This window comes from Collinsella sp. AF28-5AC (assembly GCF_003457875.1).
Classification (GTDB): domain Bacteria; phylum Actinomycetota; class Coriobacteriia; order Coriobacteriales; family Coriobacteriaceae; genus Collinsella.
This window is the reverse complement of the sequence record NZ_QRTA01000004.1, coordinates 115343-171016: the sequence shown is the minus strand read 5'-3', so window position 1 is coordinate 171016 and position 55674 is coordinate 115343. Positions and strand designations below refer to the sequence as shown.

45 protein-coding genes and 1 tRNA gene (1 of these 46 running past the window's edge) are annotated in these 55674 nt (G+C 60.7%); 17 read left to right on the top strand and 29 right to left on the bottom strand.

What is annotated here, in order from left to right:
- Positions 1 to 306: 306 nt before the first annotated feature.
- The 9 genes from rplT to recJ all read right to left on the bottom strand — a co-directional run bounded on the left by rplT (position 307) and on the right by recJ (position 11343).
- On the bottom strand, positions 307 to 666 hold the full coding sequence (gene rplT / locus DWZ01_RS04850; RefSeq protein WP_006234421.1) for a 50S ribosomal protein L20: 360 nt from the start codon (positions 664 to 666) through the stop codon (positions 307 to 309).
- Positions 667 to 712: 46 nt separating this feature from the next.
- Entirely contained in the window at positions 713 to 904 is a 192-nt protein-coding gene (rpmI, locus tag DWZ01_RS04845) for a 50S ribosomal protein L35 (RefSeq protein WP_006234422.1), read from the bottom strand.
- A 32-nt stretch (positions 905 to 936) separates the two neighbouring features.
- Positions 937 to 1506 (bottom strand): translation initiation factor IF-3, encoded by a 570-nt coding sequence (gene infC / locus DWZ01_RS04840; protein WP_089573296.1) that lies wholly within the window; start codon positions 1504 to 1506, stop codon positions 937 to 939.
- A 431-nt stretch (positions 1507 to 1937) separates the two neighbouring features.
- A tRNA-Leu gene (locus DWZ01_RS04835) sits at positions 1938 to 2024 on the bottom strand.
- A gap of 39 nt (positions 2025 to 2063) precedes the next feature.
- Positions 2064 to 3497, bottom strand: a complete 1434-nt coding sequence (locus DWZ01_RS04830) for a transglutaminase-like domain-containing protein (RefSeq protein ID WP_117758815.1) — start codon at positions 3495 to 3497, stop codon at positions 2064 to 2066.
- A 352-nt stretch (positions 3498 to 3849) separates the two neighbouring features.
- Positions 3850 to 4716 (bottom strand): class II fructose-1,6-bisphosphate aldolase, encoded by an 867-nt coding sequence (fba, locus tag DWZ01_RS04825; protein WP_117766024.1) that lies wholly within the window; start codon positions 4714 to 4716, stop codon positions 3850 to 3852.
- Between the two features lie 195 nt (positions 4717 to 4911).
- Positions 4912 to 5595 carry an MBL fold metallo-hydrolase gene (locus tag DWZ01_RS04820; RefSeq protein ID WP_117848270.1) on the bottom strand — a complete coding sequence of 228 codons (684 nt, stop codon included), beginning with the start codon at positions 5593 to 5595 and terminating at the stop codon, positions 4912 to 4914.
- Between the two features lie 84 nt (positions 5596 to 5679).
- Entirely contained in the window at positions 5680 to 8040 is a 2361-nt protein-coding gene (locus tag DWZ01_RS04815) for a bifunctional (p)ppGpp synthetase/guanosine-3',5'-bis(diphosphate) 3'-pyrophosphohydrolase (RefSeq protein ID WP_117848269.1), read from the bottom strand.
- Between the two features lie 15 nt (positions 8041 to 8055).
- Entirely contained in the window at positions 8056 to 11343 is a 3288-nt protein-coding gene (gene recJ / locus DWZ01_RS04810) for a single-stranded-DNA-specific exonuclease RecJ (protein ID WP_117848267.1), read from the bottom strand.
- 275 nt (positions 11344 to 11618) lie between these two features.
- Here recJ and DWZ01_RS04805 point away from each other — a divergent pair, with 275 nt between their 5' ends.
- A complete protein-coding gene (locus tag DWZ01_RS04805; protein WP_117848265.1) occupies positions 11619 to 12617 on the top strand; it encodes a bile acid:sodium symporter family protein in 999 nt (332 codons plus the stop codon).
- Between the two features lie 30 nt (positions 12618 to 12647).
- On the opposite strand, the gene DWZ01_RS04800 is transcribed toward DWZ01_RS04805, so the two are convergent.
- The 8 genes from DWZ01_RS04800 to DWZ01_RS04765 all read right to left on the bottom strand — a co-directional run bounded on the left by DWZ01_RS04800 (position 12648) and on the right by DWZ01_RS04765 (position 20743).
- The gene (locus DWZ01_RS04800; protein WP_117635466.1) at positions 12648 to 13445 is read right to left on the bottom strand and encodes a DUF4931 domain-containing protein; all 798 of its coding nucleotides are present in this window, start codon (positions 13443 to 13445) and stop codon (positions 12648 to 12650) included.
- 3 nt (positions 13446 to 13448) lie between these two features.
- On the bottom strand, positions 13449 to 14126 hold the full coding sequence (locus tag DWZ01_RS04795; protein WP_117848263.1) for a copper homeostasis protein CutC: 678 nt from the start codon (positions 14124 to 14126) through the stop codon (positions 13449 to 13451).
- A 317-nt stretch (positions 14127 to 14443) separates the two neighbouring features.
- Positions 14444 to 15145 (bottom strand): ABC transporter ATP-binding protein, encoded by a 702-nt coding sequence (locus tag DWZ01_RS04790; protein WP_035137222.1) that lies wholly within the window; start codon positions 15143 to 15145, stop codon positions 14444 to 14446.
- Positions 15146 to 15157: 12 nt separating this feature from the next.
- Positions 15158 to 16018 carry an ABC transporter ATP-binding protein gene (locus DWZ01_RS04785; protein WP_055287178.1) on the bottom strand — a complete coding sequence of 287 codons (861 nt, stop codon included), beginning with the start codon at positions 16016 to 16018 and terminating at the stop codon, positions 15158 to 15160.
- Positions 16008 to 17087 (bottom strand): branched-chain amino acid ABC transporter permease, encoded by a 1080-nt coding sequence (locus DWZ01_RS04780; protein WP_117758808.1) that lies wholly within the window; start codon positions 17085 to 17087, stop codon positions 16008 to 16010. Before DWZ01_RS04780 ends, DWZ01_RS04785 begins: the two co-directional genes overlap by 11 nt.
- Before the next feature lie 9 nt (positions 17088 to 17096).
- Complete coding sequence (locus DWZ01_RS04775; RefSeq protein WP_099432746.1) at positions 17097 to 17978, bottom strand: branched-chain amino acid ABC transporter permease; 882 nt, start codon at positions 17976 to 17978, stop codon at positions 17097 to 17099.
- Positions 17979 to 18117: 139 nt separating this feature from the next.
- Positions 18118 to 19305, bottom strand: coding sequence for an ABC transporter substrate-binding protein (locus DWZ01_RS04770; RefSeq protein ID WP_117758807.1), 1188 nt, complete (start codon positions 19303 to 19305; stop codon positions 18118 to 18120).
- Positions 19306 to 19576: 271 nt separating this feature from the next.
- Positions 19577 to 20743 (bottom strand): ABC transporter substrate-binding protein, encoded by a 1167-nt coding sequence (locus DWZ01_RS04765; protein ID WP_117769794.1) that lies wholly within the window; start codon positions 20741 to 20743, stop codon positions 19577 to 19579.
- Positions 20744 to 20993: 250 nt separating this feature from the next.
- Between DWZ01_RS04765 and DWZ01_RS04760 the strand changes: the two genes are divergently transcribed.
- Positions 20994 to 22337, top strand: coding sequence for a homoserine dehydrogenase (locus tag DWZ01_RS04760; protein WP_117758805.1), 1344 nt, complete (start codon positions 20994 to 20996; stop codon positions 22335 to 22337).
- 270 nt (positions 22338 to 22607) lie between these two features.
- On the opposite strand, the gene DWZ01_RS04755 is transcribed toward DWZ01_RS04760, so the two are convergent.
- Positions 22608 to 24170 (bottom strand): cation:proton antiporter, encoded by a 1563-nt coding sequence (locus tag DWZ01_RS04755; RefSeq protein ID WP_117848262.1) that lies wholly within the window; start codon positions 24168 to 24170, stop codon positions 22608 to 22610.
- A 184-nt stretch (positions 24171 to 24354) separates the two neighbouring features.
- Here DWZ01_RS04755 and DWZ01_RS04750 point away from each other — a divergent pair, with 184 nt between their 5' ends.
- Together DWZ01_RS04750 and DWZ01_RS04745 are read left to right on the top strand one after the other, a co-directional pair.
- On the top strand, positions 24355 to 28101 hold the full coding sequence (locus tag DWZ01_RS04750; RefSeq protein ID WP_117848260.1) for a phosphoribosylformylglycinamidine synthase: 3747 nt from the start codon (positions 24355 to 24357) through the stop codon (positions 28099 to 28101).
- 99 nt (positions 28102 to 28200) lie between these two features.
- Positions 28201 to 29136: a DMT family transporter gene (locus DWZ01_RS04745; protein ID WP_117655185.1), complete on the top strand. Its 936-nt coding sequence runs from the start codon at positions 28201 to 28203 to the stop codon at positions 29134 to 29136.
- A 101-nt stretch (positions 29137 to 29237) separates the two neighbouring features.
- On the opposite strand, the gene DWZ01_RS04740 is transcribed toward DWZ01_RS04745, so the two are convergent.
- From DWZ01_RS04740 to DWZ01_RS04725, 4 genes are all read right to left on the bottom strand, one after another.
- Entirely contained in the window at positions 29238 to 30380 is a 1143-nt protein-coding gene (locus tag DWZ01_RS04740; protein WP_158556996.1) for a diguanylate cyclase, read from the bottom strand.
- A gap of 189 nt (positions 30381 to 30569) precedes the next feature.
- Positions 30570 to 31592, bottom strand: coding sequence for a 2-keto-3-deoxygluconate permease (locus tag DWZ01_RS04735; protein WP_117797664.1), 1023 nt, complete (start codon positions 31590 to 31592; stop codon positions 30570 to 30572).
- A gap of 150 nt (positions 31593 to 31742) precedes the next feature.
- On the bottom strand, positions 31743 to 32066 hold the full coding sequence (locus DWZ01_RS04730) for an AzlD domain-containing protein (protein ID WP_117848257.1): 324 nt from the start codon (positions 32064 to 32066) through the stop codon (positions 31743 to 31745).
- Positions 32056 to 32712: an AzlC family ABC transporter permease gene (locus DWZ01_RS04725; RefSeq protein ID WP_158549069.1), complete on the bottom strand. Its 657-nt coding sequence runs from the start codon at positions 32710 to 32712 to the stop codon at positions 32056 to 32058. The genes DWZ01_RS04730 and DWZ01_RS04725 overlap by 11 nt, the downstream gene beginning before the upstream one ends.
- Before the next feature lie 162 nt (positions 32713 to 32874).
- On the opposite strand from DWZ01_RS04725, the gene DWZ01_RS04720 reads away from it, so the two are divergent.
- Entirely contained in the window at positions 32875 to 33687 is an 813-nt protein-coding gene (locus DWZ01_RS04720; protein WP_117848255.1) for an HD domain-containing protein, read from the top strand.
- Here the strand turns inward: DWZ01_RS04720 and DWZ01_RS04715 are convergent.
- Genes DWZ01_RS04715 through DWZ01_RS04705 form a run of 3 tightly spaced genes read right to left on the bottom strand, consistent with a single transcriptional unit; the run spans position 33684 to position 37309 of the window.
- Complete coding sequence (locus DWZ01_RS04715; protein WP_117848253.1) at positions 33684 to 34889, bottom strand: electron transfer flavoprotein subunit alpha; 1206 nt, start codon at positions 34887 to 34889, stop codon at positions 33684 to 33686. The two genes, DWZ01_RS04720 and DWZ01_RS04715, sit on opposite strands and share 4 nt — an antisense overlap.
- Positions 34890 to 35705, bottom strand: a complete 816-nt coding sequence (locus DWZ01_RS04710) for an electron transfer flavoprotein subunit beta/FixA family protein (RefSeq protein WP_117848252.1) — start codon at positions 35703 to 35705, stop codon at positions 34890 to 34892. It lies immediately after the preceding gene.
- Positions 35706 to 35707: 2 nt separating this feature from the next.
- Complete coding sequence (locus tag DWZ01_RS04705; protein WP_117848250.1) at positions 35708 to 37309, bottom strand: FAD-binding oxidoreductase; 1602 nt, start codon at positions 37307 to 37309, stop codon at positions 35708 to 35710.
- A gap of 345 nt (positions 37310 to 37654) precedes the next feature.
- On the opposite strand from DWZ01_RS04705, the gene DWZ01_RS04700 reads away from it, so the two are divergent.
- The 9 genes from DWZ01_RS04700 (at position 37655) to DWZ01_RS04660 (ending at position 47402) form a co-directional block, all read left to right on the top strand.
- Positions 37655 to 37951, top strand: a complete 297-nt coding sequence (locus DWZ01_RS04700) for a hypothetical protein (protein WP_035137058.1) — start codon at positions 37655 to 37657, stop codon at positions 37949 to 37951.
- Positions 37948 to 38457: a hypothetical protein gene (locus DWZ01_RS04695; RefSeq protein WP_117769806.1), complete on the top strand. Its 510-nt coding sequence runs from the start codon at positions 37948 to 37950 to the stop codon at positions 38455 to 38457. The genes DWZ01_RS04700 and DWZ01_RS04695 overlap by 4 nt, the downstream gene beginning before the upstream one ends.
- Positions 38458 to 38546: 89 nt before the next feature.
- Positions 38547 to 39146 carry a hypothetical protein gene (locus DWZ01_RS04690; protein WP_117769807.1) on the top strand — a complete coding sequence of 200 codons (600 nt, stop codon included), beginning with the start codon at positions 38547 to 38549 and terminating at the stop codon, positions 39144 to 39146.
- Entirely contained in the window at positions 39130 to 39411 is a 282-nt protein-coding gene (locus tag DWZ01_RS04685) for a hypothetical protein (RefSeq protein WP_035137055.1), read from the top strand. Before DWZ01_RS04690 ends, DWZ01_RS04685 begins: the two co-directional genes overlap by 17 nt.
- Positions 39412 to 39429: 18 nt before the next feature.
- Positions 39430 to 40860, top strand: coding sequence for a hypothetical protein (locus DWZ01_RS04680; protein WP_117769808.1), 1431 nt, complete (start codon positions 39430 to 39432; stop codon positions 40858 to 40860).
- 118 nt (positions 40861 to 40978) lie between these two features.
- Positions 40979 to 41695: a DUF554 domain-containing protein gene (locus tag DWZ01_RS04675; protein ID WP_195363187.1), complete on the top strand. Its 717-nt coding sequence runs from the start codon at positions 40979 to 40981 to the stop codon at positions 41693 to 41695.
- 88 nt (positions 41696 to 41783) lie between these two features.
- A complete protein-coding gene (locus DWZ01_RS04670) occupies positions 41784 to 43544 on the top strand; it encodes a TerB N-terminal domain-containing protein (protein ID WP_233504605.1) in 1761 nt (586 codons plus the stop codon).
- Entirely contained in the window at positions 43537 to 44841 is a 1305-nt protein-coding gene (locus DWZ01_RS04665) for an ATP-binding protein (RefSeq protein ID WP_117769809.1), read from the top strand. Before DWZ01_RS04670 ends, DWZ01_RS04665 begins: the two co-directional genes overlap by 8 nt.
- A 116-nt stretch (positions 44842 to 44957) precedes the next feature.
- The gene (locus DWZ01_RS04660) at positions 44958 to 47402 is read left to right on the top strand and encodes a DEAD/DEAH box helicase (protein ID WP_117769810.1); all 2445 of its coding nucleotides are present in this window, start codon (positions 44958 to 44960) and stop codon (positions 47400 to 47402) included.
- A 102-nt stretch (positions 47403 to 47504) separates the two neighbouring features.
- Here DWZ01_RS04660 and DWZ01_RS04655 read toward each other — a convergent pair whose 3' ends face one another.
- The 4 genes from DWZ01_RS04655 to DWZ01_RS04640 form a co-directional block, all read right to left on the bottom strand.
- The gene (locus DWZ01_RS04655; RefSeq protein ID WP_117769811.1) at positions 47505 to 48380 is read right to left on the bottom strand and encodes a spermidine synthase; all 876 of its coding nucleotides are present in this window, start codon (positions 48378 to 48380) and stop codon (positions 47505 to 47507) included.
- Positions 48381 to 50288 carry an elongator complex protein 3 gene (locus tag DWZ01_RS04650; RefSeq protein WP_117769812.1) on the bottom strand — a complete coding sequence of 636 codons (1908 nt, stop codon included), beginning with the start codon at positions 50286 to 50288 and terminating at the stop codon, positions 48381 to 48383. It abuts the gene before it with no gap.
- A 99-nt stretch (positions 50289 to 50387) separates the two neighbouring features.
- Positions 50388 to 51287 carry a DUF4097 family beta strand repeat-containing protein gene (locus DWZ01_RS04645; protein WP_117769813.1) on the bottom strand — a complete coding sequence of 300 codons (900 nt, stop codon included), beginning with the start codon at positions 51285 to 51287 and terminating at the stop codon, positions 50388 to 50390.
- The gene (locus DWZ01_RS04640) at positions 51284 to 52006 is read right to left on the bottom strand and encodes a helix-turn-helix domain-containing protein (RefSeq protein WP_117769814.1); all 723 of its coding nucleotides are present in this window, start codon (positions 52004 to 52006) and stop codon (positions 51284 to 51286) included. The genes DWZ01_RS04645 and DWZ01_RS04640 overlap by 4 nt, the downstream gene beginning before the upstream one ends.
- A gap of 267 nt (positions 52007 to 52273) precedes the next feature.
- On the opposite strand from DWZ01_RS04640, the gene DWZ01_RS04635 reads away from it, so the two are divergent.
- The 3 genes from DWZ01_RS04635 to DWZ01_RS04625 all read left to right on the top strand — a co-directional run.
- The gene (locus DWZ01_RS04635) at positions 52274 to 53146 is read left to right on the top strand and encodes a hypothetical protein (protein WP_055250686.1); all 873 of its coding nucleotides are present in this window, start codon (positions 52274 to 52276) and stop codon (positions 53144 to 53146) included.
- A 118-nt stretch (positions 53147 to 53264) separates the two neighbouring features.
- Positions 53265 to 54104 (top strand): tRNA (guanosine(46)-N(7))-methyltransferase TrmB, encoded by an 840-nt coding sequence (locus DWZ01_RS04630; RefSeq protein ID WP_117769815.1) that lies wholly within the window; start codon positions 53265 to 53267, stop codon positions 54102 to 54104.
- 309 nt (positions 54105 to 54413) lie between these two features.
- Positions 54414 to 55674: the start of an RNA helicase gene (locus DWZ01_RS04625; protein ID WP_117769816.1), read on the top strand. 1421 nt of this gene lie beyond the right edge of the window; the window shows 1261 of its 2682 coding nt (coding positions 1–1261); it begins with the start codon at positions 54414 to 54416; its stop codon lies off the right edge, out of view.

Sequence of the window (55674 nt, the reverse complement as noted above, 5' to 3'; positions counted from 1 at the left end):
CGGCTGATCCGGTCCGACCGGGCCGCGCGGCAAGGAGATATATTGCCAGACCGCGAAGCCCTGTGGGACGTCAATTCCACTCTTCACAAGTCCTACACAACATATCGCTTTCTATAGCTAATAGAAAGACTGGTGCGGATCTTCCGCACGTATCAGATGATGACCCTTTGGTTCAGGAATATATAGAGATCGGTCACCTGTAAGTGTCTATCTACCCGCGCTTTTAGCAATGTAAACCGCGCTTCAGATAAAAAGAGGGAGCGCCGCGCACAACGCGACACTCCCCTAGCGATTCAAGAGAATCTATTAGGCCTCGAGAGCCTTCTTGGCGATGGTAGCCAGCTCGTTGAAGGACTCGATGTCCTCGTAAGCCATCTGAGCCAGGACCTTGCGGTCGAGCTCGATGCCGGCAACCTTCAGGCCGTGCATGAACTGAGAGTAAGAAATATCGTTCAGGCGAGCAGCAGCGTTGATACGAGTGATCCAGAGAGAACGGATCTCGCGCTTCTTGTTGCGGCGATCACGATACTGATACTGCAGGGAGTGCTGGACCTGCTCTTTAGCATGCTTGTAAGTACGCGAAGCGGCACCGTAGTAACCCTTCGCACGGTGCATAACGGTACGGCGCTTCTTCTTGGCGGCAACAGCGCGCTTAATACGTGCCATGTTCTATCAACTCCTAGACGGTAAAACGAAAAACGGGAACGCGAACTTAGGCGAGACGCGACTTGATGACCTTGCGGTCGGCAGCGGCGATCTCGGTCTCCTGACGGAAGCCACGCTTACGCTTGGTGGACTTCTTGCTCAGGATGTGGCTCTTGAAAGCCTTGGCGCGCATAAGCTTGCCGGTACCAGTCTTGCGGAAACGCTTCTTGGTGCCGCTGTGGGACTTCATCTTAGGCATGAAATACTCCTTAATCGGTTACAGAACACTAGTTACTTGCTATCGCTTGCCGCTTTATCCTCATCGAAGGCGCCCTTAATCGGGGCGAGCAGCATAAGCATGTTACGGCCTTCCATCTTAGGCTTGGACTCGACCGTAGCGTAAGGCTTGAGATCCTCGGCGAGACGCTCGAGAACGTTAAGGCCCTGCTCCGGGTGAGCCATCTCACGGCCGCGGAACATGATGGTGATCTTAACGCGTGCGCCCTTCTTGAGGAAACGCAGAACGTGGCCCTTCTTGGTCTCGTAGTCGCCAACGTCGATCTTGGGTCGGAACTTCATTTCCTTGACCTCGACCTTGGACTGGTTCTTACGAGCAGCCTTGGCCTTCATGGCCTGCTGGTACTTGAACTTACCGTAGTCCATGACCTTGCAGACCGGCGGCTCCGCGTTGGGAGCGATCTCGACCAGGTCGAGACCCTGATCGTCGGCGACGCGCTGGGCATCGCGGATGGCGAACAGGCCGAGCTGAGAGCCATCGACGCCAATCAAACGACACGAAGATGCAGTGATCTCGTCGTTGATGCGGGTGTCATCAGACTTAGCTATTTTCCCTACCTCCATTCATAAAAAAATAACCCGGCGCTTCTCAGCAACCAGGTCGTACACATAGACTTCCTCGATTTGAGGAAGGGAATCTAAGTTGTATGACCAGTCAGCTGCTCATTGGCGCCAAAAGGTGGGAACCCTCAGGTTCCTCTTTAGGGCATTGTGGGAACAACGCCTTGCGAATAATAACACGTACAGCGCGTTATCACATTACGTACACGAAAAAGGGACCTTGACCCCCTTGAACACTCGCTTGCATGTATGGTGCTCGAGGCGAGACTCGAAGGGCCTTCGCTTCGCGAAGCCCCGGGCTTCGGGCGCGTGGCGCCCTCGCCACGCTCCGCTACAAACAGGCCACAGGCCTGTTTGCTTAACGCTTCGCGCGCTCACGCGAGTTCGGCACGAAAAAGGGGGCCGCAACCCCCTTGAACGCTCACTTGCATGTATGGTGCCCGAGGCGAGACTCGAACTCGCACGTTGTTGCCAACGGTGGATTTTGAGTCCACTGCGTCTGCCAATTCCGCCACTCGGGCACGCAATGCGTGAGTTAGTTTATCACAGCTTTCTACCGATTAGTCCGAAAATGGAACTTCGAGCATTTCGATGAGTTCGACCGTGCGGAGCATCTCGCGCCGACGGCATCCGCGACCGTCGACCGAAGCCTCACCCATCTGGTTATCGTAAGGGTCCTCGCGCATGCCGTCGAAAGAGGGCTCAAACTCTGCCTGGAATCGATTGTTGGCCACCATACGCCACGGGTCGAGATTGCCAAAGTAGTGACGGCGGCGCCACTCCTCCCCCATCCTGCGAGCAGAAGATCCAAATGACACGTCGGCGTTGAGCCAACCGGTCTGCGGCGTATAGAACTCTGCCCAGTCGTGCGACCCCACCGAATCGGGCGCAACGTACAGGCCGCTCTGCCAACGGGCAGGCACGCCCGCGATACGGCACATGGTGATAAACGTGAGCGCCATAACGCCGCAATCGCCGCGGAGCGAATGCGCGCAGTCATCGACAATAGATCCCAAAAGCAAGTACGGCGGCTGATAGCGATAGTCGATATGCTGCGTCAGGTAATCATAGATAGCACGGGCGCGATCGAGCGGATCCTCGAGTCCGTCAACAACACCGGCCGTCAGCTGCAGCAGATACGGCGTGAATGCAATGTGCGGACGGTCCTCGGAAATATCCTCGGGCAGAGGCGCGTCCATACGCGGATGAACCGGAAGTGTGCCACCGTAGACATCACAATAAGCAGCATCGATGTGATAGCGATAGGTCGCCGAGAATGAGCGCTCACTCGAAGAAGACCACGAGACGGTACGCGCCGAAGCGTTCGCGGGAGCAACAGCACCCTCCGGCGTCATGTCGAGAATGTCGACCCGAGACTGCTGGCGGCAGGTGGCGGCAACGGGAAGCCAAGCGCGAACGGTCTCCCCCTCTAGAGCGCCGGGGACAGACACAGACGCTTTAAGCGTAATGACGCGAGCCAATCCGTTTTGCGACTCCATCTCCTTGAGCATCTCGTTGCGCAGTGCAATTCCGTCCGTAGGATCGGGACGCATGCCGGGGACCTCTTTGGGATATACGCGAAGCGAATCGAGGAAGTTGTCGAGAACGAACAGCTCGCCATCGATAAAGCGCCAGTCAATACGCTTACGGTCAATCAGATCGTCAAACTGCTCCTCGGTAAACTCAGGCCACTCCTCGCGAATCATCGTAATAGCCTGATCGCGCGACACCGAAAAATGAAGCGGCGTCTCGAGCATGCGATACCGCTCGGCACGAACACAAGCAGCCAGCGAAGGCTCGGGGTTCTGCTCCAAAAGGCGATCGCAGGCAGCAACAGCCTGCGTCAAATACCCGGCATCCTTAAGACGAAAAATCTCGGGCGGCAGTCCAACATCGAGATGACGAAAGTCATCACAGCGAACATCAGCAGAGCAACCAACTGGACCCTCGTCAATAACCTTCCCATCCGAAGGCAGCACATTAATAACAGCCATATACCAAACTCCAAGTCATTAGAACTCTTGAAGCACATTGTAGCGAGATAAAAAGAAAGCCCCAATAAAGGAACCCTCAACACCGATAAACGGTACCTATAAAAATGAATTCAGCCCAGTAACCCTGTAGCGAGTTAACAAAGGAGGCCCCGTTTCCCCGGAGCTGATTCCGTCGCGCGACTTCTGGCGAAGCCAGAAGCCATTTTAATTCAGCCTCGTAACCCTGCGGCGTTAAACGAAGGAAGCCCCGTCCCCCGGAACTGTTTCCTTGGCGCGACTTCTGGCGAAGCCAGGTGAGCGCAAAGGAAACAGTGTAGGGGGACGGGGCTTCCGGCGGGAAGTTTAGCGACGCTTACGCCTTGTTGACGGAGCCAAACTCCTCCATGAGCTCCTTGGTGCGGGCAACGATGTTGTCGCGACCAGGCTTGAGGAGCTTGCGGGGGTCAAAGCCCTTGCCCTGCTGATCCTTGCCAGCCTCGATGTACTCGCGGACGCCCTTGGCGAAGACGAGCTGCAGGTCGGTGTTGACGTTGATCTTGGAGATGCCCAGGGAAATGGCCTTCTTGATCTGATCCTCGGGGATGCCGGTGCCACCGTGCAGGACGAGGGGCAGGTCGCCGGTCTGAGCCTTGATCTCGCCCAGACGCTCGAAGGAAAGGCCGGCCCAGTCGGCGGGATACACGCCGTGGATGTTGCCGATGCCGCAGGCGAGGAAGTCGACGCCCAGGTCAGCAATCTGCTTGCACTCAGCGGGGTCAGCGAGCTCGCCGTTGGAGGTCACGCCGTCCTCGGTGCCGCCAATGCCGCCGACCTCGGCCTCGATGGACATGCCCTTGGAGTGGGCAAGCTCAACGAGCTCCTTGGTGCGGTCGAGGTTAAGCTGGAAGGTCTCCTCGTGAGAGCCGTCATACATGATGGACGTGAAGCCGGCCTCGATGCACTTGAAGCAGTCCTCGTAAGAACCGTGGTCGAGGTGAAGGGCGACGGGAACGGTAACGCCCGTGGCCTCGACGGCAGCCTTGACCATGTCGGCGCAGACCTTGAAACCGCCCATCCACTTAGCGGCACCAGCGGTGCACTGAAGGATCAGCGGAGACTTGGCCTCCTCGGCGGCCTGGAGAATAGCCAGGGTCCACTCGAGGTTGTTGGTGTTGAAGGCACCGAGACCGTACTTGCCGGCCTCAGCCTTCTTGAGCATGTCTGCTGCGTTGACGAGCATAAAAGAAACCTCCTGTAAGGTTGCTCCGATAACGCCTGAGATTTTACCACGGCGCACCCGGGCATAAACGTTCGTTTGTTCACGAATATCGTCCAAACAGACTTTTTTTGACCGTTTGCCCTACGGAATCGACCCGTTGGGGAAAAATAGCTTGACGTTTGGACGCTTCTCGTGCTTCAAAAGCCGACTATTAAGCTACATCCGCATGAAAGGGTTCTGCATGAGCTCGCGTGCCATGGTGGTCGAATCGCCATGGCCGGTTAGGCAAACGGTATCGGGTGGAAGCATGTGGGCGAGCTTGGAGAGCGAACGCAGAATCGCTGCCTCGTCGCCACCGGCAAGATCGGTGCGGCCGTGGCTGCCCGGGAATAGGGTGTCGCCCACAAAGGCAATGTTCCCCTGCTCGGTGGCGGCGAACAGAACGATGCCGCCCGGTGTGTGCCCGGGCACCTCAATTACCTGCAGGCAAATGTCGCCCAGCTCAATGGTGTCGCCCTCGGCAAGCAGCCGCGTCGGCTCACCTGGATCGGGCGTCTCGATGCCCCACATCGCTCGCTGCTCCTCGATATTCGCATGCGGCACTGCTGCGTCCTTGCCACACAGCTCGTACAGGGCGTCGGCGCCAACGGCGGCCCGAACTCCAGCGACACCGCCAACATGGTCGGCGTGACCGTGCGTGCAAATGGCGCCGAGCACCTGCACATCGGGATGCTCGGCTCGAATATGTTCCACCAAACGCTCACCTTCCCATGCGGGGTCGATAATCACGCACTCATTGTCCGAAATAACAGCATAGCTATTGGTCTGAATGGGACCGTTTACGAGCGTCTCAATCTCGACCGATCCCTTGGGAGTTAAATCCAAGGACACAGCACTCATGCCCCTCTCCTCTCTATAGAACTCGAGGCATCAAACGATGCCTCGAGTGTAGCGAATATCGATAATGTGGCACGTTCGTCGCGACTAAACGCGGCGCTTAAGCTGGGCTCCACCCTCGCCGGGCATCAAGCGACGCGCGTCGTAGACCGAGTCAACGCTGCTGATGGAGGCCAGCAGCGGATCCAGACCACTCGCGTCCGAGATCTCGACCATAAAGCGCAGGGTTGCAATACCCTCGCGGTTGGTCGACGTGGCGGCAGAAAGGATATTGCCACCCGCATCGCCAATGGCAATGGTGACATCCTTGAGCAGGCCCATGCGGTCCAGGCACTCGACCACGATCTCGACCTGAAAGAGGGTGTCGGCAGCGCCGTCCCACTCCACTTCGATCATGCGCTCGGGATGCTCCATAAGACCCTTGACGTTGGGACAGTTGGCGCGATGCACCGAAACGCCACGACCGCGCGTGATGAAGCCGACGATGTCGTCGCCCGTCACGGGGTTGCAGCAATGAGCCAGACGGACCAGTAGGCCGCTGTTGCTCTCGCCCTTGACGATAATGCCGTTGCTGGCGCTCTTGCCGCGCTTTTGCGGCTTGCGGTTGGAGCCGCGGGCAGGCTGCTTGACGACCTCGGCAATGGCTTCGGCCTTGGTGAACTGTTCCTCGGGTTTGGGGTCCAAGATTTGCTCGACCTTATTGCCAACGGCACGTGGGGCGACTTTGCCCGCACCAACGGCGGCAAACAGGTCCTCGAGCTGCTTATAGTTAAACTGCTCCGCCACGGCGTTGAGCGCACGCGTGGATCGTGGCGTAGAGATGCCATATCCGCGCTTGCGCAGGTCCTTAGCCAGTATATCGCGGCCGGCGGCAGCGTCGTCGTCCTTGGTCGCGGCGGCGAAGTAACGGCGGATCTTTGACTTGGCGGAAGGTGTCTTAACGATCTTGAGCCAATCACGCGACGGCTTGGAACTCTTGTTGGTCAGAATCTCGACACGGTCGCCCGTCTTGATCTCGTGCGTGAGCGGGGCCACCGCACCGTTGATCTTAGCGCCGACGCAGTGGTTGCCCACCTCGGTGTGAACGGCATAGGCAAAGTCGAGCGGCGTGGAGCCGGCACGAAGCGCCATGACCTCGCCCTTGGGCGTAAAGACGAAGATCTCCTGATCGAACAGATCGACCTTCAGCGAATGCAGGTATTCCTTGGCGTCGGTGATCTCATCAGACGCAGCCCAATCGAGCGAATGTTTGAGCCAGTTAATCTGGTCGTCCAAGCGCTGGGCATCATTGGTCTTAGACGCAGACGATCCGCCCGACTTCTTATAGAGCCAGTGGGCGGCAATACCGTACTCGGCCTGCTCGTGCATCTCGTAGGTACGAATCTGAATCTCGAGCGGACGAGCCGTGGGGCCGATAACCGTCGTGTGGAGCGACTGGTAGTTATTGACCTTGGGCATGGCGATATAGTCTTTAAAGCGCCCGGGCATGGGGTGCCACAGCGTATGCACCGCACCGAGCGTGGAGTAGCAATCGCGCACCGAATGCGTGATGACGCGCAGTGCCACCAGGTCGTAGATCTCGGAAAATTCCTTGCCCTTGCGCTTCATCTTTTGGTAGATGGACCAATAGTGCTTGGAACGGCCGTTGATCTGGAAGTCCTCCAGGCCAATGCGGTTGAGCTCGTCGGTGAGTGTCTTGATGGTCTCGGCCAGATAGCGCTCACGGACCTCGCGCGACTCCGCCACCATGCGTGCGATGCGCTGGTAGGCGTCGGGCTCCAAATAGAAGAAGGACAGGTCCTCGAGTTCCCACTTGATAGAGCTCATGCCCAGGCGGTCGGCCAGGGGCGCGTACACGTCCATGGTCTCGCGCGCCTTAAACAGGCGGCGGTCTTCGCGCAGGGCGGCAAGCGTGCGCATATTATGCAGGCGGTCGGCGAGTTTGACGATGATAACGCGAATGTCCTTGGACATGGCAAGGAACATCTTGCGCAGCGTAAGCGCCTGCTTCTCGTCCATGCTGTCGACTTCGATGTTGGTGAGCTTGGTCACGCCGTCGACGAGCTCTGCCACGGTTTCGCCAAACAGGCCGGAAACATCGGCAAGCGAGGTCTCGGTATCCTCGACGGTATCGTGCAGCAGCGCGGCGCACACCACGTCACAGTCCATCTTAAGGTCGGCCAAAATGATGGCCACCTCGACGGGATGGTTGATGTACATCTCGCCCGAGCGGCGCTTTTGGTTGCAATGCTTCTCGGCGGCAAAGCAGTAGGCCTGTTCCACCTTAGAGAAGTCGTCCTCATTCATATATTTGAGGCACAGGCGCTCCAGCTTGTCGTAGCTGTCCGCCATAATCTCGGGTGGCAGCTCATCGGCATGCTTATAGTGCTCCATCTCCGAAAAAGGCTGGAGGGTGGAATCATGGGCGGTACGGGCTGCGGCATCCATCGAGGTCCCCTTCCCCTAGGCCCGCGGTACGATCGGGCGGTTAACTTTGGCTAGCATATCAGAAGCGCACGAATCGAGCGCCCAGCTCCGGAAAGCCGAGAACTCCATGCGCGAGCGCAAGCCCTCCAAATAGCGAATCGACCTGCTCAATTGCACGCGGCCGGGGTTTTCGGCCATCGCGATGCGACGGGTGTCGTCAAACCCCGAAACGCGACAGAAACCAAGCTCTTCGAAGATTCCCAGGCCGCTTTCCACCGAGCGCTCGTCAACCGGCGTGCGAGCATCGATGGCAAGACACATCTGAGCGATGTCGATATCGCTCGCGCTAAAGGAATCGTCCCCGGTCTTGCCGCGGTTGGAGCGCCACATGGTCTGCAACGCGCGATAGAGCGTGACGAGTTCGTCGCGCTCGGGCGCATAGCAGTCGAGTAGGCGCTCGTTAATGCGGGCGTCGCGCGACGAATAGAGCAGATGGATCACGGCGGGCTGGCCATCGCGACCGGCGCGGCCGCTCATCTGGTTAAACTCAATGCCGCCAAACGGCATGTGGTAGAGCACGACATGGCGGATATCGGGCAGGTTCACGCCCTCACCAAAGGCAGATGTCGAAACGATGCAACTGAGGCTTCCGTCACGAAACGCTTCCTCGACACGGCGACGATCGGAGCGCGCAAGCCCCGCGTTATAGAACGCGATGCGGGTCGCGCAATCGGGTACCCGCTTGCGCAGCGTCTTAGCAAGCGCCACGGACTGATCACGCGAATTGACGTAGATGACGGTCTTCTCCCCCGTCGCGACGATGGACACCAGGCGGTTTTCGCGGCTCGCAAGATCGCGGTCGTCCTCGAGCTGCAAGTTCTCGCGCACGGTCTCGTCGACCACCGTACGGGTAATCGGCAACACGCGGGCAAGCTCCGCCACGACCGGAGCCGTCGCGGTGGCCGTCGCCGCCATAACGACCGGATCGCCCAGGGCCTTGAGGATATCGGGCATGTCGAGGTATGCGCTACGGTCGCCGCCCTTGGCAAGACCGGCATGATGCGCCTCGTCGATAACGACAAACCCGATACGACCCGAGCGAGCAAAGCGGTCGCGGTGAATAGACAGGAACTCAGGCGTCGTGAGCACGATGCCGGTGCGGCCCGAAGCCAAGCCGGCAAACACGTCATCGCGCGCCGCCTCCACGGTCTCGCCGGTCAGCACGCCTACGCCAATGCCGAGCGCAGCCATCGTCGACGAGAGGTGATAGGCCTGGTCGGCAACGAGCGCACGCAGCGGATAGACAAAGATACTCGCACGCCCGCGAAGGACCGCCTCGCGCGCGGCGTGCACATGGAAGATAAGAGACTTTCCGCGCCCCGTTCCCATAACGGCCAGAACACTTTGGTGATCGGCCAGGGCATCGAGCGCTTCGACCTGCGCGCGGTGCGGCTGGTTCGAGCCGATAAAGCTATGGATAAGCGAGCGCGTGAGCTCGGTATAAGAAAGTTGGGCGAGCGTTTGGCGCTTTCGGGACTCCAGGCGCAGGCCGGAATCCGCCGGCTGCACGCCACGACGAAGCTCGCATGCCGGATCGTCGACGCTGGGCAGCGTGGTATCGCGGACCAGAACATCCTTGATCATGAGCTTGGGCTTTACGCGACCTTGCCAATGCTCGGCCACGGCCTCGAACACCAAGTCGACGGCGCTATCACAATTGATGAGCTTATCGATCTGCGGCACGCGGAACATAATGGCCGGCACACTCGCGGCGCCATCGGTCGCCACGAAGCGCATGTGCTCGCCGGTTTTGCCCACCACGGCGCGATCGCACATTGTCACGCCCTCGGCCGCCAACAGCGGCACCTTGTTGCCCTGGCCAAACGGCTCAAGACGGGAGATCTGCTCGATGGTCTCAATATTCAGCTCGGAAAGGTCGACGGTGGCGGCGACCTCGTCGGTGTCTTCAAAGTCCTCGGCGGGAAGCTCCGATAGCACGGCGGAAAGGCGGCGGCGGAACTCATCGAGCTTGGATGCCTCGATGGTCACACCCACCGCACCGGCATGTCCGCCGCGACGAATCAGCAGGTCGGAACAGCGCTCGACGGCGTCAAACAGGTTAACTTTGCCCACCGAGCGGCCCGATCCGCGTGCAACGCCGTCCTCGATCGAGAAGAGCAGCGCCGGCACGTGATAGCGATTGGTCAGGCGGCTCGCCACGATGCCCTTGACGCCCTCGTGCCAGCCCTCGCCACCCACGACGATTGCGCGTCCGCCGTCATAGGTCTTCTCGACCTTTGCCATGGCATCGCGCGTGAGCTCCGCCTCGATCTCACGGCGCTGGCGGTTGATTTCCTCGAGCTCAGCCGCCAGTGCGCTTGCTTCGATGGGATCGCGGGCAAGCAGCAGGTCGAGCGCCAGCTTGGGATCAGCCATGCGGCCGGCAGCATTCAGACGAGGGATGAGCGAAAACGACAGGCCGTCGGCCGTAATGGTAGAAAGGTCCGTCTTGGCGAGCGCAGCAAGCGCGATATAGCCGGGACGAGCGGTTACGCGCATCTGCTGGATGCCCTCGGCAACCAGCGCGCGGTTCTCGGGCGTGAGCGGCATCATGTCGGACACGGTGCCCAGCGCCGCGACCTCGATTAGCGAACGCCAATACGACGGCTTGCCCAGGCGCTCACCCAGGACTTGCACCAGCTTGAGCGCCACACCAGCACCGGCAAGTTCACGCGAGGGACCCTCGTCCTCGAGCTTGGGGTCGGTCAGGGGCACGCCCTGCGGCACCTGGTCGGAGGGCTCGTGATGGTCCGTGACCACCAAATCGATCCCCAGGCTCTCCAGATAGGAAACCTCTCCCTTGGCGGCAATGCCGTTATCGACGGTCACGATCAGGTTGGGTTGGGCGAGCTCGTTGACGCGGTCGAGCGCCGCACGCGACAGGCCGTAGCCCTCGTCAAAGCGATGCGGAATAAACGGCGTGACGTTGGCGCCAAACGAACGTAGCGCCTCGGTCAACAGACAAGTCGACGTAATGCCGTCGACGTCAAAATCGCCAAAGACCGCGATGTGCTCGTGGTTGCGAATAGCGCGCTCGACGCGGTCGGCAACGACCGCCATGCCCGGAATAATGAGTGGGTCGGCCCAGTCGCGATCGAGCGAAGGCGTCAAAAACAGCTGGCCTTCCTCGATGGATGTTATGCCGTGCGCAACCATAATGCGCGCCACCAGCCCGGGTATGCCCAGGCCAGCCGAAAGCTCCTTTTCGAGCTCGGGGTTTTGCCGAGCGACTGCCCAGCGATGCGTCGTCTTAAGCGATGACATAGGCGCCCACCCCCGATAGGGGCAGGTCGCCGCGATACCTCTCACGGTTCATAGCGATGAGTCCTCTGTGTATACCCGCTTCGGCAGGCAGATCTGTTGAACGGATTTATTATACCGTGCAGCGCGGACGCACAACGTCCAGCACGCCGCGGTTTCGATAAACGAGGGTGGTAATACCCTCGAAATAATCGAGCGTTTCTGACGCACGGACGCATGCGAGCGTCTAGCATATCCATTCAAAACGGATTCACGAGCAAAGGGAGTCACAAGAGCATATGAAGCAATGGGTTGGACTGGGCAAGTTTCTTGCGGGGCACATGCAGGTCATCGTTCCGATTTGCGTGACGCTCGGCGTGCTCTTTCCCCGGCAGATCGGCGTGCTCAAGCCCATCGTTCCCGCCCTGTTTGCCTTTATGACGTTCCAAGGTGCGCTCAGCAACACCTTTCACCAGGTGGCCGAGGTGTTCCGCCGTCCCCTACATTTGATTTTGGCGTTATTTGTCTCGGCCGTGCTCATCCCCATCGCGGCGTATGCCATGAGCTCACTGTTCTTTGGTTCCAACCCAAACCTTGTCTGCGGCATCGTGCTCGAGTACAGCGTACCCGTGGCAGTCACCGCCTTTATGTGGATTAGCATGTTCGGCGGCAACGGCCCGCTCGCGCTCACCATCATCCTGACGTCCTCGGTCATCTCACCTGTGACGATTCCGCTCACGCTCAAGCTCCTGCTGGGTGCCACCGTCGCAATCGATGTGTCGAGCATGATGCAGAACATGGCCTTTATGATTGCCATCCCTGCCATCCTCGGCATCTTGATCAACGAACTCACGCGCGGATGGGGACACGAGAAACTCTCCCCCGCGCTCTCGCCCGCCTGCAAGTTCATGATGATGAGCGTTATCGCGTCCAACTCCACCGCCATGAGCGAGTACGTGCTGCACATGAACGCGGTGCGCCTGGAAGTCGCCCTCTTTATTTTGACCTTCGCCATCAGCGGCTTTGTCGTCGGCATTCTGGTCGCCCGCGCGTTGCACCTGCCGTATAGCGAGACGACCACCATGTGCTTTACCTGCGGCATGCGCAATATCTCTTCGGGCGCCGTCATCGCCACGCAGTATTTTCCCGGCGAGGTCGTGTTTCCCGTCATGTGCGGAACGCTGTTTCAGCAGGTGCTCGCCTCGGTTATCGGACATCTCTTTGAGCGACTGACCGGCGAGGAGCGCGCCGCCCAGCGCAAGCGCGTCGAGGCCGGCCGCGACGCCATGGGACGCTAGACTGTCCGCATTACGCGGGTGATAGTCTTGCTATACGAGCGTTTCCAGATGCGCACGCAGGCGCTCTGCATCGATATCGAGCGTGGTCTCGGCATTGACCTGGGCCAAACGATAACCGACAAAGTAGGGCGAAACCACCCAACGCGGCAACACCTTGGCAATGGTCCGGCCGTCCATGTGGTAGAAGAACAAGTTGTACGACTCCGCGCGGCCGCCGTGGTGCTCGTGCAGGATATAGTGCAGGGCCACCTGAATCGCATCGGCAAACAGGTCCGCTTCGGCTTGGTCGCGGGCGTCGTCGCTGGCGGCGATTCCCTGTGGAGCCGAGACGTTAACCTCAAAGAATCCCATAATCGGTTCGGTTGAGATGTTGACCGAGATTCTCCCCTGTTGCCAAACATTGATGCCTTCGAAATTGGCGGAAGCCAGCGAAGCATAGCCGTCTTCCTGCTCCAAGCCCACAATCTGCATGTGTGGATGGACGAGGCTGCCGCCCGAAAGCGGGCCTTTGTTCTTGTACAGGAGCACACTGCGGTACTGTTGGGAATCGAGCATCTGCTGCCAACAGCCCAGGGCAAACCGCATCACATGATGCAGCTCATCCGGTTCATAGGTCGCCAGGTCGGCGTCGTGATTGGCAGACTCGATCAATACGGTCTGACGGGTGGCCCGCAAGGTCTTGAACTTATTCTCGAGCCAGATGCAGTCACCATCGCGCTGGATGACGCTGGCGAGCCCCTCCGTATCACAAAAGGGGCACGCGGTGCCAGGGCGACGATTATCGTCGGGCTTGCCGCTCGCCTGCTGAACGTCAAATACCAGCGCCACGGGCTATACCTCCACCGGCACGATCTTGGTGCCATGGAGCTCGGAGACGCCTAGCGCCGCCGCGACCGCGTCGCGATTTGCCGTAGTGATGCCGCCTCCGGGAAGGATGGTCAAGCGGTCGCCCGCATACTCGATCAAGCGGGCCAGGTTTTCGAAGTTGTCCTCGATCGGCGCACTGGCAGTACCACCGTGCGTCAGAATGCGCGTAACGCCGCAGTCGACAAGTGTATCAATCGCATCGAGCTGAGCCTCGGGCGAGAGCTGGTCAAACGCCATGTGGAAGGTGATGTCAAGGGACTCGCGCTTGCACTCCTCCGTCGCGCAGCCCGTAGCCATAACGAGGGCGCCGAGGGTGAGCTCGTCGAGCGCCCAGCCGCTGGCACAGGGCTTGCAGCAGCCAAAGACCAGGCCGTCAACGCCGGCGCTCACAGCAAGGCCCAGGTCCATCTCCATCATGCGCAGCTCGTCCTGGTTGTAATGAAAGTCGCCACCACGCGGACGAATCATGCACATCACTCGCGCGTCATGCTCGTGAGCGTAGCTGACTGTAGCGCTAATAACGCCGGCGGAAGGCGTGGTGCCACCGACGGCGAGGTTGTCACACAGCTCAATGCGCCCCGCACCGGCCTCGATGGCCGCCGGCACTCGCTCAAAGTTCTCGGCACAAAACTCGTACAGCATAGATAGACCCCCAGATGACGCTTCTATTTCCACGCGGCATTGTCGCACGCCCCCATGAAGTTGCGGTGGAATAGGGACTGTTTTGGCCTCTGAGGCTCCCATTTAGTCCCTATTCCACCGCAACATAAAGGGGGCAGAACCAAAGTAACGCCGCAGGCAGAGGACGGACAGCGAGCGGGCACCAGAGCGAACAAATTGGCATGAAAAGAGGACGGCATAGACCTTCTGGTCATGCCGCCCTCTTTGAATGACAAGTTGTCGCTCTGGTGCCCGCGCAGCGTCGGCTGGTCCGCCGTTCGGCAGAACGGCGGAACCGCCTAACCGCCCAGATAGGCCTTACGCACGTTGTCGTCGTGCAGCAGCTCTTGGCCGGTGCCGGTCATGGTGATCTTGCCGGTCTCGAGCACGTAGCCGCGTGTGGCGATGGAAAGCGCCATCTGTGCGTTTTGCTCGACCAGGAGCACCGTGGTTCCGGCCTTATGCAGATCCTCGACGATCTGGAAGATCTGCTCAATCAGAATCGGTGCCAAGCCCATAGAGGGCTCATCGAGCATGAGCAGCTTAGGGTTACTCATAAGAGCGCGGCCCATGACGAGCATCTGCTGCTCGCCGCCCGAAAGGGTGCCGGCGACCTGGCGACGGCGCTCCTTCAGGCGCGGGAACTGCTCGTAGACGCGCTCAAGGCCCGGAGCAACCGTGGACTTTGGCTGCGTGTAGGCGCCCATCTCCAGGTTCTCCTCGACCGTCATCTGCAAGAAGGCGCGACGGCCCTCGGGGACCTGAGCCAAGCCCTTGCCCACCAGCTTGTCGGCAGGCGTATGGGTAATGTCCTCGCCCATAAACTTGATGGAGCCGGTCTTGGAACGCAGCAGGCCCGAGACGGTTTTAAGCGTCGTGGACTTGCCGGCACCGTTCGCACCGATCAGAGCCACGATCTCGCCCTCGTTGACGTTAAAGGAGATGTCCTTGATGGCGTGGATGGCGCCGTACCAGACATTGATGTTGTAGACGGAAAGCATCGGCTCTGCCATTTAGTTCTCCCCCTTATCCTGCTTGCCCAGATACGCCTCGATAACAGCGTCGTTGTTCTGGATTTCCTCGGCCGTGCCTTTGGCGATGACCTTACCAAAGTTGAGCACGCAGATACCCTCGCAAATATTCATGACGAGCGACATGTCGTGCTCGATAAGCATGATGGCGATACCAAAGGTGTCGCGAATCTTAACGATGTTCTCCATGAGTTCCGCGGTCTCGGACGGATTCATGCCGGCGGCAGGCTCGTCGAGCAGCAGCAGTTTGGGGTTGGTGGCAAGCGCGCGGACGATCTCCAGACGACGCTGAGCACCGTAAGGCAGCGATCCAGCCTGCTCGTTTGCCAGGTGCTCCATATCAAAGATGGACAGCAGCTCCATTGCACGCTCGTGGGCGGCCTTCTCGTGTTTCCAATACGTCGGCAGGCGCAGCACGCCCTCAAAGCCGGAGTAGCGCTCCTGGTTGTGCAGGCCGACCTTAACGTTATCCTCCACCGTCATGGTGTTGAACAGGCGAATGTTCTGGAAGGTACGGGCAATACCCATGCGGTTGACCTGATAGACCGACTTGCCCGAGGTGTCCTCGCCGTCGAGCAGGATGGTGCCGTGCGTGGGCTGGTACACCTTGGTGAGCAAGTTGAAGACCGTGGTCTTGCCAGCGCCGTTGGGACCAATGAGACCGGCAATCTCGGTCTTACCGATGGTCAGGCTAAAGTCGTCGACTGCCTTAAGGCCACCGAACTCAATGCCCAGGTGAATGCACTCGAGCGCCGGGCGCTCGCCCAGGTCGCGGTCGGGAACGATGGCGCCAGAAGGATAGGGGACCATCTTGCCCTTGTTGAACTCAAATTTACTGGGCATCGGCTGCCACCTCCTTCTTGGAAGCAAAACGGTCCTTGACGCGACCGAAGAACGCCTTGAGCTGCGGGTTGTTGGTAAAGATCATGACCAGGATCAGCACGATGGCGTAGATGAGCATGCGGTAGTCCGAGAACTGACGGAGCAGCTCGGGAAGCACCGTGAGCAACGCCGCCGCGATGACGGAGCCGCGCATATTGCCCAGACCACCCAGGACCACGAACACCAGGATGAGGATGGACGTGTTGAAGTCGAACTTGGTGGCGGAGAGCTGCGAGAAGTTACCGCCGAAGAGAGCTCCGGCAGCACCGGCGAGGGCAGCGGAAACCACGAAGGCGATCATGCGGTACTCGGTGACGGAGATGCCTACGGACTCGGCTGCAATCTTGTTATCGCGCACGGCCATAATGGCACGGCCGGTACGGCTGCGAACCAGGTTGAGCACGATCACGAGCGCGACCATAACCAGGATGGCGCCGGCAAGGAAGGTCGAATAGGTCGACACGCCCGATGCGCCCTGCGCGCCCTTGATGATGGCGGTGCCGTCCTCGAGCAGGTGCAGGTCGTCGATCGTGGAGTTACCCGTGATGTTAAAGATCACATGCAGGCCGCGGGAGTCGACACCCACAATGAGGCAGGTGACGATCTCTTTGATGATCTCGCCAAAGGCCAGGGTCACGATGGCCAGATAGTCGCCGCTCAGGCGCAGGACCGGGATACCGATCAAGAAGCCCAGGATGGCGGCAGCGATGGCGCCGACCACGATGCTGATGATAAGGCGCACAGGATCGGAGGGAACGGCGCTCTCGAGGGCGACCGCGGTGACGATGCCCGTGTAGGCACCGACACTCATAAAGCCCGCATGACCCAGCGACAGGTCGCCCGCGATGCCGACGACGAGGTTGAGGGAAATGGCCATGACGATATAGGCCGTGATGGGAACCAGCTGACCGGCGATCATGCGCGGAATCATGTGGTTCGACTGCATAAAGAACACGATGGCGAAGGCCACGATGCACATGGCGTACGTAACAAAGTCGTGACGCGTCTGCTTGTCTTTAAGAAACTTCATAACGCTCACCTACACCTTCTCGGGGACGTACTTGCCCAAGAGGCCGGCAGGCTTGACGAGCAGGACGATGATCAGAACACCAAAGACGATGGAGTTGGCAAGGCTCGTGGAAATGTAAGCCTGTGCCATCGCCTCGATGATGCCGATGAGAATGCCACCGACAAAGGCGCCGGGGATGGAGCCGATGCCACCGAAGACGGCGGCGTCGAAGGCTTTGATGCCAGGCATGGCACCCGTCGTGGGCTGCAGCACCGGCGAGTAGGAGCACAGGAGCACACCGGCGATGGCGGCAAGGGCAGAGCCGATGGCGAACGTCATCGAGATGGTACGGTTGACGTTGATGCCCATGAGCTGAGCGGCGGCCTTGTCCTCGGACACGGCGCGCATGGCTTTGCCCATCTTGGTCTTACCTGTAAAGAACATCAGGCCGGCCATGATAACCAGGCAGGCGACGATGGTGACGAGCGAGACGGCGCTTACGTTGAACTTGGCCAAGAACTCCGGCACCTGGAAGGTGACGAGCGAAGTAAAGTTCTTGGGCGTGGCGCCCCACAGAAGCTGCGCGGCGTTCTGCAGGAAGTAGGACACGCCGATAGCCGTGATCAGAACGGCCAGCGGGCCTGCTTGGCGCAGCGGCTTATAGGCCAGACCCTCAATGAGAACACCGAGAACCGTGCAGACCACACAAGAGAGAACTACAGATGCCCAGCCCGGGAGGCCGAGATACGACGTGGCACAGAACGAGACATAGGCACCGACCATGATGACGTCGCCGTGAGCGAAGTTGAGCATCTTGGCGATACCGTAGACCATGGTGTAGCCCAACGCGATGATGGCGTAGACGCTGCCCATGGACAGGCCGTTGACCAGGTATTGGATAAAGACCGTCATGTTCCACATCCCCCTTTCGAATAGGTTTCCAGTTGATGTATGAAACAGGGACGTTACATCGTCCCTAGATACCAAGCAAGCAGGGAAGGCCAAAACCTCCCCTGCTTGGGATCAAAACCGCTCTATGTAAGGCGGCCAATTAGGCCTGTACGTACTTGCCGTCGGTGATGACGTAAGCCGTGGGCTCCTTCTGGACCTGGCCCTTATCGTTCCAGGTGAGCTTGCCGGTCAGACCGTCAACGGTAATCTTGAGCATAGCCTTGGACAGCTTCTCGGCGGCCTCGGTCGGATCGGCGTCGACGCCAAGACCGGCCTCCTTGAGGGCCTCGGCCACCGCGTGCACGCCATCGTAGGCATCGGCGGCAAACTGGTCGGGGGTATCGCCGTACTTATCCTTGTAAGCGTTGACGAAGTCGGCGTTCTTCTCGTCGTCGGCGGAGAACGGGGTCATGAGCAGCAGACCCTCGGCAAGAGAGGTATCGAAGCCCTCAACGCCCAGGATGCCGTCCATGCCGTCGCAGCCCATCATCTTGACGTCGTAGCCCATGTCCTTGGCGTTCTTGAGCAGGACGGACGCCGGCGTGTAGTAGATCGGCGCAAAGATCATGGTGGCGCCGGCCTGCTTGGCCTTGGTCAGCTGGTTCGTAAAGCTCGTGGCGGAGTCGTCCTTAAAGGTCTCCTCGTCAACAATCTCGAGCTTGGACTCAGCGGCCTGGGCCTTAAAGGAATCTGCGATGCCCGAAGAATATGCGTCGCCGGAGTTATAGAACAGCACGAACTTCTCGTCCGCATACTTCTGCGCCAGGAACTTGGCAGCGTTGACACCCTGGTTGGGGTCGGTGAAGCAAACCTGGAAGACACAATCCTTGCCGTCGGTGACGTCCTCGGAGGACGCGGACGGGGTGATCATGAACGTCTTGGGGTCGTTACCACACTCGGCGGCAACGGCAACCGACGCACCCGTGGTGGTCGGGCCGACGAGGGCCTGCATGCCCCAGTCGAGCAGGGTGTTAAAGGCGTTGACGGCCTTCTCGCCATCGGCCTGGTCATCCTCGGCCTTGCTAGCAAGCGGCAGCTCCTTGGTCGAGAAATCCTTGCAGCCAAGCTCGACACCCTGGGTAACGGACTTGCCGTAGGACGCGTTGGCGCCGGTCAGCGGGCCGATGGTGCCGATCTTAAACGAAGCGTCGCCCGACGCGGAACCGCTGTCGCCGCCGTTGGAGGAGCAGCCAGCTAGAATGGACATCGCCCCCAGACCTGCTGCGCTCGCGATAACGCTCCTGCGATTCATAACAGGGTTCAATGACTTACCGGTGAGGCTCGACATGCGGCTCTCCTCTCAAATCTCGTCGGGTTTCGGTTACCCGACAGGCCATCCTTCGCCGTGTTCGGCGTTCGCAAAATAGTAGACGCTTTAGTTGAGAAAAGTGACGATTATTTCAACTTTTCTTTTGTTTTGTCCATTTATCCATAATTATGCGTATTTCTATCGATTTATGCAGTTTAGCCACTTTATTGTGTGAAAGTAATATTTCCATTCTGTTACAAGCGCCCCTGCCCTGATTAAAACACCCTCACCGGTCGCGTTTTGTACGCACCTAGGCGGCGATGTACTTGCCGTCCTGAATCACATAGGCCGTAGCGGGCTTTTCAACCTGGCCCTTGTCGTTCCACGTCAACTCGCCCGTCAGGCCCTCGATCTTGATCTTGCGCATGGCCTTGGCAAGGTCGCCGGCAATGTCGGCGCCGTCGGCCGTAATGTCAATGTCTGCCTTATCGATGGCCTCGACAATCGCGTGGACGCAGTCATAGGCATCGGCGGCAAACTGGTTGGGCGTCTCGTCGTAGGCATCCTTATAGGCCTTGACGAAGTCGGCATTCTTCTCATCGTCAGCCGAAAACGGGGTCATGAGCAGTACGCCCTCGGCAAGAGAGGTATCGAAGCCTTCCACAGAGAGCAGGCCGTCCATGCCGTCGGTACCCATGAGGGTCATGTCGTAGCCCATGTCCTTGGCGTTCTTGAGCAAAACGGACGCCGGCGTGTAGTAGATCGGCGCAAAGATGAGCGTGGCGCCGGACTCCTTGGCCTTGGTGAGCTGGTTGGTAAAGCTCGTGGAAGAGTCGTCCTTAAAGGTCTCGGTATCGACGATGTCGAGCTTGGACGCCTTGGCCTGCTCGGCAAAAGCGTCGGCAACGCCCGAGCTATACGTATCGCCGGAGTTGTAGAACAGGGCGATCTTGGCATCCGCGTACTTCTCGGCCAAGAACTTTGCGGCGCTGGCGCCCATGGTGGGATCGGTGAAGCAAACCTGGAAAACCGTGGTCTTGTCCTTGGTGACGTCGAGCGACGAGGCCGAGGGCGTGACCATGAGCATATCGTCGGCGATCTCGCCCGAGACGGCGACGGCAGCACCGGTCGTGACGGGGCCGACGAGCGCCTGCATGCCCCAGTCGCACAGGGTATTGAAGGCGTTGATGGCCTTCTCGCCGTCAGCGACGTCGTCCTCGGACTTAAGCGAGAGTTTGAGGTCCTTGGTCGAAAAATCCTTGGCGGCGAGCTTGGCACCCTTCTCGGCCGAAACGCCATAGGTTGCCGCGGCGCCGGTCAGAGGGCCGATGACACCAATCTTGAAGGTCTTGCCGTCATCGGCGGAGCCGCCGTCCGAGCCACCCGACGAGCAACCAGCGAGTGCCGCGGTGCTACCGAACGCCGCGGCACCAGCCAAGAAACTCCTGCGGTTAAGTACGTTATTGATGCTAAACATGGTATCCCCCTTTTCGCTGGCCGCGGTGCGGCCGTCTTGCGGTACAGGGCAAACCTTATGGTGCAAACGTTGACAGTTTGTTACGGAGTTCCGTTTGTAGCGAGCATGTTTCCAATGTTTCCGCAGCGTTTCGGGGGTGCCGTTTTGTGCGACTCCTGTTGCCTGGCGAGCACGCGCTCTCGGTTCACGCTAGAATGCACTCAACCTTTAAGCGGTTAATCCATCCATAAGATGCACCAAGGAGCTATCTATGAGCGAACCCCTGCGCACCGTGAACGTCGGTCTGATCGGTCTGGGAACCGTCGGCGGCGGCGTGGCCCGTCTGATCAAGAGCCACCACGATGAGTACCTGGCAGCCTACGGCATCGACCTTAAGCTGACCCGCGCCTGCGCGCTTGCCTGGGAGCAGGCCGAAGCAGCCGGTATTGAGCGCGAGGCCTTTACGAGTGACTGGCATGACGTCGTCGCCGACCCCGCCGTCGACATCGTCGTCGAGCTGATCGGCGGCGAGCATCCCGCAACCGAGATCTTCACCACTGCCTTCGAGAACGGCAAGCACGTCGTCTCTGCCAACAAGGCCCTGCTGGGCCGCCATGTCGAGACGCTCGCCGAGAAGGCGCGCGCGTGCGGCGTGCAGATTAAGTGCGAGGCCAGCTGCGGCGGCGGCATCCCCATCGTGAGCACGCTCGAGCACGACCTGGTGGGCAACAAGATCCTGACCATCGCCGGTATTCTCAACGGTACCACCAACTATATCCTGTCGCGCATGGATGCCGAAGGCGCCGATTACGCCGATGTGCTCGCCGACGCACAGGCCAAGGGCTATGCCGAGGCCGACCCGTCCGCCGACGTCGACGGCTTCGATGCCGCCAGCAAGACGGCGATCCTCGCTTCCATCGGTTTTGGCACCCGCGTTACCACCGACGATGTGTACCAGCAGGGTATCCGCACCATCGGCGCCGAGGACATCGCCCAGGCCCGCGAGCTCGGCTACACCATCAAGCTGCTCGGCATCGCCCGCAACACCGACGCCGGCGTCGACGTCCGCGTGCATCCCACGCTGATCCCCGCCGACCACATGCTCGCCAAGGTCAACGGTGCCATGAACGCCGTCTACGTAGTAGGCGACGCCGTGGGCGAAACCATGTTCTACGGTGCCGGCGCAGGCTCCTTCCCCACCGCGAGCGCCGTCGTGGGCGATATCCTGTCGCTCTCCGAGCAGATCAGCCGCGGCGTGGCTCCGCTGCCCGAGATTGAGCCCTATGGTCACAACCTCGCCTTTAAGCCTATGGACGAGCTCCAGACCAAGTACTATGTGCGCCTGAAGGTCGCCGACCGCGTGGGCGCCCTGTCCGAGACGGTCGACATCTTTGCCAAGCACAACATCTCGATCTCGCTCATCAACCAGGTCGAGGACGGCAAGCCGGGCGTCAGCGATGCCTGCTCGGTCATCTTCCTGACGCACCGCGCGCTCGAGAAGGACGTCCAGGCTGCCGCCGCCGAGCTTGCCAGCGTCGACTGCGTGGCCGAGGTCGCCAACGTCCTGCGCATCGAGGACGTTGAGGCCTGGACCGAAGGCGTCATGGCCAACTAGTCCACTACTTCGAACCTCAACGAAGCTCAACGCAAAAGGCGCGCTGCCTGCATCAACCACAGGCAGCGCGCCTTCTTCTGTTTGCAGGGGAAGCTGCGTCCCGGTATTTCAGCTCAGAACGGGGCGAAGCTTCCCTCAGGGCCTTTTTCGGAAACTATGTCCCATTCTGGGCGCGGATTCTGGGACACGCTTTCCGCAACGGGCCTCTCGCGGAAAGCACGTCCCACTCTGGACGCCAATTCCGGGATGCATTTTCCGCGGCGGCGTTGGCTACCTGCCGTCGTCGTCCTCGGCTTCTTCTCTTGCATAGAGCTCCAGCATGCGACGGCGGTATTCGCGCACAGCGAGCTTGGCGCGCTCCAGGCGGCGGCGCTCACGCGGAGTCAGCTCGGACGGGTCGACCTCGTCTCCATAGGTCTTATCGGCAAGCAGGTGCGCCGCGTCCACGATGCGGGCATCGATGTGGCCGCTCGCTGCCTCGGCGGAAAGACGCTCGGCAATCGTATCGAGCGTAGGCAGGCCCTCGAATACGCGACCATGGCCATGCGAGGTCAGCAGCTCGTGCTCGCGCGCGAGCAAGCTCGCTAGGTCGTGGTGGGCGCGCAAGATGTCGAGCGCATCGGATGGATGCTCGGCAACCTCTGCCACGGCGGCGACCGGTGCGGCATCCACCACGCGGTAGAAGAGCTGCGCGAGCAATGGCATCAAGAACACCGTGATGGCACCGGCGGCAACCATGACCGACGCAATATCTTGCGACAGCGCGCCCGCGTTGACGGCAACGCTCGTAACGGCAACGATGATCGGCAGCGCCGTGGTGCAGTACAGGGCCACGGTAATGCGACCATACGCCGACACATCGCGCGTCGCAGGACAAATGCTCATGGAAATAAGAATGGGCACGGCACGAATAATCAACAACGCCACGATAAAGCCCACGAGCAGACCCGGGCGCGACGCCACGGCCGTCAGATCGATCTTTGCGCCCGATACGGTAAAGAACACCGGAATCAAAAAACCGTAGGCCAGACCGTCGAGCTTGGTCTCGAGCGTATGGTTGCCCTCGGGGATGATATAGCGCAGGACAAAGCCGGCGGCAAAAGAACCCAACACGATGTCGAGATCAAAGACAGCCGAGAATGCCACGAGCGTGACCAGGATGAGCACCGTCAGGCGCACGAAGGTCTGCGACGTGGTATCGGCGCGCTCCTCAACAAATGCAAAGAAGCGGCTGCCGACGCGCTTGGAGCGGCTCGGGACCACGGCCAGCAACACGCAAACCACCGCAAACAAGCCAAGGATAACGAGCGTTTGGATACCAGTGCGGGCAGACAACAGCACCGACATGGCGAGCACGGGACCGAGCTCGCCCCAAGTGCCATACGCGAGAATCGAGTCGCCCACGCGCGTGCCGGTGAGCGAGCGCTCACGCATGATGGGCACAAGCGTACCGAGCGCCGTCGAAGTGAGGGCAAGCGTCACGGCGATACCGTCGAAATGACTGACTGAGAACCACGGGGTAAAGCGCACGGCAAGCCAGGCGATACCAAACGTGACGACCCACGTCGCCAAGCCGTAGCGCCCCTCGACGCCTGTGATGCTCTTGGGGTCGATCTCAAAGCCGGCAAGCAGGAACAAAAAGGCCAGGCCCAGCTCGGACACAAGCGAGACCTCAGCATCTACATGGATGACGCCGAGCATATGGGGTCCCAGTACCGCGCCGAGCACGAGCAAAAAGACCGTCTCGGGAACGGGTTTTCCGGGAATCGCCGAGGCGATAAAAGGACTCGCAAAGGCCACGAGTGCGATGATGGCGAGCGAAACGAATGCCATGTGATGCCTTTCTCTTGTTTGCGCTTCACTGTAGCACCCTCGCCGTCCTCAACGCGCCGCGAGCTGTCGTATCATAGTGAGGTTTACAAACATGTGGCTCAAGGCGACCGCAGGGCAGACCCCGCAAACCGACCGCTGCCGCATACCGTACCGTACGCCCAACCGATCAGGAAGGCAGGAACCAATGGTCTCTCGTATCTACGTGGAGAAGAAACCCGGGTTCGACGTCGAGGCTCAGCAGCTCAAGGGCGAGCTGACCGAAATTCTCGGCATCAAGGGCATCGAGGCCCTGAGGATTATCAACCGCTACGACGTCGAGGGCATCGACAAGGAGCTTTTCCGGTCCTGCGTGCCGACCGTCTTTAGCGAGCCCCAGGTCGATGTGACCTACGACGAGCTCCCCGCAAGCGATGGCGCCGTCTTTGCCGTCGAATTCCTGCCTGGCCAGTTTGACCAGCGCGCCGACTCCGCCAGCGAGTGCGTGCAGCTCATCAGCCAGGGCGAGCGCCCCGCCGTGCGCTCCGCCAAGGTCTATATGATCTCGGGCGCTCTGGACGAGGCCGCCATTGATGCCATCAAGCACTACGTGGTGAACCCCGTCGAGGCGCGCATCGCCTCGCTCGACCTGCCCGAGACGCTGTACATGGAGACCCCCGAGCCCCAGCCCGTCGAGGTGCTCGACGGTTTCCGCGAGCTCGACGAAGCCGGCCTTGCCGCCTTTATTTCCGAGCGCGGCCTTGCCATGGACGAGGCGGACATCGCCTTCTGCCAGCAGTACTTCCGCGATGAGGATCGCGACCCCACCATCACCGAGATCCGCGTGATCGACACCTACTGGTCCGATCACTGCCGCCACACCACCTTCGGCACCGTCCTGGACGACGTGACGATCGACGACGCCGTGGTGCAGCAGGCCTTCGACCGCTACATGGAGATGCGCCACGAACTCGGTCGCGACACCAAGCCCGTCTGCCTCATGGACATGGGCACCATCGGCGCCAAGTACCTCAAGAAGACCGGCGTCATGACCGATGTCGACGAGTCCGAGGAGATTAACGCCTGCACCGTCAAGGTGAAGGTCGATGTCGACGGCGAGGACCAGGACTGGCTGTTCCTCTTTAAGAACGAGACCCACAACCACCCGACCGAGATCGAGCCCTTCGGCGGTGCCGCCACCTGCGTGGGCGGTGCCATCCGCGACCCGCTGTCGGGCCGCAGCTACGTGTACCAGGCCATGCGTGTTACCGGCGCCGGCGACCCCACCGTCCCCGTGTCCGAGACGCTCGAGGGCAAGCTGCCGCAGCGTAAGCTCGTGACCACTGCTGCCGCCGGCTACTCCAGCTACGGCAACCAGATCGGCCTTGCCACCGGTCAGGTCAACGAACTCTATCACCCCGGCTACGTCGCCAAGCGCATGGAGGTCGGCGCCGTCGTGGGCGCTACCCCGGCAAACCACGTGCGTCGCGAGTGCCCCGCCCCCACCGACAAGATCATCCTGTTGGGCGGCCGCACCGGCCGTGACGGCATCGGCGGTGCCACCGGCTCCTCCAAGACCCAGAACACCGAATCCATCGAGACATCGGGCGCCGAGGTCCAGAAGGGCAACGCCCCGGTCGAGCGCAAGCTGCAGCGCCTGTTCCGCCGCGGCGATGCCTGCCGTCTGATCAAGCGCTGCAACGACTTTGGCGCCGGCGGTGTCTCGGTCGCCGTAGGCGAGCTTGCCGACGGCCTGTATGTCGACCTTGATACCGTGACCAAAAAGTACGACGGTCTTGACGGCACCGAGCTCGCCATCTCTGAATCCCAGGAGCGCATGGCCTGCGCCGTCGCCGACGGTGACGTCGAGGAGTTCATGGGCTACGCCGCCGAGGAGAACCTGGAGGCGACCGTTATCGCCGAGGTTACCGCCGAGCCGCGCATGCGCATGGCCTGGAACGGCGTCGCCATCGTCGATCTGTCCCGCGAGTTCCTCAACTCCAACGGTGCGCCCAAGCACCAGGTCGCCCACGTCTGCGCCCGCAGTGTGTGGCAGCCCAGCTGGGCCGGTACCACGCTCGCCGAGCGCATGACCTCGCTCGTCACCGACCTCAACGTCGCTTCCAACAAGGGCCTTTCCGAGCGCTTCGACTCCACCATCGGCGCCGCGACCGTGCTCATGCCCTTTGGCGGCAAGACGCAGCTCACCCCGAGCTCGGCCATGGTCGCCAAGTTCCCCGTGGACGGCGAGACCACCACGGCGAGCGCCATGGCATGGGGCTTCAACCCTTATCTGATGGAGGCCGACCAGTTTGCGGGCGCCTACCTGTCCGTGGTCGAGTCCATCGCCAAGCTCGTTGCCGCCGGCTTTGAGCACAGGCGCACCTACCTCTCCTTCCAGGAGTACTTCGAGCGCCTGCGCACCGAGGCCGAGCGCTGGGGCAAGCCCATGGCTGCCGTCCTGGGTGCCCTTATGGCCCAGGTCGACCTGGGTGCCGGCGCCATCGGCGGCAAGGACTCCATGAGCGGTTCGTTTGAGGACGAGGCCGGCGAGCTCAACGTTCCGCCGACCCTGATCAGCTTCGCTGTGGCCGTGGGCAAGGCCGCCCGCGCCGTCTCGCCCGAGTTCAAGGGCCTCACGCACCGCGTCGTCCGCATCGCCCCCGCCACCTATGGCGAGGACTACCGCCCCGATGCTCAGCAGCTGCTCGCCGCGTTTGACGCCGTCGAGGCGCTCACTGCTACCGGCAACGCCCTGGCCATCTCCACGCCCGGCTACGGCTGCGGCGCCGAGAGCCTCTTTAAGATGTGCGTCGGTAACCAGATCGGTATCGAGCTTGCCGAGGATGTAGACGTGGAGAGCCTCTTCACCCCGCTCTACGGCAGCTTTATTGTCGAGCTCGCCGAGGATGCCGAGCTGCCCGAGGTCGCCGACGGCGTTGTCGTCGAGCCCCTGGGCACCACCGTCGAGGGCTATGTCATCGACACCGGTTCCGAAGTCATCGAACTCTCCGAGCTCCAGGAGGCCTGGGAGAGCGGCATCGAGGGCGTCTTCACCTACCGCAGCGCCGGCGAGACCCCCGAGGTCGAGACCGTCGACTATCGCGCCAAGGATATCCACGTGTACGGCGGCGCCAAGATCGCCCGCCCGCGCGTGATTATCCCCGTCTTCCCCGGCAACAACTGCGAGTACGACAGCGCCCGCGCCTTCCGCGCCGCCGGTGCCGAGGCCGACACCTTCGTGATCAACAACCTCACGCCCGAGGCCGTCGCCGAAAGCACCCACGAGCTTGCCCGTCGCATCCGCCAAAGCCAGATCGTCATGATCCCCGGCGGCTTCTCGGGCGGCGACGAGCCCGACGGCTCCGCCAAGTTCATCACGGCGTTCTTCCGCGCCCCCGAGGTCACCGAGGCAGTTCGCGACCTGCTCAAGGCCCGCGACGGCCTGATGCTGGGCATCTGCAACGGCTTCCAGGCCCTGGTCAAGCTCGGCCTGGTGCCCTACGGCGATATCGTCGACGCCACGCCCGATGCGCCCACGCTGACGTTCAACACCATCGGTCGCCATCAGAGCCGCCTGGTGCGCACCCGCATCTCGTCCAACCTGTCCCCGTGGCTGTCGCAGTGCAGCCTCGACGACCCCTACACCGTCGCCATCAGCCACGGCGAGGGCCGCTTTGTCGCCAACGACGAGGTGCTCGCCCAGCTGATCGCCAACGGCCAGGTCGCCACGCAGTACGTGGGCGAGGACGGCAAGCCCAGCATGGACCTTTCCGTCAACCCCAACGGCTCCGCACTCGCCATCGAGGGCATCACGAGCCCCGACGGCCGTGTCCTGGGCAAGATGGGCCATGCCGAGCGTCGCGGCGACAACCTGTACCGCAACGTGCCCGAGCATGTCCCCGGCGACAAGTTCATGCCGATCTTTGAGAGCGGCGTAGCCTACTTCGCCTAAACCTTTCCCATCGGGTACAATCCCCTCGGGTAACAACACCCGCCACCGACACATCCGGTGGCGGGTTCTTTTTTGCTTCGCGCATGTAGGAAGGACATCATGGAAAGCCGCAAGCCGTATCTCGCCACCCTGCCCGGACTCATCCTGGGCTGTCTTGTTTGCTGTGCACTCTGGGGATCGGCCTTTCCCTGCATCAAGATCGGCTACGCACTCTTTGGGATCCCGGCGCACGATAGCGCCTCGCAGCTACTCTTTGCAGGTTTGCGCTTCACGCTTGCCGGCATCCTGGTTATCGTCGGTATGAGCACAGCTCAGCGCCGCCCGCTCGTCCCACAGGTACGCGATATCAAGCCCATCTGCATCCTGTCACTCTTCCAGACTATCGGGCAGTACTTCTTTTTCTACCTGGGACTCTCGCGCGCCAGTGCCATGTCGAGCTCCATCATCGAGGCCAGCGCCAACTTCCTCGCAATCCTCTTTGCCGCCCTGGCGTTTCGCACCGAAAAGCTCGATGCGGCCAAGGTGCTCGGCTGTGTACTGGGCTTTGCCGGCGTCGCGCTCGTCAACCTCTCGGGCGCGGACGGCACCTTTGGCTTTACGCTCGACGGCGAGGGCTTTATCCTGGCCTCCACCGTCGCGGGTGCCCTGTCGACCTGCCTGATCGGCATCTTCTCGCGCGAGCACGACGGTGTCTTGCTTGCCGGGTGGCAGTTCTTGGTCGGCGGCCTGGTCCTCACCGCCATCGGGTTTTTGATGGGCGGCGCGCTCTCCCCCACCGCGATCATCCCCGCCATCGCGCTCATTATCTATATGGCACTCATCTCCGCCATCGCGTACTCGCTATGGTCGCGCCTGCTTGCCGTCAACCCCGTCAGCCGCGTCTCGGTCTTTGGGTTTATGAACCCCGTCTTTGGTGTGCTGCTGAGTGCACTGCTGCTCGGCGAGGGCGCCGGCACGAGCCCCGTTACCGTTATAGTTGCCCTGCTGTTGGTCTGCGGCGGCATCATCATCGTCAACAGGCCTAAAAAGGCCTAGCGAACTGCCCTTATTTAGCAGAGGGGATTCACATACTTTAGTTTAATGGAATACATCGGAGAGCCGAGGGCCACCATGCACGCAAGCGTGCGCCCCTATTTCTAGCGTATCTGGACGCCGGCTTTCTTTTTCTCGGCCTTGACGCGGTAGAGCTCCGCATCGGCAGCACGAAGCAAGTCTTGCCAGGTATCGACGCCATCACCAACCCGTGCGTAGCCGATGGACATCCGCAACAGATACGGAACCTCGGCGCGCGCGAGCTCATCGTTGATTGTCGCGCACAGATGCATGATATCCTGTTCCGCCACTGCCTTTTGGAGCACCACGAACTCATCGCCACCATAACGTGCGATAAAGCCGCCAGACGCCGAGCAGACTTCTTTGAGCGCAGCGGATATGACCTGAAGAGCGTGGTCGCCCTCCACATGCCCATAGCGATCGTTAATCTGCTTAAAGCCGTCGGCGTCCATCATAAGCAGATATACATCTTCGGCCTGATCCACATTTGAGAAGAGCGACAGCATATAGGTCTCAAAACGGTTGCGATTGTTAAGTCCAGTCAACGGGTCGGTCGAGATGAGCTGCTCCTGGTAGATGATGTAGAGCAGCAACATGCTAATCATTATGCCGACACAAAGGCCGGGCACCGAGTATACGACCTGAAAGGTACCGCCCACCAGGGCCGGAATGGCGAAAAATGCCAAGGTTCGATAGATGGCCTTCGTCTGCAGGCTCTCGACCCTGCGAGATTGCACAAATGCATGCAGGGACGTATGTATAACGTAACAGTAGCTGACGATGGGCTGGATCATATAGGCAAAACCGCGACGATACACGCCCTGCGAATCGATATAGAACAGGGCATGCGTCCAGTAACTGGTAAACGCCAGCACGACCACCAGAGCCGTAGGCAACGCTACAAGCACCACCCTATAGCGCGAGGTCAAAAGGCGAGAACCCTGCACCGTCTCGGAATAGATAAACCAAATGAGACACGCGATAGCAAAGAGCGAAAACGAAACCGCGTTGGAAATCCAGTTGGCAGCAATGCCCAACGTGCCGTCCACACCGTCCGAAAGCGTCCAGATCATATCGAATAATATGTACGCGGCAGAGGTGTAGCCAAGCATGCTAAACAATAGCTGCTGGGTACTCGAGAACAAGGAGCGACGACTTCGCACGGCAAGCCCGATAAGAACAATCATGCATAGCACGAATATCTCAATCTTGAGTGCCTTAACCACTAGACGCCATCCCTTCAATATCCAAGTGGTCAGAATCGCCCGATTCGTGCCTGGGCAATAAACACCCCTACTCCGCAGGGGTATAGGGAATAATAGCAGAGCGCCCGAACGCCACTGCAAGACAGCTCTCGTTCGGGCGCCCATACGGCGCGAATTGCACACGCCGGCTTGATTGACTCGCGTCGACGATTACTCGCCGTCGATGTCGGTCGCGACGGCCTCCTCAATAGCCTCGACGCCTTCGACCGACAGATCCTCTTCGCCGTGGCAGAACTTCTTATCGACCCAGCCGGTCAGAATCGGGGCCATGATGGCCGTGATGATGACGGCGGTGGCGATCTGCGCATACGCGGTGGGCGCAAGCTCGGCATAGCGCGGCGCGACCTCAGCAAGAGCAACCGGCGTGGTCATAGCCGTGCCGGCAATGGTGGAGCAAGCCACAGCGGCCTTGCCATTGCCGCCGCACAGACGCTCGAACGCAAAGGTGATGGGACCGACGACAAACAGCGTGACAAGGCCCAGCAAGATGCCGGAAATACCGCCGGTGATAAAGCTCGACAGGCTCATGGACGCACCGAGCTGAAATCCGATGACGGCAATCGCGGGATTGGCACCGGGAACCAGCAGGTTCTTGATAAACGGGAACAGGTTGCCCAGAACCATGCCGATAACGAGTGGCAAGATGGAGCCGATAATGGTGCCAATGGGAATGTTGGCGAGGCCGGAAACACCGAGGATGATCATCGTGACGGCGGGGCCAGCCGTAAAGAACAGGATACCGACGGCGCCCTGCTCGGACTCATCGCCGAACTCGCCCATGATGCCCGTATAGAGCGCCATGTTGCAAAACGTGATGCCGCCGATGATAGACACGGAGCTCAGACCCAGGAAGTTGTCGTTAAAGAAATATGCCACGCCCAGGCCGAGAGCCGCTGCGACGACCAGCTTGGGGATCAGCACGACGATACCGGTCTTGATGGCACCCGGCGTGGACTTAAAGCTGATGCCGGCGCCCACAAACAGCAGGATCGCGGCGACGATGGTATTGGAGCCACCGCGGCAGGCAGCCGTAAAGAAGCCGCCGATCTCAAAAACCTGCGGGCAGAAGGTGTTGAGCAAAAGACCGACGATCATCGGATAGATCATGATGTCGCCCGGGATGCGCGGGACCTTGAATTTCTTTTGCTCGTTGGCGGTCGCTTCCTGTGCCATGAAACCCCCATTTCCGCTGACGGGGTACAAAAGCCCACGTCACGCTTTGCTACAGTAAAGTTTGACCATGGTACCAGAAGAAATAGACCAGCTCGGTGAAAAATCCGACGAGTTGGGATGGAACGAGATTCGGCGCCCGCGACGCCACCCCTATATAAGGCTCAAGACAATATAGAGTACGATGCCCGAGACGCAGCACCACAGCATCGATTTTGTCTTGACCGCCACGACCACGACGCCGGCGGCCGCAATCCAGGGAACCAAGGCAGGCCAGAGTCCCGCGTCGAACGCGCCGGGGCTCACCAAGTCGTTGGCGACCAGCGCGGCAAAGGCGGCGGGCGGGATATAGCCCAGGGCCTCGGTAACGCGGGGCGACAGGGTCCGCCCGCGCAAGGCGAGCGCCGGCGCGATGCGAAAGAACGCGATAGCAGCCCACGACGACAGCCACAGAACCAAGAACTCGTTAACGGGCATCGCGGGCACCTCTTCCGTCAAATACAGCATCGCACGCCAACGCAATGGCAATGCCGGCCACGACGCTTGCCGGCACGGCAATATTCGTGAGGCCCAAGAACTTGCATACGGCGACGGACACCGCGCCCGAAACCGCCGCGACAACGTTGCCGCGCGACAGCCGCTGCGAAAAGAGCAGGCAGATAAAGAGCGAGGTGCAGACAAAGGCTGCAATGGCGGTGGGAACATCGACAACGGCGCCTACGATGGCGCCCATCGTACACGAAACGCCCCATGTTGCGATGAGAATCACGTTGAGCACGAAGGACTCGCGCGGGCCCCAATCCTCCCCTTCAACCAACTTGGCAAGCGAGATGCCATATGCCTCCTCGGTAAGTGTCGCGGCAACAGCCAGCGTCTGACGCTTCGAGGCACCCGTCAGATGCGGCGCGATCGATGCCGAGTAAAGCGCAAAGCGCGAGGAGATGGCAGCAACGCTCGCGACGATCGATGCTGCAGGCACGCCCGCCAGCCACAGGTTGCAGATCATAAACTGGCCGCTGCCCGTCACAAACGTGCTGCTCAGGGCAAAGACCATCCAGGGTTCCATTCCCGTCTGCCCCATGATCATTCCGCACGGCGCGCCTATTGCAACATAGGTAAGCATCACCGGCCAGACGGTTCTAACGATTTTGAGCACCATACGCTTCTCATCCTGACAAGGTCTCCGAGCCGCATGTAGCGATACGGCAGAATCATCATCCGACAGCAACCGAGTTCACCTACAATTGCCACCGGATCGAAAGACACAACTTTTTAGGAAGTCATTATGACAGCTATCGATCGAGACCGGGCGCGCGCGGCCTTCAAAAGCTACACCGATGCCTACGACGCCACTAACCCACGCATCGCGCTCAAAATCGAGCATACGTACCACGTTGCCGAGGCATGCGATGCCGTGGCACACGAACAGGGCTGGTCGTCAGAAGATATTGACCTGGCATGGCTTTGCGGCCTGCTACACGATATGGGCCGCTTTGAGCAGCTGCGACGCTGGGATACGTTTAAGGATGCCGAAAGCATGAGCCATGCGGCGTTGGGCGTCGGGGTCCTCTTTGGCGAGAACCCCGACGACGCGCCTGTCACAACAAACATCCGAGATTTTATCGAGACCGAAGAGCACGACGAGCTCATCCGCGCGAGCATCGCCTATCACAGTGACTTTCGCCTGCCGGCACAACTCGACGAGCGAACACGGTGCTTCTGCGATATCGTACGCGATGGCGACAAGATCGACATTATGCGCACCATCGCCGACAGCACCGTCGACACCATCCTCAAGGTGGATGAGAACACGTTTCTCGCCAGCCGCTTCTCGACACCGGCGCTTACCGCCTTTGACGAGCACCGCTGCGTTGCACGCGACGAACGCGACGAGCCCGCAGACTACCTGGTGGGACTCATCTGCTTTATGTTTGAGCTCGTCTATCCAGCAAGCCGCGCGCTGGCGCGCGAGCAGGGTGATATCTACCGCCTGCTCGACGCGCCCTTTGGCATTACGTGCCCCTTTACCGATCCCGCCACGCAAGCGACCTGGGAGCGCCTGAAGGGCGAGATGCGCGACTGGCTGGCGCGCGCCTAGCGCTCAAGCTGGGCCAGCAGCTCCTCGACGACCTCGACGGCATCGCCGACAACCTTGTACTGGGCAGCACCAAAGATGGGGGCATCCGGGTCCTCGTTGATGGCGATAATGCACTCCGCCCCACCGATACCGGCAAGATGCTGGATGGCGCCCGAAACACCGATACTCACGAGAAGTTTAGGGGAAACCGATACGCCCGTCTGGCCAATCTGATGGCGATACTCCAACCAGCCGGCCTCCACGACAGGTCGCGTGCAGCCAAGCTCGGCTCCCAGAGCCTCGGCGAGCTTTCGCATCAGCGGCAGGTTTTTCTTGGAGCCAATGCCGCGACCCACCACGACCAGGCGCTCGGCATCGGCAATTGAGGCCTGCTGACCCCATTCCTCAGCCCGAATCGAGATCTCGACACGGGCCTTGGCGTCTTCCGCAAGCGATACCTGGGTAATCGTACCGGAACGGCCGTAGTCAAAGTCGGGTGCCTTAAAGATGCCGGGACGAACCGTTGCCATCTGGGGACGATGATTGGGGCAGACGATGGTGGCCATCAGGTTGCCGCCAAACGCCGGACGCGTCTGTTGCAGCAGTCCCGTCTCCGTATCCATCGAAAGTACGGTGCAGTCAGCCGTAAGGCCCGTCTGCAAGCGCACGGCAACGCCGGGTGCCAGTTCGCGGCCAAAAGCGGTCGCACCGTATAGGATGGCCTCGGGTTTGCGCTCGGCTACCAAATCGCAGATCAAGCGAGCGTAGACCTCCACGTCGTTCTGACGCAGGCGCTCGTCACGACAGACCAGAACTTCGTCCGCACCGGCGCAAATCAGATGCTCCAGGTCCCCGAGTGAGCCCTCGGGGCTCATGCCGACCAGTGCCACCAGACGGCAGCCGCGGGCATCGGCAAGCTCGCGCCCCTTGCCCATGAGCTCGAAGGCCACGGATGCAACGGCATCGTGCTCGTCAGTCTGCACGAAGATCCAGATGTCTCGATATGCGTCAAGGTCTGCCGCGCCGGCGGCCTCGTCGCGCTCAATCGAGATGGCGTTGACGGGGCAGGCGTCGACGCACCCACCGCACAGGATACAGCCGTCGGTTACGCGGGCACAGCGATTGGGGCGCTCACCCTCCACCACAATGCCGCCCGAGGCGCAGGCGCGAACGCAGCGACCGCAGCCGATACAGGCTTCGCTATCGATAATCAGCCCGCTCATCTATGCCATCCCCTCAATAATCTTGGCAAGTTTTACCGCCTGCTCGGACGCCGTTCCCTCAACGGCCTCGCACGTTTGGTCACGGTCGGGCACAAACGAGCGCACGACCTGCGTCGGTGATCCGGCAAGACCGCAACGCGCGGGGTCGGCGTTCACGTCGGCGGCACTGACCACGCGCACGTCCGCCTCCTCCGCCGCGCGAATACCGGCAATACTCGGCATACGCAACTGGCCAATCTCCTTGGCAGTCGTCATCGCGCACGGCATCTCAAGACACACCGTCTCCTCGCCGGCATCGCATCCGTGAACGAGCGCCAGCGAGCCACACGTCGTAAAGCCCGCGCTTTGCACGCAGCTCACGTCGGTCACGCAGGGAATCTCAAAGGCACCGGCAAGCTCGGGACCAATCTGGGCCGTATCGCCATCCACCGCCATCTTGCCGCAGATGAGCAGGTCGAAGTCCTCGTCGAGTGCCTCGATGCCGCATTTGAGAGCATAGGTGGTCGCCAGGGTATCGGCACCTGCAAAGGCGCGATCGGTCAGCAGCAGCGCGTCGTCGGCGCCTCGAGCGATGCAGTCGCGCAGCAGCGACTCGGTCGCGGGGATGCCCATCGACACCACCGTCACGCGCACATCCATGCCAAAGCCGATAAAGTCGTCCTTCAGCGCCAGCGCGCATTCCAAAGCGCTCGCATCAAAGGGATTAATGACCGCCTGCTTGCCATCGCGCACGATGGTATTGGTCTTGGGGTCCATCTTGACCTCGGTGCTGCCCGGCACGGCCTTGACGCACACCACCATATGGAAATCGCTCATCTTCACGCGCCCCCTTTCTGGACGAGCTCATCCAAGAGCTTCTCCGAAAACAGGTTGCCGCGACCCAGCTGCCCGTCGGGATCGAGCTGGAGCTTGAGCCGCGCCGACTCGACCATGGCCTCGTGACCGTACATCGTCTCTAAGAAGCCCGCCTTGATCTTGCCGACGCCGTGCTCGGCAGAAACGGCACCGCCCATAGCCGTTACCTCCGCAGCCCACTGGGCAAACAGCTCGCCACCGCGACGGTAGTCCTGCGCGTCGCGCGGCAGGATGTTCACATGCAGATGGTTGTTACCGATGTGCCCCCAGGCAGCAGATTCAAGCCCACTTTCGGCTAACGTGCGGCGATAAAGGCCGATGACATCGTCCAAGCGTGCGTTGGGCACCGACATGTCCGAGCCCAGCTTGGTAATGGTGGGGTCGATGCGGCGACGCTCGTCAATGAGCATATTGACGCTCTCGGGGACCGCGTGGCGGAAGAACCGCTGGCACTCGCGATCGACTTCGGTGCGGGCGACCCATGTCGCATCGTCGCGGCCGCCCGCAAACTCCAGCACCCATCCCAGGCGGTACAGCTCCTCGGTCGCCTGCGCCTCGTCATCGCAGTCGAGCTCCACGTAGACACAGACCTTTGCCTCGTCGTCGAGCGCCGGCAGCGAGGCAAACGCTGTCGACTGCTCGCGCTGGCGACGCAGGATATCCAGGGCGCCAGCATCGAAATACTCAATAGCGGCGGCATGGGACAGCACGGGACGCACGGAATCGGTAAAGGACACGGCCTTGTCTTCGCTGTCGAAGAAGCAGCTCACGCCCCAAACGACCGCGGGTGCCACCTGCAGGGCAATCTCGAGTTCGGTGATGACACCGATTGTGCCACACGCACCGATAAACAGATCGATGGCATCCATATCGTCAGCAACGAAATAGCCCGAAGCATTTTTTGTCTTGGGCATGGTATAGCCGGGAAGATCGAGCTCGAGTGTACGGCCCGCTGCCGTCACGAGCGACAGGTGGCGGCCCTGGGCAAAAGCCTCGCCGCGCCGAAGCTCAAGCAAATCGCCATCAGCCAGCACGACGTGGAGTCCCGTGATATGTGGGCGCATGGGGCCGTAGGCGTAGCTGCGGGCACCGGAGGCGTTACATGCCGCCATGCCGCCCAGACAGGCAGACGCCTCGGTGGGATCGGTGGGAAAAAACTGCTCGGGAGCCTCTTGGAACTCCTCGTAGGCCTCAAGCGATGCCTGGTCCCAACCAGCGGTCGGCAGCACCTTCTTGCTCAGCTGCTTGCGCAGCTCCGAGAGCACAACGCCCGGCTCCACGCGCAGCAGAAATTGGCCTTGTTCATCGCGGCGAAGGCCCAAATAGCGATTCATACGGGAAGTATTGAGGATATGCCCGCCGTGGGGCACGGCGCCGGCGGCAAGGCCGGTTCGGGCGCCCTGAACCGTTACCGGAACACGCTCGGCATGGAGCTTTTCCAAAATGGCACGGACCTCGTTTTCCGTTGTCGGAAACGAGATGCTCGAGGCCTCGCCCGATGCGCGAGATTCATCGCGGCCATACTCTTCGAACTCGTCGGTGAAGGGTTTGATGGTTGCAGACACGCGAACTCCCCCTTTAGCTAACTACAGTGTTTGCAGGGAGATGTTACCGCATCGTTTCGTCGACGTGTTCGAGACCGTCTCCATAATTGGCGTTTTTTACGTTCGTGCAATTCGGCGAGCGGCTTGATTTCCTCGGCAGACGATGCTTTTGACACATATGGCCCCGCCGTCGCCGACCGCGCGATTGTCGCTCGAAAAAAGTTGGAGTATTTTTTGCCGCCTTTTACCTGCGGAGACGCCAATCCGTCAAGCATTTGGTCAGAAATTGGTCAAGTAGCGGCTGATAAGGTCGGCGTCGACAGCCAAAACCGATAGAAGTTTTGGCCCAGAAGCAGGGAGGTTCCCATGGCATATTACTGGCCCCAGTACGGCATCGCCATCGAAGTCGACGACGATCCCCATCTCCTGCCTTTCGACGAAGAGGCATTCCCCGATACGACGGTCTACCACGTTACCACCGATGTGATCTGCGACCCCGAGTCGTTCTCGGCGCTCGCCCACCACATCGCGCATATCCACGACATCGAGCTCCCTCCCGACTTCGACGAGCTCGTCTACTCGCGCCGTCTGATGCTTCACATGCTCTTTGGAGCGGACCCGTCCACCTTTGCGCGCGTCTATACCGCCAAGGATGCCGCATGAGCGCGAAGAAGCCGCCCCACTTTGCAGGTCTGGGGCATCGCAGGAAGCTCATCGTTGCCTGCTTGGCCATCGTCTGTGCCCTTGTCGCCGTAGGACTATACGCTTGGCAGTCGCAGCCCGTACCCGAGACGGGCGCTTCGGTTACGACGGCCGAGGGCAAAACGCGTCAGGAAATCCAAGATGAGCTCGACGCCATCGTCCGCGACAACATGATGACGATTTCGGTCGCACCGGTCGCTCAGCTGCAGGAGGACGGCAAGCTGCGCGTCAACGTGCAAAACGTCCAAGACAATAAATTTCCCCAGCGATTCCGCGTCATCCAAAACGACGAGACCATGTACGAATCCGGTGTGGTCGAGACCGGCAAGACAATCGAAACGTGCCCCGCCGGCGACATCAAAGAAGGCGAGGCGTACATCGAGATCCAGGCACTCGATGCAAAGACCCTCGACAGCCACGGCAATCCGACACGTGTCAAGGTACGGGTTGAGCAAGCCGAGAACTAGCTTTCCGGCCGACGCGGCACCGCACGTAATTCACCAGCATTCGTCCAATCATCGCGGGGACGGTCCGCGGCGAATAGAAAGGAACAACCATGGACATCATCAGGAACATGAACGGAGCCAGAGCGCTCGTCGTGGGCGCAGGGCTCGCGCTCGCGCTCGCAATGGGCGCGGCCCCGACGCCAGCTATGGCAGCCGGGCGCGTTGGAACCACGAAAGTAATGGTCAGGACCGAGATCGACAACGTTGAGTTCAAAGTTCCGACGGTTATTCCCTTCGTCGCCAAGGCCGACGGCACGCTTCAGGGCCCCTCAGAAGACGCGACCACCATCGACAATCATTCGGCCTACGGCATCCATGTCACCAACATGAAGATCGACGCCATGAACACCTGGACCATTGCTGCCGACGCCAAGGCCGGAACCGCACAGAACTCCATCGACTTTAAGGTCGGCCCCGACGGCGCACTCCAGAACGCCAGCGCCGCAATGCAGAAGACAGGCCTCGATCTTTCCAAGAACGCAGCCTTCGACATGGGCTACCAGGGCATTGCCGGCGGCACGGACAAAATTAAGCTCAAGACAAGCGGAAACGTCGCCCGCGTCACGCGCGACATCTTCCGCGTAACCGGCGAAGGTGATCAGGTTGCAACGATCACCTGGACGGTCGAGCCCGGTGCGCACACGGCATAAGGCCGTCGCCCTGGCCGCCGCCGTCAGCATCCTAGCGTTTGGGCCAGCCATGGCCTTTGCCCAGCAAGAACAGGCGCAGGCCGCCACGCAAGTGACGGTCGACCTCTCGGAGCTCGACCGCGGCGACCGCGAAGAACCGTTGGCGCAGACAGGCGACAGACGATGGCTCTTGGCAGCAGGCGCCACAGCAGCAGGCGCGGGAACCGCCGGCCTCGGTCTGCACATCAAACGTAGCCAGAAACAAAACACGGACAGGCCGCACTAAATTAGCTAAGGAGACCCCATGGCATCGAAGAACCTTTTGCCCGTCGTCGCACTCTGTGGCGCGCTCGCAACCGGAACGCCTGTCGCCGCTTGGGCGACTCCCGTCATGGCAGACTCCTTACCAGCAGCCCTAAGTTCCGCACCAAATCCGTCGAGCGCCATTGCGTGCAAGCGTTTTTCGATCGCACAGGCCGCGATCTCAACCTCGGGATGCCTTCGTCGTAATACGGACGGCTCGATAGTCGTGGATATCAAGCGTTCGAACAAGGCAAACGGCTCCCAGGCGGGGTGCGCCGTCTGCACGTGGCGCTCGGTTGTGCTCGATGCAGATGGCGATCCATGCAATTTAGAGCTGCGCATCGACATCGCTTCGGTCGATGACTCGGCGAACGGAGCGAAGGTCGCCTTCGACGGTACGTTTTTCGAGAAAGGAGGCGGTATATGTCTGGGCTGCGCCGCCGCGAATGCAGACGATGCGCAGCCCACCCTCTCATTCACGGCATCGTTGCGGCTGACCAAAGCCGGCACCGATGCCATCGCGGCGGGAGAAGCGTCCCTGCTGTTCTACGCCGTCAGCGCCAAGGACACAAACGCTCATTTCGAGAAGCCAGCCGGATCACTCAGTCTTACACGAGGGATAGAGGCAGGCCCTATTGAAATCGATGCCCACGCGCAAAGCAGGCAACGCATTCTTGCCGACCCGGCGCTTCTCGAAATGGAGTGGAACGGATCCGGAGCCATCGGAATTCTCCCCTCCGCGCTTGACGCCAAGACGCTCCCCCCAAACGACGAACCCATCAACACAACCATACAAGAGGAGAGCGCGGTCAAAGAAGCAGGTGCGGGCGACACGCCGTCGCCGACAAACGGCGTCCCAGCTTCTTTCGAAGCACCGAATGAGCCCGCTGCCGATCCAAACAATCCCGAGCTCGCGGACAGCCTGGGGCTTGCTGATCCTCAAGAGATCGATGAAGGTAACTGCTGCGTGCTTGCCGCGCTCGACCACACAGAGGTCATCGACGCTGCGAACATCGAAGTTGCCGCCGCCAATCAGCCCGTCCGCAAGTCGGCTATCATCGCATTTCCTGAATCCATCGAAGTCGTCTTTTTGCCATCGGGCGAGGTCGTGGCCCCAACACTGCTCACCTTGTTGGGCGCCAAGAATACTCGAAACGAAATTAAAAAGGTCACAGTTGTCGACCCTGCAACCACCGCCAAGCTGCGTCTATACGCCGTTGCCGCAAACGGAAGCAAGACCCTGGAATTCGATGGCGACACACTTCTAGCCTGGCGACGTCTGGACATTATGCAAGACGTCTCGTATCAGATCGAACTCGAAGGGTTTGATCGTGCCCGCGATGCCAATATCATCGCCGCGGCTATTGAATTCCCGCAGCGGCTTATGACACTGCGCTTTGAATACTATCCCTATGTCCCGACAACCACCTGAGGCTTAAATGCTGCGCATCATTCCTAACACCACTTATATAACGTATTAGATGAGTCGCGATGTGCCTCGCATTTCGTTCTGCTACGATTGCCACGTTGGCATCAATACAGGAGGGCTCATGCCGGGCTTGGGAACAATCATCAACGTTGTGCTTTTAGTTGCGGGCGGTCTTTTGGGATTAGCGGGCGGTCGCTTCATTACACCGCGCATCCAAGACACGCTCATGAAAGCATCGGGGCTGTGCGTCCTGTTTATCGGCCTGGGCGGCACCATGCAAAAGATGCTCATCATCGATGGAAAGGCGCTAGCGACCACCGGTACCACCATGCTCATCGTCTCATTTGCGCTCGGTTCGCTCATCGGCGAGGCCATCAACTTGGAGGCCGCCATTGAGAACCTTGGCGAATGGCTCAAGCGTAAAACCGGCAGCGAGGGCGATAACGAGTTCACCAACGCTTTTGTCTCGACTTCACTCACCGTGTGTATCGGCGCTATGGCCATTGTGGGATCGATCCAGGACGGCCTGCTCGGCGACTGGTCCACGCTTGCCCTCAAGGGCGCGCTGGACTGCATCATCGTCTGCACCATGACGGCGTCGCTTGGCCGCGGCTGCATTTTCTCCGCCCTGCCCGTCGCCGTGTTCCAGGGGACGATCACGCTGTTTGCCGGCGCACTCTCCCCCATCATGACTACGGCAGCCCTCGACAGCCTTTCGCTCGTAGGCTCCATGCTCATCTTCTGCGTCGGCGTCAACCTCATCCGTCCTCAGACCTTCCGCACGGCCAATATGCTCCCCTCCGTCGTCATCGCCGTCATCTACGCCCTCCTGTTCTAAATCTATCTACGCAGCAGTATCTCGAACACCTGTTTGATGCTGTGCTATGATATGAGGTCACCGAAGCTGCGTTAGGAGAGGAGAAGCGGTGGCCGACCAGGACATCAAGATGCTCATCGAGCGCATTATGGCCGAGGCCCGGACCCATCAGTCCGCCCGCTTCTCAAACGAAATCTACGCAGACGAGCCGATTCTCAAAACCGGCCGACAGATGCAGAATTTCCTCCCCGACCAATACCGCAAGATGCGCGAGATATCGCGCTGGCAGGATGACCCCAAGGGCGGCGCGGGCCGCTGGCTATCGGAGGCCGAGCTTTTCTACCGCCAAGGCTTGCTGATGGCCGACTTTGAGGACGACTGTCCCTACAACGGCACCTTTAAGTCGTACTTTCCCACCTACAACGCCATGAGCGACCGGCAGTTGCGCGGCTACTTTACCTGGCGTGCCCAAGTGCGCCGCGGAACCGTCGAGGAAACGTCTACGTCCTTTGCCTTTCTGTATCTCTATGAGCTGATTTGCAGCATTGGCGTAGATGACCCGCTCGATGGTTTTAACAAGATCAAGGCTTTTTGGGATGTCTATCGCGCCTTCGAGCCCGGCATCGACCGATTTGCACGCGTGTGGCTGCAGGATTACGCCGTATTCCACGGGCTCGACCCCAAGCTGCTTCGTGACTCTAAAACCGTCATGTTCGATAACGCCCTTATCGAGCTGCGACGCGCGGCACGAGACCTTGTCCCAGCACCGGCACCGTCCGGCCAGACCCCTAAGCGTCGCAAAACCTCCGAGCCCACGCTCCCCCTTCCGCCCGATGAGGTGCGCGAGGAGCGACTCATGGCTGCCATCGACGCACTCTCCACGTACAACCTAAGTAACTCGCGGCTCGACCGCAGCCACCACCGCGATCTGCGCCACGTGGCATGCGCCGTGTATGTCCGTATGGCGCGCTACTATGACACGCACCGAAAGACCGGCATCGTGGCGAGTTTATTTGGGGAGGAGACGGCCATGCCCTACACCATGTTTGCCTCGGCCGTATTCTTTGCGCCCGAGCGCCACGAGGACTGCGAATACCGCCTGGATCCTATCCATATCTACCGTTGCCAAAACGGCTTTTGGGAATGCATGCGTATCCACGGTAGTAGGCAAAAGAGCAGCAAGCTCGGTGAAATGATGCGCGCCTGCGACCAACGCCTGCGCCTGGCGCTGGACCCCGCCCATCCCCTTAAGGAAGAAAAGGTCCCCAAATATCTGGCCAAGATTATCGATGACGAGATTGTGGCATGGCTTTCGTGGGACGCCGCACACCAGCCCGTCAAGATCGATATCGATCTGAGTCAGCTGGGGCACATTCGGAGCGCCGCTGCGCAAACGCGCGAAGCGCTTTTGATCGACGAAGAGCGCGAGGACGACGCATCCGCAGAAGCCGAGGCAGCGGGCTCAGGGCAACCGGAAGCCGAGCCCGTAGCCGACTCGACGGTCGAGGCGGTCGCGGCACCCATTCGGCAGGACTTGACCGACGAGCCGAGCATATCCACCGAACAGTTTGGTGTCGTGGCACCGCTTCTTGCGCCGACGCCCGCGTTCGCAGCTGCTGCGCCCGCTGACGCCACAAACGAACTCGCGCCTGCCGCAAACGCCTATCTCAGCGCACTGCTCGAGCACAACGCAGTACAGGCGGAATCGGCGGTAGTGCAATCGGGGCAGAGCGAGGACATGCTCGTCGATACCATCAACGAGGCGCTCTTTGACCTGGTGGGCGACACCGTAATTGAATTTAGCGCGGCAGGGCCGCAGATTATTGAGGACTACGAAGCAGACGTGAGAGGATACCTAGACCATGAGTGATACCGCATCCGCAGCACCCCGCGTGCCCAAGCGCGTCGCTGCCGTCATTCTCAACTCGCTCAAGGGCGGCGTGGTCCCGCGCATCGGCCTTCCTTACATCACCGTAGGGCGCGAGGTCGAGATCCGCGCCCTGCTCACCGATCTGAGTCTCATTGCCGACGGTGGCGCAAGCTTCCGCTTTCTGGTCGGTCGCTACGGAGCCGGCAAGAGCTTTTTGCTCCAGACCATCCGCACGCACGCCATGGGCGAGGGATTCGTCGTCGCCGATGCCGACCTATCCCCTGAGCGCCGCCTGCAGGGCGGCCAGGGACAGGGCCTTGCCACCTACCGTGAGCTCATCCGTAACATATCGACTAAAACGCGCCCCGAGGGCGGTGCGCTCAACCTAATCCTCGATCGCTGGGTCGCCTCCTGTGCCGACGCCGACGAGTCTGCCGTCAATGCCCAACTGGCCCCGCTCGAGGAAATGGTCCACGGCTTCGACTTCACCCGCATGCTCCACCGCTACCGCGCGGCCGTATCCGAGGGCGACGAAGAAGCTATGAGCCGCGTGACCAAATGGATTCGCGGCGAATACCGCACCAAGAGTGAGGCACGCGCTGAGCTGGGCTCCTCGACCATCATCAGCGATGACGACTGGTACGACTACGTTAAGCTCATTGCACGCTTTTTGGTCTGCAGCGGCTACAAGGGTATGTTGGTGCTCATCGACGAGCTCGTGAATCTGTATAAGATTCCCAACGCCATCACGCGCCAGTACAACTACGAGAAGATCCTGACCATGTACAACGACACACTCCAGGGCAAGGCGCAGTACCTGGGCATGATCATGGGCGGCACGCCAACCTCCATCGAAGACCGCCGCCGCGGCGTGTTCTCCTACGAGGCCCTGCGCAGCCGACTCGCTCAAGGCCGCTTTGCACGCGAGGACCTTAAGGACATGCTCGCGCCCATCATCCGTCTGCAGCCACTCACCTACGAGGAGCTGCTGGTGCTGATCGAAAAACTCATGCAAATTCACGCCGGCTACTTTGGCTGGACGCCCACGCTTACCGAGAACGACTTGGTGGACTTCCTCAAGATCGAGTTCGGTCGTGTGGGAGCCGACACACATCTGACGCCGCGTGAAGTCATTCGCGACTTTATCGAGCTGCTCGACATCCTATGCCAGAACCCCGACGCCAACGTAGCCGAGCTGCTGCAAAGCGTCGGCGGCGACGCGCTGGCGCCGGCAGCAGCAACAGGCGACACCGGCACCGCAGGCGGTGACCGTAACTTCGCCGAATTCACCATCTAACCTGCCAAAAAGGGATAGGTTTATTTTGGCAGGTTTTATCTGGGCAAACGTTGAAGCGGTAATGCAGCAAGCCACTGCCCGCCGCGTTGAGAGATTCGCTTTTGAAAGGAGGCCTCGTGAACGCCTTTGACCGCTACGCCCCGTTTATCCAAGACTTCATCTACTCCCACGATTGGGAGAGCCTGCGCTCCATCCAGGTTGCGGCGGCAGATGCCATCTTCAACACGCAAGACAATGTGCTCCTGACGGCCTCCACGGCATCTGGCAAAACCGAGGCAGCCTTCTTTCCCATCCTGACCGAGTTTTGGGAGAACCCGCCCGCAAGCGTGGGCGCCCTCTACATTGGCCCCCTCAAGGCGCTCATCAATGACCAATTCGTCCGCCTCAACGATCTGTGCGAAGAAGCCGATATCCCTGTCTGGCACTGGCATGGCGATGTCTCGCAGTCGCACAAGGCTAAGCTCATCAAAAAACCGAGCGGCATCTTGCAGATTACGCCCGAGTCACTCGAGGCGCTCCTGATCCATAAGCACATGGCGATCCCTCGTATGTTCTGCGACCTGCGCTATGTGGTTATCGACGAAGTCCATTCGCTCATGCGCGGCGACCGCGGCGGGCAGACGCTCTGCCTTATCGAGCGGCTCTCGCGCATGGCAGGCGTGCAGCCCCGCCGCATCGGTCTGTCGGCAACCATCGGCGACCCCGAGCGCACGGGCGCCTTCCTGTCGCAGGGGACGGGACGCAACTGCGTCATCCCACGTTTTGAGGAGCCGCGCCGCGTGTGGCGCATCTCCATGGAGCACTTCTACAACTCGGGTCCCCAGGCGCAGCAGCGAGGATTCGCGAGTACAGGTCCGCAGGAAGCCGAAGTGCTCGCATGCGAGCGCATCGAGGCGGTGGCGCCCACGGCACTGCCCGCCGGCGCCCAAGACATGCGTCACAGCGGGCAGCTCACACAAGAGGAGCGCCGTCAACGTCGTGAGCGGGCACGGGGCAAGGCTGCCCCCAAGGACCGTCGCACTTCCTCAGCCCCCGAGGGCGAAGTCGACATCCCGCAGGCAACCGAACAGGCACTGCTCAACCCCACCGACACCGCACCCGACAACGCCGACCCCGGCATGGGCTACATCTTTGAGCATACCCGCGGCCGCAAGTGCCTGGTCTTTGCCAACTCGCGCGAGGAGGCAGAGGCCGTGTGCTCCATGTTGCGCAGCTACTGCGAGAGCCGGCACGAGCCAGACCGCTTTCTAATCCATCACGGCAACCTTTCGGCATCGCTGCGCGAGACGGCCGAGGAGCTCATGCGCGACGAAGAGCAGGCGCAGACGACCGTCACCACCTCCACGCTGGAGCTCGGCATTGATATCGGTCGCCTGGAGCGCGCGTTCCAGATTGACGCGCCGTTTACCGTCAGCTCCTTTTTGCAGCGCATGGGGCGCACAGGCCGTCGCGACCTTCCGCCCGAGATGTGGTTTGTCATGCGCGAGGAAGAACCCGAGCCGCGCACGATGATGCCCGAAACGATACCCTGGAAGCTCCTGCAGGGCATCGCACTCGTACAACTCTATCGCGAGGAAAAGTGGGTCGAGCCGCCCGAGCTCGATCGACTCCCCTACAGCCTGCTCTACCACCAGACCATGTCGACGCTCGCCAGCACCGGCGAGCTCACGCCGGCCGAGCTTGCTCAGCGCGTGCTCACGCTCAGCTATTTCCACCGCGTCTCGGCCGATGACTATCGCGTACTGCTGCGCCACCTCATCAAGATCGACCACATCCAGGTCACCGAGGGCGGTGAGCTCATCGTGGGTCTCGCGGGCGAGCGCATCATTAACAACTTTAAGTTCTACGCTGTGTTCCAGGAAAACGAGGAGTTCACCGTTCGCAGCGAGTCGGCCGAGTTGGGCACGATCGTCAATCCGCCACCGCCCGGTGAGCGCATCGCCATAGCCGGGCACTGCTGGATAGTCGAGGAAGTGGACTGGAAGCGACACACCGTCTTTGCCACGCAAGTCAAAGGTCGTGTGCCGGCATACTTTGGCGACTGCCCCGGCGACATTAACACGCATGTACTCGAGCGCATGCGCAAGGCGCTCAACGAGCACGCGGCATATCCGTACCTCATGGGCAACGCACGGGCACGCCTTGCACAGGCTCGTCATACCGCCGAGATTTCGGGTGCGGGGACCAAACCGCTCATCAACCTGGGTGGCGACACCTGGGTGCTCTTCCCCTGGTTGGGCAGCTACGCCTTTCTGGCGCTCGAACGTATGCTCAAGATTAAGTGTGCCGCGGAGCTGGGCCTTCGCGGGCTCGATCCGTCGCGTCCATACTTTATGCAGTTTAAGATGAAGGCCGACGAGGAGACGTTCTTTGAGGTGCTCGCAGCCGAGGCCGAAAAGGACTTCGACCCCATCGAGCTCGTCTATCCCGGCGAGGTGCCTTACTTTGATCGTTACGATGAGTTCGTTCCCGAAGAGCTCGTGCGCAAGGGCTTTGCCGAAGGCGTGCTCGACATCGAAGACATGAAGCAGCGCGTTCTCGGCTGGCGCGACCACGCCTAAGACCAGTCTTTTTTGGGACGGGGCTTGTTGAGCTACTTTGGGCATGACCAAGAAGTAGCTAAAAGAGCCCCACCACAAACAGACTGGTCGCAGGGAGACGTGCTAGTCGTGGAGAGCAGTGCCGAGGAAGTCGGTGTCGAAGGGCACAGCTTCGGCAAAGACATAGTCGCCGTCGCTGGCGATGAGCAGGTAGTTTTCCTCGCCGCCGAACTTCGCATCGCCACATGGGACCACCCAGGCATGGGCGAATACCTCGAGTGCCGTGGCAGCGCAGTCGCGCAGGAACGTCACGTCGCTCCCCTCGTTTGCGCTCACGATATTGGCGACGTAGACGCCACCAACATTTAGGCTGCCCCGCACTAAACGCAACGCCTCAACCGTCGCCAACTCGCGTACGGGCTCGGCACCGCCAAAGCAATCGCTCACGACCGCGTCATAGCGACGATGGCCCACGCTCGTCACACCCAGATACGAGCGAGCCTCAGCGGTTATCACCCGCAGGCGATCGCCCGCCGCGCGCTCCAGCTCGTCTAGGTAGAACCAGCGGCGCGCCAGGCGCGTAATCTCTCCGTCATACTCGATGACGTCCATGCGCAAGCCCTCGTGCGACATCAGGGCGAATTTAGGATAGGCAAACCCGCCGCCGCCCAGCATAAGAATGCGGTCGATACCGTGACCATAAGCGTCGCGCATCGCATCCTCGGCCTCAAACACGTCGTTAAACGCGCGATAGTACGCAAAGACGGGCTCCGCCCAGCGCTCACCAACGTAACTCGCGCTTTGGTAGACGCCGCCTTGCACCAATACGCGGACTTCGTCGCCGCCCTCGTCGTGCACGCGTTTCACACGCGCCAAGCCATTGCGGGTTCGCGCAACCTGCAGACAGGCAGCACGAACAGCGACGGCGGCCGCACCAAGCGCCGCGGCTCCCAGAGCAACGCCGGCAACGACGCCGGCAGAAACACTCGGCTTGTTCATCTAGAGCTCCTTTTGCAGATAAAGGCCATGGTCATAAAATCCAAGATGGCGATAGTACTCGCGCGTGCCAATCGCGCTAATCACGTTGATACGCGCATAACCCGCATCCCGGGCAATCTCGCACGCACGCTCTACGAGCAAACGCCCCAACCCGTGATGTTGCGCCGCCTGGCCCTGATCGCCCACGCGCGCCGCCATGCCATACACGTGCACCTCGCGAATCATCGCCTCGTCCGGCGTCGTCGGCAACTCGTCCGCATGTGCGGCAACAAACGAATGGTCGGGCAGCGACAACCGCAAAAAGCCCGCGATCTTGCCCCGCGGCGTCACCCACTGCAAAAAGCGCTCGTGAGTCACCGGCGTCTCGTACGCCACTTCCTCATCAAGAGAAAGCTCATCCAAGTCGGCACCCGCGGTACTGATCTCGCGATAGCGAATCTCGCGCACCACTGTGCCTTCTCCACGAGCCGCCAAGCGATTCTCGACGAGCTGACGCAGGTTGGGCTTCTTGTTGCCCACCATGATGTCATCGGAGCTAAAGTCGCGGATCATGCGACTGATGCGGCAGAACGCCGGCGTCACCACGATGTCATCGGCCAGTACATCGAGCAGCTCCTCCTCGGTATAGGGACGCCACTTGCCACGCTCATAGCAGCCCACCAGACGCGAGCCCTCGATGAGTGCACACGGATAGACTTTGACCTCGTCGGGCATAAAGGCCCCCTCGGTCACAAAGCGCTCGTAGTCGCGCTTGTCCCCTTCGGGCGTGGCGCCCAGCAAGTTGAGCATAAAATGCGCGTGAATCTTAAAGCCAAACAGGCGCGCAAGCGAAAACGCCCGCTCGATCTGCGCCACCGAAATGCGCCGCTCGTTGATATCGAGCAGGTGCTGGTCGAGGCTCTGGATGCCCATCTGGATCTTGGTGCAGCCCAGGCGGCGGATAAGCGTGAGGGCCTTCGGCGTTACGGCATCGGGGCGCGTCTCGATAACGAGTCCCACCACGCGATGCTTCGCCGTCTCGTTGATGCGCTGTTGACGTTCAAGCTCCTCCATCGTTGCCGTCTGCCACTCGGCGACTTCGCCCCACGGCGTACCGGGGCCGTACAGACGACGCACCGCACGGTTGTAGCCGCCCACGGCAGCATCCACACGCCCCTGGTCGTCGGCAACGCCGGCAGCAAGCTCGACCTCGTCTGTCGCAATGCCGGCTGCCCGATAGCGCTCGCGACGCTCCGCTACCACCGGCGGCAGGGCATCGGCGGGAGCGTCATCGAGCAGGCGCCCCGCCTCGGCACGACTGATGCCCGGACGCGCCAACATGGGGTTTGCCGCCACGCCGGCGACGGCATCGTCATTGAGCGCACGGAAAAGCTCCGACATAAACCACGTCTGATACCCTTCCGGATAGTCGCTCCAGGTGCCACCGAGCACGATGAGCTCTATCTTATCGGTCGCATGCCCCATCTGCGAAAGCGCCGTCAAACGGGCGCTCACCTGCAGATATGGATCGAAGCAGTTTTGCTCTGCACGGGCGCACGCCGGCTCGGCGTGCAGATAGCTTTTGGGCATGCGCAGGTCGTTGGGGCAAAACAGGCAATCGCCCGAGCACGGCCACGGCTTGGTGATGACGGTAATGGTCGCTACGCCCGAAGCCGTGCGACGAGGCTTCATGCGTAGCACCTGCAGCAGTTGACGCTCTAGCTCGGCGTCGACATTCCATACCGTCCAACGAGCCGGCTCCTCGCGCTTCACCCGCTGGTAAAACGGCAGCAGGCGACGCTTGGCCAGATCGCGCTTGTCGGCACCCTCACGGCGTGCCTCGGCATGTATCAGTTTGACGAGCGCTTTGTCGTCCACGGTCTCGCCGCGACGCAGAGCCTCGAGTATGTTCAAGATAATCTGTTCCATGCCCCCATTGTAAAGGCAAAGGCGCCGAAGCCAATCTCGGCTTCGACGCCTTCACCAAACAGCGCGTCTATATCTTCGCCTAGGCTTTCGTCTGCCTCACTACTCCGAATCAAACGACATGTCGCCCGAACCGACCTCAAAACGATACGTGGCAGACTTATCGCCGTTATCGAATTCAAGATTCAAAACGGTCTCGCCGTCGTAGCCAAGCGGAAGGAAATCGCTCTCGAAGTCGCCGCTGCCCAAGGTGAGGCTCGCCTTAAAGCCCGTCGAGTTCGGAACCGTCATCTCCACATCGCCCGAGCCCACGCTCACGTCCATCGACTTCGCGGGGGCCTGGTAGAGCTCGAACGTCACATCGCCCGAACCGACCTCGGCATTCAGGGTATCGGTCACGGTACCCGTAAACTCGACGTCTCCCGAGTCCAAAGTCAGGTTGAGGTCATGACACGCAATGCCCGCGACCGTCAGATCACCCGATCCCACATTCGCTGTGATGCCCACCATGTTATCGGCAACATCGCGCGGCAGTTCGACGGTAACCGTGCGGTCAATGGCGCGCTCGTCATCGCAATCGAACTGGCGAATCTTGAGCGTAGAACCCTTGATTTCGGCCAGGTTCTGGGTTGCCGCATCGAAGGCAACGGTCCCCGTTGCCACGCGACCGCTTTCAATTACGCGCACTGGCCCGCCGGAGACGTGTTTGACCTCGACCGTGCCCGACGTCACGTCCAAATCAAGCGATGTGAACGCGTCGGCATCAAACGTTTCGCTCGAAAGCTGTTGAGGCCGAGCGGAATAGTTACCGCTATCCAAAAGATCGTCCTCGTCAAGCGCATCGTCCATACCAGACAAGCCGGATACAACATCGTCGAGATCCCACGGGCCATCAAAATGAATCAATGTCCGCGAAACGCCAAAGACAAGCCCAACAATGAGCACAAACGCTCCGATGCCAACACCCAGGCGTACCTTGGATTCATGCGAAAGCTTCATCATTCGTCACCCTCTTTGGCACATGGCTCAGCGGTGGTCGTGGTAGCCACGTCAGCATCGGGTTCCGCAGAAGCATCCTTCCCCTGGGCCTTGATCGCCACCGACGCCGGACCAACCTGAATATCCCCGCGCGCCCAATCACCATCGAGCGCACGCGCCACCCAGTGATAGATGGGAATCGTAAAGAAGATCAGCGCGGCAAAGGGGCCGGCACCAAACAGGAACATCAGCAAAAAGAACAGCAGCCAGCACACGGCCCAATACGGGAACGACTGGAACGGGCCCTTCACCGGAGTCGAGCCAACCGCGGTGCCACTCGTCGCCTGCGCCGTAGCGGCATTGGCGGCCTGCGCACTCCAGCTTGCCGCCTGCGCCGCCTTGGCTGCGGCATCACTTGCCTGCGTAGCTGCCTCCGTGGCGCGTGCCGCCGCCTCATGGGTGCGAGCACGCTCTGCCGCCTCGGCCTCGCGCTGACGGGCGCGGTCCTCGTTCTCAAACTCGATATCGTCCTCGATCTCGTCGCTCGGATTGAGCAGCTCGTCCAGGCTCACGCCATAGAGTTTGGCGAGCGAGATCAGGTTCTCGGTATCGGGCGAGCTCTCCGCGCGCTCCCATTTACTGACTGCCTGGCGCGACAGCCCCAGCTTTCGCGCCAGCCCTTCTTGGCTAAAACCCTTGCTGCGACGAAGGTCGGCGAGCCGCTGCGCAGTTTCTACATTCATGGTTCCTCCTATGTGATGCCAGCCGTGCCGCCGGACCGTTTTTGTTCTTAAGGCGCCTTGCACAGTTAAAAATCTATCCGCCACCGCCAAGAGCATGCCACCTATTCTAGTGAGATTTTTGACAACCGGCGGTTGCGGGCACATATGAGCTGCGGAAATGTGTCCAAACAAAGCAATGACCCACAGCTTGGTTGTCCCCGTTGCGGCGTTAACGGTAGTATGGTCGTACTGTTTATTCCGCACCGCCAACGGAGGGAGTCCCGCGCCGTGAACCGCGATTTCGCCTCATCGCTCATCCAGCTCAACAACACGTTCTATCGCGAGCACTCCGCCTCCTTCTCCGATACGCGCCAGGCCCCGTGGCCCGGCTGGGTACGCACCATGGACATCGCGCTCGGGCAGCTCGACGTCGCCACGATCGAGCATCCCGTCCGCGTCTTCGATCTCGCCTGCGGCAATATGCGATTCGAGAACTTTGCAGCCGGCGGCGCACTTGCCGCCAAGGGTGTCGACGGCGCAAACCCCTCGGCAGATGCCAGCTGCCCGTTTGAGTTCTATGGCGTCGACTCGTGCCAAGACCTGGCCATCGATGCACATGGCCACGCGCTTCGCATTCCCAACCTGCACTTCCAGGAACTCGACGTGCTCGACGCCCTCATGAAGCTCAACCCCGCCGAAACACCCGACGTGCTTTTCGACGCCCCGCTCGCCGACATCTCGGTCTGCTTTGGCTTTATGCACCACGTGCCGTCGTGCGAGTACCGCGTACGCGTGCTCGACGCCCTGGTGCGGCAGACGCGCCCGGGCGGCATCATCGCCATCAGCTTTTGGGAGTTTATGAACGATGAGCGCATGGCGCGCAAGGCCGTTCGAGCCGAAGCCCGTGCCGAGCTCACCCCGCCGTTTGAGGGTTACGATTCCGCGCAGTTTGAAGCCGGCGACCACCTCATTGGCTGGCAAAACGACCGCCACGCCTACCGCTATTGCCATCACTTTGACGATCAGCAGATCACCGACCTGGTGCGCGGCGTCCGTACGTTCTACAAGAGCGGCGAGGTCCCCGTGCGTGAGCTTGAGCGCTTCCATGCCGACGGTCGTAGCGGCGAGCTCAACCGCTATGTGATTCTCAAGCGCCTGTAGGCATCGACGACTCGCCGCCGAGCCGCACCGCATCTTCCGGGCAAACTATGCCCGCCCTTTTTCAATCCATTGACGGAACGTGCAGCTATGCGTTCCATACTTATGACCAAGGAGCCTCATGGGAGCCGTCCACGTTCGCACGCCTAAGAACTTTGTGCTCGAGGAGCGCCTGGAACGCTACGCCGATGCGATTGAGACAAACCCCGAGGCTTATGCCGGAGATTGGCGCAAGGCCTGTGCGCCCGCAGGCAGCAAGCCCTTCGAGCACCTTCACCTGGATCTTGGCTGTGGCAAGGGAACGTACCTTGTAGAGCGCGCCCACCGCGAGCCCGATGCCCTCTTTATCGGCATGGACCAGGAGCCCATCTGCATCGCCTATGCCGCGCAGAAAATCTGCGAACAGGGGCTATCCAACGCACTCGTCCTGCCCCGAGGCACCGCATCGCTGCCACGGCTGTTTGCCGCAGGCGAGCTCGATGCCATCACCATTAACTTTCCCACGCCGCAGCCCAAGGCCAAGTACGCTAAAAAACGACTCGTCCATGTCGACCATCTGATGCTCTACCGCCCGCTCTTTGCAGCCGGCGCTACCGTCACACTGCGCACCGATAGCAAGCCGTTGCGCGATTACGCCCTGGGACAGTTTGCCGCGGCCGGCTACGATACGCTTTGGGTAAGCGACGACGTCCGCCGCGACCATCCCGAGCATCCCGAGACCGAGTACGAGCGCCGCACGCGCGAGATGGGTGCCGCCGTCTATGGCATTTGCGCTACGCCCGGCGCGGAACCCATCGAAGAGCAGCTCGCGGCGGGCCGCGCGCAGGAGCAAAGCCTTACCTGCTACCTGCCCGAAAACCTCGATGAGCTCACCTATGTACCCCTGGGCATGGAAGAAGCCGTCGAGAACTTTAGAAACCGTGCTCGCAAAGGCAAAAAACGCCTGCCGCAGGGGTCCTAGGGGCTTCTGATGGTCGCGGCGTCGGCAAACAAGTGAAAATAGGCGCCAGCGAACGACCCTCAAACCTAAGTGAGTAGACTTTTTTGCAATAGCCAAGCACAACCCGCATAACGAAAACTAAAACCGCAGGTAGAACCCTTGCGCAAAAGCCATGTGCTCGCGACATTGAAAAAAGTCTACTCACTTAGCTGGCGACTGCACCAAACGGCTGGGCAGAACGCCCATTTCCTGCATTTTCTCGCGCGCTGGCACCCCACGCCGCTGCTACGCCATAATAGTTGGCGGACAATCGCGAGAGAAAGCAAACACATGACACAGACCACGACAGATACCGCCGCCAGTACCGTCTCCGGCGCCGGGGCCGCCAGCTCATTCTCGGGCGGCACGGGAACCGAAGCCGAGTTCGGCTCGCTCGGCGCGCTCTCCCCCACCTGGTGGGAGCCCGAGGACGGCAGTGAGCCCGAACCGTGGCTCACGCCCGATCAGGCCTTCGAACGCTTCTTTGAATGGACGAGCAGCCGCGGCATCGAGCTGTGGGGTCACCAAGAAGAGGCCCTCATGGACCTGGCCGCCGGCGATCACGTCATTTTGGGCACACCGACCGGATCGGGTAAATCGCTCGTCGCGCTGGGCATGCTCTTTATGGGCATGGCGCAGGGCAAGCGCTGCTATTACACGGCCCCCATCAAGGCCCTGGTCAGCGAAAAGTTCTTCGATCTGGTACAGGTACTCGGCCGCGATAACGTTGGCATGATCACCGGCGATACGCACATCAACACTAAGGCGCCCGTCATCTGCTGCACGGCCGAAATCCTTGCCAACGATGCACTGCGCGAGGGCGAGGGCGCCGACGTGGGCTGCGTGGCCATGGACGAGTTCCACTACTTTGCCGACCCCGACCGCGGCTGGGCATGGCAGGTGCCGCTGCTCACCCTGCCCCACACGCAGTTTATGCTCATGAGCGCCACGCTCGGCGATGTCACCGCGATCGCCGCCTCGCTCGAGGAACACACCGGCGCTGCTTGCGACTTGGTTGTCGACGCCCCGCGTCCTGTTCCGCTGAACTACGACTATGTGACGACCTCCCTCGAGGGCACCGTCGAGCTCGCTATGCGCCGCGGCGAGGCCCCGCTCTATATCGTGCACTTTAGCCAGGATGCCGCCCTTGCGACGGCACAGTCGCTCGCCAATTTTGGCATCGCCAGCAAGGAGCAGCGCGAGGCCATCAAAGAGGCGGCCAAGGGCACGAGCTTCTCGACGGCCTTTGGTAAGATTCTCAAACGCCTGCTTGGATGCGGCGTCGGCGTGCACCATGCTGGCATGTTGCCGCGCTATCGCCTGCTGGTCGAGCGCTTGGCGCAGCAGGGCCTGCTGCCCGTCATCTGCGGTACCGATACGCTCGGCGTCGGCATCAACGTGCCCATCCACACCGTGGTGCTCACCGCGCTCACCAAGTTCGACGGCTACAAGATGCGTCGCCTGCGCGCCCGTGAGTTCCATCAGATCGCTGGTCGCGCCGGCCGTTCGGGCTTCGATACCGAGGGCATGGTCATCGCCGAGGCCCCGGAGC

What these genes read in the sequence shown, in the direction of transcription:
- DWZ01_RS04700 (WP_035137058.1), top strand. Translation starts at nt 37,655, where the DNA reads ATGGCATATTACTGGCCCCAGTACGGCATCGCCATCGAAGTCGACGAC.
- DWZ01_RS04790 (WP_035137222.1), bottom strand. Translation starts at nt 15,145, where the DNA reads ATGCTTTCCGTCTACAACATCAATGTCTGGTACGGCGCCATCCACGCC.
- rpmI (WP_006234422.1), bottom strand. Translation starts at nt 904, where the DNA reads ATGCCTAAGATGAAGTCCCACAGCGGCACCAAGAAGCGTTTCCGCAAG.
- DWZ01_RS04785 (WP_055287178.1), bottom strand. Translation starts at nt 16,018, where the DNA reads ATGCCCAGTAAATTTGAGTTCAACAAGGGCAAGATGGTCCCCTATCCT.
- DWZ01_RS04695 (WP_117769806.1), top strand. Translation starts at nt 37,948, where the DNA reads ATGAGCGCGAAGAAGCCGCCCCACTTTGCAGGTCTGGGGCATCGCAGG.
- DWZ01_RS04675 (WP_195363187.1), top strand. Translation starts at nt 40,979, where the DNA reads ATGCCGGGCTTGGGAACAATCATCAACGTTGTGCTTTTAGTTGCGGGC.
- DWZ01_RS04795 (WP_117848263.1), bottom strand. Translation starts at nt 14,126, where the DNA reads ATGCTGTACGAGTTTTGTGCCGAGAACTTTGAGCGAGTGCCGGCGGCC.
- DWZ01_RS04815 (WP_117848269.1), bottom strand. Translation starts at nt 8,040, where the DNA reads ATGGATGCCGCAGCCCGTACCGCCCATGATTCCACCCTCCAGCCTTTT.
- DWZ01_RS04640 (WP_117769814.1), bottom strand. Translation starts at nt 52,006, where the DNA reads ATGAATGTAGAAACTGCGCAGCGGCTCGCCGACCTTCGTCGCAGCAAG.
- DWZ01_RS04755 (WP_117848262.1), bottom strand. Translation starts at nt 24,170, where the DNA reads ATGGCATTCGTTTCGCTCGCCATCATCGCACTCGTGGCCTTTGCGAGT.
- DWZ01_RS04720 (WP_117848255.1), top strand. Translation starts at nt 32,875, where the DNA reads ATGACAGCTATCGATCGAGACCGGGCGCGCGCGGCCTTCAAAAGCTAC.
- DWZ01_RS04690 (WP_117769807.1), top strand. Translation starts at nt 38,547, where the DNA reads ATGGACATCATCAGGAACATGAACGGAGCCAGAGCGCTCGTCGTGGGC.
- DWZ01_RS04630 (WP_117769815.1), top strand. Translation starts at nt 53,265, where the DNA reads ATGGGAGCCGTCCACGTTCGCACGCCTAAGAACTTTGTGCTCGAGGAG.
- DWZ01_RS04820 (WP_117848270.1), bottom strand. Translation starts at nt 5,595, where the DNA reads ATGAGTGCTGTGTCCTTGGATTTAACTCCCAAGGGATCGGTCGAGATT.
- infC (WP_089573296.1), bottom strand. Translation starts at nt 1,506, where the DNA reads ATGGAGGTAGGGAAAATAGCTAAGTCTGATGACACCCGCATCAACGAC.
- DWZ01_RS04650 (WP_117769812.1), bottom strand. Translation starts at nt 50,288, where the DNA reads ATGGAACAGATTATCTTGAACATACTCGAGGCTCTGCGTCGCGGCGAG.
- DWZ01_RS04665 (WP_117769809.1), top strand. Translation starts at nt 43,537, where the DNA reads ATGAGTGATACCGCATCCGCAGCACCCCGCGTGCCCAAGCGCGTCGCT.
- DWZ01_RS04780 (WP_117758808.1), bottom strand. Translation starts at nt 17,087, where the DNA reads ATGAAGTTTCTTAAAGACAAGCAGACGCGTCACGACTTTGTTACGTAC.
- DWZ01_RS04765 (WP_117769794.1), bottom strand. Translation starts at nt 20,743, where the DNA reads ATGTTTAGCATCAATAACGTACTTAACCGCAGGAGTTTCTTGGCTGGT.
- DWZ01_RS04680 (WP_117769808.1), top strand. Translation starts at nt 39,430, where the DNA reads ATGGCATCGAAGAACCTTTTGCCCGTCGTCGCACTCTGTGGCGCGCTC.
- DWZ01_RS04830 (WP_117758815.1), bottom strand. Translation starts at nt 3,497, where the DNA reads ATGGCTGTTATTAATGTGCTGCCTTCGGATGGGAAGGTTATTGACGAG.
- recJ (WP_117848267.1), bottom strand. Translation starts at nt 11,343, where the DNA reads ATGTCATCGCTTAAGACGACGCATCGCTGGGCAGTCGCTCGGCAAAAC.
- DWZ01_RS04760 (WP_117758805.1), top strand. Translation starts at nt 20,994, where the DNA reads ATGAGCGAACCCCTGCGCACCGTGAACGTCGGTCTGATCGGTCTGGGA.
- DWZ01_RS04805 (WP_117848265.1), top strand. Translation starts at nt 11,619, where the DNA reads ATGAAGCAATGGGTTGGACTGGGCAAGTTTCTTGCGGGGCACATGCAG.
- DWZ01_RS04730 (WP_117848257.1), bottom strand. Translation starts at nt 32,066, where the DNA reads ATGCCCGTTAACGAGTTCTTGGTTCTGTGGCTGTCGTCGTGGGCTGCT.
- DWZ01_RS04710 (WP_117848252.1), bottom strand. Translation starts at nt 35,705, where the DNA reads ATGAGCGATTTCCATATGGTGGTGTGCGTCAAGGCCGTGCCGGGCAGC.
- DWZ01_RS04645 (WP_117769813.1), bottom strand. Translation starts at nt 51,287, where the DNA reads ATGATGAAGCTTTCGCATGAATCCAAGGTACGCCTGGGTGTTGGCATC.
- DWZ01_RS04770 (WP_117758807.1), bottom strand. Translation starts at nt 19,305, where the DNA reads ATGTCGAGCCTCACCGGTAAGTCATTGAACCCTGTTATGAATCGCAGG.
- DWZ01_RS04750 (WP_117848260.1), top strand. Translation starts at nt 24,355, where the DNA reads ATGGTCTCTCGTATCTACGTGGAGAAGAAACCCGGGTTCGACGTCGAG.
- fba (WP_117766024.1), bottom strand. Translation starts at nt 4,716, where the DNA reads ATGCTCGTCAACGCAGCAGACATGCTCAAGAAGGCTGAGGCCGGCAAG.
- DWZ01_RS04715 (WP_117848253.1), bottom strand. Translation starts at nt 34,889, where the DNA reads ATGAGCGGGCTGATTATCGATAGCGAAGCCTGTATCGGCTGCGGTCGC.
- DWZ01_RS04725 (WP_158549069.1), bottom strand. Translation starts at nt 32,712, where the DNA reads ATGCTTACCTATGTTGCAATAGGCGCGCCGTGCGGAATGATCATGGGG.
- DWZ01_RS04745 (WP_117655185.1), top strand. Translation starts at nt 28,201, where the DNA reads ATGGAAAGCCGCAAGCCGTATCTCGCCACCCTGCCCGGACTCATCCTG.
- DWZ01_RS04775 (WP_099432746.1), bottom strand. Translation starts at nt 17,978, where the DNA reads ATGACGGTCTTTATCCAATACCTGGTCAACGGCCTGTCCATGGGCAGC.
- DWZ01_RS04655 (WP_117769811.1), bottom strand. Translation starts at nt 48,380, where the DNA reads ATGAACAAGCCGAGTGTTTCTGCCGGCGTCGTTGCCGGCGTTGCTCTG.
- rplT (WP_006234421.1), bottom strand. Translation starts at nt 666, where the DNA reads ATGGCACGTATTAAGCGCGCTGTTGCCGCCAAGAAGAAGCGCCGTACC.
- DWZ01_RS04735 (WP_117797664.1), bottom strand. Translation starts at nt 31,592, where the DNA reads ATGGCACAGGAAGCGACCGCCAACGAGCAAAAGAAATTCAAGGTCCCG.